At 63.4% G+C, this 57,671-nt stretch carries 48 protein-coding genes and 1 pseudogene (1 of these 49 running past the window's edge); 28 read left to right on the top strand and 21 right to left on the bottom strand.

The features are described from left to right. Positions 1-2,948 (bottom strand): hypothetical protein (locus AAG793_RS13885; protein WP_341909142.1); only part of this gene is annotated, 2,948 nt, incomplete at its 3' end. A gap of 460 nt (positions 2,949-3,408) precedes the next feature. Here AAG793_RS13885 and AAG793_RS13890 point away from each other — a divergent pair. The 5 genes and pseudogenes from AAG793_RS13890 to AAG793_RS13910 all read left to right on the top strand — a co-directional run. Beyond that, positions 3,409-3,522 (top strand): annotated as a pseudogene (locus AAG793_RS13890) (type I glyceraldehyde-3-phosphate dehydrogenase); the annotation flags it as partial. A gap of 22 nt (positions 3,523-3,544) precedes the next feature. Beyond that, positions 3,545-3,736: a hypothetical protein gene (locus AAG793_RS13895; RefSeq protein ID WP_341909146.1), complete on the top strand. Its 192-nt coding sequence runs from the start codon at positions 3,545-3,547 to the stop codon at positions 3,734-3,736. Continuing rightward, on the top strand, positions 3,733-5,157 hold the full coding sequence (locus tag AAG793_RS13900) for an MATE family efflux transporter (RefSeq protein ID WP_341909150.1): 1,425 nt from the start codon (positions 3,733-3,735) through the stop codon (positions 5,155-5,157). Before AAG793_RS13895 ends, AAG793_RS13900 begins: the two co-directional genes overlap by 4 nt. A gap of 37 nt (positions 5,158-5,194) precedes the next feature. After that, the gene (locus AAG793_RS13905; protein ID WP_341909153.1) at positions 5,195-5,854 is read left to right on the top strand and encodes a cupin domain-containing protein; all 660 of its coding nucleotides are present in this window, start codon (positions 5,195-5,197) and stop codon (positions 5,852-5,854) included. A gap of 307 nt (positions 5,855-6,161) precedes the next feature. Next, on the top strand, positions 6,162-7,163 hold the full coding sequence (locus tag AAG793_RS13910; protein WP_341909156.1) for a catalase family peroxidase: 1,002 nt from the start codon (positions 6,162-6,164) through the stop codon (positions 7,161-7,163). A gap of 13 nt (positions 7,164-7,176) precedes the next feature. On the opposite strand, the gene AAG793_RS13915 is transcribed toward AAG793_RS13910, so the two are convergent. Together AAG793_RS13915 and AAG793_RS13920 are read right to left on the bottom strand one after the other, a co-directional pair. Beyond that, on the bottom strand, positions 7,177-8,277 hold the full coding sequence (locus AAG793_RS13915; RefSeq protein WP_341909158.1) for a pirin family protein: 1,101 nt from the start codon (positions 8,275-8,277) through the stop codon (positions 7,177-7,179). A 10-nt stretch (positions 8,278-8,287) separates the two neighbouring features. Next, positions 8,288-9,253, bottom strand: coding sequence for a DMT family transporter (locus AAG793_RS13920; protein ID WP_341909160.1), 966 nt, complete (start codon positions 9,251-9,253; stop codon positions 8,288-8,290). A 218-nt stretch (positions 9,254-9,471) separates the two neighbouring features. Between AAG793_RS13920 and AAG793_RS13925 the strand changes: the two genes are divergently transcribed. Next, the gene (locus AAG793_RS13925; RefSeq protein ID WP_341909162.1) at positions 9,472-10,470 is read left to right on the top strand and encodes a LysR substrate-binding domain-containing protein; all 999 of its coding nucleotides are present in this window, start codon (positions 9,472-9,474) and stop codon (positions 10,468-10,470) included. A 172-nt stretch (positions 10,471-10,642) separates the two neighbouring features. Continuing rightward, positions 10,643-11,029: a collagen-like protein gene (locus AAG793_RS13930; protein ID WP_341909165.1), complete on the top strand. Its 387-nt coding sequence runs from the start codon at positions 10,643-10,645 to the stop codon at positions 11,027-11,029. 116 nt (positions 11,030-11,145) lie between these two features. On the opposite strand, the gene AAG793_RS13935 is transcribed toward AAG793_RS13930, so the two are convergent. The 7 genes from AAG793_RS13935 to AAG793_RS13965 form a co-directional block, all read right to left on the bottom strand. Then, a complete protein-coding gene (locus AAG793_RS13935) occupies positions 11,146-11,757 on the bottom strand; it encodes a DUF1439 domain-containing protein (RefSeq protein ID WP_341909167.1) in 612 nt (203 codons plus the stop codon). 112 nt (positions 11,758-11,869) lie between these two features. Further along, complete coding sequence (locus tag AAG793_RS13940; protein WP_341909168.1) at positions 11,870-12,160, bottom strand: hypothetical protein; 291 nt, start codon at positions 12,158-12,160, stop codon at positions 11,870-11,872. Next, the gene (locus AAG793_RS13945) at positions 12,157-12,942 is read right to left on the bottom strand and encodes a tRNA-uridine aminocarboxypropyltransferase (protein WP_341909317.1); all 786 of its coding nucleotides are present in this window, start codon (positions 12,940-12,942) and stop codon (positions 12,157-12,159) included. The genes AAG793_RS13940 and AAG793_RS13945 overlap by 4 nt, the downstream gene beginning before the upstream one ends. Before the next feature lie 59 nt (positions 12,943-13,001). Then, complete coding sequence (locus AAG793_RS13950) at positions 13,002-13,865, bottom strand: alpha/beta hydrolase (protein WP_341909170.1); 864 nt, start codon at positions 13,863-13,865, stop codon at positions 13,002-13,004. A gap of 33 nt (positions 13,866-13,898) precedes the next feature. Beyond that, positions 13,899-14,891: a tripartite tricarboxylate transporter substrate binding protein gene (locus AAG793_RS13955; protein WP_341909173.1), complete on the bottom strand. Its 993-nt coding sequence runs from the start codon at positions 14,889-14,891 to the stop codon at positions 13,899-13,901. 78 nt (positions 14,892-14,969) lie between these two features. Continuing rightward, on the bottom strand, positions 14,970-15,872 hold the full coding sequence (locus AAG793_RS13960) for an alpha/beta hydrolase (RefSeq protein ID WP_341909175.1): 903 nt from the start codon (positions 15,870-15,872) through the stop codon (positions 14,970-14,972). Between the two features lie 53 nt (positions 15,873-15,925). Beyond that, positions 15,926-16,402 carry a peptidylprolyl isomerase gene (locus AAG793_RS13965; protein ID WP_341909177.1) on the bottom strand — a complete coding sequence of 159 codons (477 nt, stop codon included), beginning with the start codon at positions 16,400-16,402 and terminating at the stop codon, positions 15,926-15,928. A gap of 198 nt (positions 16,403-16,600) precedes the next feature. Here AAG793_RS13965 and ypfH point away from each other — a divergent pair, with 198 nt between their 5' ends. Then, positions 16,601-17,275, top strand: a complete 675-nt coding sequence (gene ypfH / locus AAG793_RS13970) for an esterase (RefSeq protein ID WP_341909179.1) — start codon at positions 16,601-16,603, stop codon at positions 17,273-17,275. 192 nt (positions 17,276-17,467) lie between these two features. Here the strand turns inward: ypfH and AAG793_RS13975 are convergent, their stop codons facing one another. The 3 genes from AAG793_RS13975 to AAG793_RS13985 form a co-directional block, all read right to left on the bottom strand. Beyond that, positions 17,468-18,139 carry an SPOR domain-containing protein gene (locus AAG793_RS13975; RefSeq protein WP_341909181.1) on the bottom strand — a complete coding sequence of 224 codons (672 nt, stop codon included), beginning with the start codon at positions 18,137-18,139 and terminating at the stop codon, positions 17,468-17,470. Further along, on the bottom strand, positions 18,136-19,020 hold the full coding sequence (locus AAG793_RS13980; protein WP_341909183.1) for a biotin--[acetyl-CoA-carboxylase] ligase: 885 nt from the start codon (positions 19,018-19,020) through the stop codon (positions 18,136-18,138). Before AAG793_RS13980 ends, AAG793_RS13975 begins: the two co-directional genes overlap by 4 nt. A gap of 69 nt (positions 19,021-19,089) precedes the next feature. After that, a complete protein-coding gene (locus AAG793_RS13985) occupies positions 19,090-19,704 on the bottom strand; it encodes an SET domain-containing protein-lysine N-methyltransferase (protein WP_341909319.1) in 615 nt (204 codons plus the stop codon). A 184-nt stretch (positions 19,705-19,888) separates the two neighbouring features. Between AAG793_RS13985 and AAG793_RS13990 the strand changes: the two genes are divergently transcribed. Together AAG793_RS13990 and AAG793_RS13995 are read left to right on the top strand one after the other, a co-directional pair. Then, positions 19,889-20,419 carry a TlpA disulfide reductase family protein gene (locus AAG793_RS13990; RefSeq protein WP_341909185.1) on the top strand — a complete coding sequence of 177 codons (531 nt, stop codon included), beginning with the start codon at positions 19,889-19,891 and terminating at the stop codon, positions 20,417-20,419. Further along, the gene (locus AAG793_RS13995) at positions 20,416-23,385 is read left to right on the top strand and encodes a DNA topoisomerase III (RefSeq protein WP_341909188.1); all 2,970 of its coding nucleotides are present in this window, start codon (positions 20,416-20,418) and stop codon (positions 23,383-23,385) included. Before AAG793_RS13990 ends, AAG793_RS13995 begins: the two co-directional genes overlap by 4 nt. A 42-nt stretch (positions 23,386-23,427) precedes the next feature. On the opposite strand, the gene AAG793_RS14000 is transcribed toward AAG793_RS13995, so the two are convergent. From AAG793_RS14000 to AAG793_RS14015, 4 genes are all read right to left on the bottom strand, one after another. Continuing rightward, on the bottom strand, positions 23,428-24,228 hold the full coding sequence (locus AAG793_RS14000) for a type 1 glutamine amidotransferase (RefSeq protein WP_341909190.1): 801 nt from the start codon (positions 24,226-24,228) through the stop codon (positions 23,428-23,430). Positions 24,229-24,298: 70 nt separating this feature from the next. Further along, positions 24,299-25,714: a sensor histidine kinase N-terminal domain-containing protein gene (locus tag AAG793_RS14005; protein WP_341909321.1), complete on the bottom strand. Its 1,416-nt coding sequence runs from the start codon at positions 25,712-25,714 to the stop codon at positions 24,299-24,301. Between the two features lie 293 nt (positions 25,715-26,007). Continuing rightward, a complete protein-coding gene (locus AAG793_RS14010) occupies positions 26,008-26,682 on the bottom strand; it encodes a response regulator transcription factor (RefSeq protein ID WP_341909191.1) in 675 nt (224 codons plus the stop codon). A 181-nt stretch (positions 26,683-26,863) separates the two neighbouring features. Further along, positions 26,864-27,370 (bottom strand): MarR family transcriptional regulator, encoded by a 507-nt coding sequence (locus tag AAG793_RS14015; RefSeq protein WP_341909323.1) that lies wholly within the window; start codon positions 27,368-27,370, stop codon positions 26,864-26,866. A 187-nt stretch (positions 27,371-27,557) separates the two neighbouring features. Here AAG793_RS14015 and recA point away from each other — a divergent pair, with 187 nt between their 5' ends. Both recA and recX read left to right on the top strand, forming a co-directional pair. Further along, positions 27,558-28,694 (top strand): recombinase RecA, encoded by a 1,137-nt coding sequence (gene recA / locus AAG793_RS14020; protein ID WP_341909193.1) that lies wholly within the window; start codon positions 27,558-27,560, stop codon positions 28,692-28,694. Between the two features lie 28 nt (positions 28,695-28,722). Beyond that, complete coding sequence (gene recX / locus AAG793_RS14025) at positions 28,723-29,235, top strand: recombination regulator RecX (RefSeq protein WP_341909195.1); 513 nt, start codon at positions 28,723-28,725, stop codon at positions 29,233-29,235. Positions 29,236-29,418: 183 nt separating this feature from the next. Here recX and argC read toward each other — a convergent pair whose 3' ends face one another. Then, positions 29,419-30,330: an N-acetyl-gamma-glutamyl-phosphate reductase gene (argC, locus tag AAG793_RS14030; protein ID WP_341909197.1), complete on the bottom strand. Its 912-nt coding sequence runs from the start codon at positions 30,328-30,330 to the stop codon at positions 29,419-29,421. Between the two features lie 301 nt (positions 30,331-30,631). Between argC and sucC the strand changes: the two genes are divergently transcribed. The 10 genes from sucC to AAG793_RS14080 all read left to right on the top strand — a co-directional run bounded on the left by sucC (position 30,632) and on the right by AAG793_RS14080 (position 44,333). After that, on the top strand, positions 30,632-31,792 hold the full coding sequence (gene sucC, locus AAG793_RS14035) for an ADP-forming succinate--CoA ligase subunit beta (RefSeq protein WP_341909199.1): 1,161 nt from the start codon (positions 30,632-30,634) through the stop codon (positions 31,790-31,792). A gap of 17 nt (positions 31,793-31,809) precedes the next feature. After that, on the top strand, positions 31,810-32,706 hold the full coding sequence (gene sucD / locus AAG793_RS14040; RefSeq protein WP_341909202.1) for a succinate--CoA ligase subunit alpha: 897 nt from the start codon (positions 31,810-31,812) through the stop codon (positions 32,704-32,706). Positions 32,707-32,800: 94 nt separating this feature from the next. Next, positions 32,801-33,502, top strand: coding sequence for a TerC family protein (locus tag AAG793_RS14045; protein ID WP_341909204.1), 702 nt, complete (start codon positions 32,801-32,803; stop codon positions 33,500-33,502). Between the two features lie 315 nt (positions 33,503-33,817). Then, a complete protein-coding gene (locus tag AAG793_RS14050) occupies positions 33,818-36,541 on the top strand; it encodes a serine/threonine-protein kinase (RefSeq protein WP_341909206.1) in 2,724 nt (907 codons plus the stop codon). 11 nt (positions 36,542-36,552) lie between these two features. Next, the gene (locus AAG793_RS14055; RefSeq protein WP_341909208.1) at positions 36,553-37,338 is read left to right on the top strand and encodes a Stp1/IreP family PP2C-type Ser/Thr phosphatase; all 786 of its coding nucleotides are present in this window, start codon (positions 36,553-36,555) and stop codon (positions 37,336-37,338) included. A gap of 39 nt (positions 37,339-37,377) precedes the next feature. Next, a complete protein-coding gene (locus AAG793_RS14060) occupies positions 37,378-38,034 on the top strand; it encodes an FHA domain-containing protein (protein ID WP_341909210.1) in 657 nt (218 codons plus the stop codon). Positions 38,035-38,093: 59 nt separating this feature from the next. After that, the gene (locus AAG793_RS14065; protein WP_341909212.1) at positions 38,094-40,340 is read left to right on the top strand and encodes an adenylate/guanylate cyclase domain-containing protein; all 2,247 of its coding nucleotides are present in this window, start codon (positions 38,094-38,096) and stop codon (positions 40,338-40,340) included. A 35-nt stretch (positions 40,341-40,375) separates the two neighbouring features. After that, positions 40,376-41,167: a 3',5'-cyclic-nucleotide phosphodiesterase gene (locus AAG793_RS14070; protein ID WP_341909214.1), complete on the top strand. Its 792-nt coding sequence runs from the start codon at positions 40,376-40,378 to the stop codon at positions 41,165-41,167. After that, positions 41,164-43,569: a GspE/PulE family protein gene (locus AAG793_RS14075; RefSeq protein ID WP_341909216.1), complete on the top strand. Its 2,406-nt coding sequence runs from the start codon at positions 41,164-41,166 to the stop codon at positions 43,567-43,569. Before AAG793_RS14070 ends, AAG793_RS14075 begins: the two co-directional genes overlap by 4 nt. 68 nt (positions 43,570-43,637) lie before the next feature. Then, the gene (locus AAG793_RS14080) at positions 43,638-44,333 is read left to right on the top strand and encodes a hypothetical protein (protein ID WP_341909218.1); all 696 of its coding nucleotides are present in this window, start codon (positions 43,638-43,640) and stop codon (positions 44,331-44,333) included. 54 nt (positions 44,334-44,387) lie between these two features. Here the strand turns inward: AAG793_RS14080 and AAG793_RS14085 are convergent, their stop codons facing one another. From AAG793_RS14085 to AAG793_RS14095, 3 genes are read right to left on the bottom strand one after another with little or no spacing between them, the layout of a single operon-like run. Continuing rightward, positions 44,388-46,535, bottom strand: coding sequence for a tetratricopeptide repeat protein (locus AAG793_RS14085; RefSeq protein ID WP_341909220.1), 2,148 nt, complete (start codon positions 46,533-46,535; stop codon positions 44,388-44,390). A gap of 12 nt (positions 46,536-46,547) precedes the next feature. After that, entirely contained in the window at positions 46,548-48,728 is a 2,181-nt protein-coding gene (locus tag AAG793_RS14090; RefSeq protein ID WP_341909221.1) for a tetratricopeptide repeat protein, read from the bottom strand. An 8-nt stretch (positions 48,729-48,736) separates the two neighbouring features. Then, positions 48,737-51,034 carry a tetratricopeptide repeat protein gene (locus tag AAG793_RS14095; RefSeq protein WP_341909223.1) on the bottom strand — a complete coding sequence of 766 codons (2,298 nt, stop codon included), beginning with the start codon at positions 51,032-51,034 and terminating at the stop codon, positions 48,737-48,739. A 207-nt stretch (positions 51,035-51,241) separates the two neighbouring features. On the opposite strand from AAG793_RS14095, the gene AAG793_RS14100 reads away from it, so the two are divergent. The 6 genes from AAG793_RS14100 to AAG793_RS14125 all read left to right on the top strand — a co-directional run. Then, positions 51,242-51,541, top strand: a complete 300-nt coding sequence (locus AAG793_RS14100) for a hypothetical protein (RefSeq protein ID WP_341909225.1) — start codon at positions 51,242-51,244, stop codon at positions 51,539-51,541. A gap of 213 nt (positions 51,542-51,754) precedes the next feature. After that, complete coding sequence (locus AAG793_RS14105; RefSeq protein ID WP_341909227.1) at positions 51,755-52,216, top strand: pilin; 462 nt, start codon at positions 51,755-51,757, stop codon at positions 52,214-52,216. A gap of 24 nt (positions 52,217-52,240) precedes the next feature. Next, a complete protein-coding gene (locus AAG793_RS14110) occupies positions 52,241-54,199 on the top strand; it encodes a pilus assembly protein PilF (RefSeq protein ID WP_341909229.1) in 1,959 nt (652 codons plus the stop codon). A 20-nt stretch (positions 54,200-54,219) separates the two neighbouring features. Further along, positions 54,220-55,107 carry a glycosyltransferase family 2 protein gene (locus AAG793_RS14115; protein ID WP_341909231.1) on the top strand — a complete coding sequence of 296 codons (888 nt, stop codon included), beginning with the start codon at positions 54,220-54,222 and terminating at the stop codon, positions 55,105-55,107. Between the two features lie 41 nt (positions 55,108-55,148). Beyond that, entirely contained in the window at positions 55,149-56,708 is a 1,560-nt protein-coding gene (locus AAG793_RS14120) for a hypothetical protein (RefSeq protein ID WP_341909233.1), read from the top strand. Beyond that, positions 56,698-57,671, top strand: partial view of a glycosyltransferase family 4 protein gene (locus AAG793_RS14125; protein ID WP_341909235.1) — the 5' portion only. It continues 214 nt past the right edge of the window; 974 of the gene's 1,188 nt are visible here — the first part of the coding sequence; the start codon lies at positions 56,698-56,700; its stop codon lies beyond the right edge, outside the window. The genes AAG793_RS14120 and AAG793_RS14125 overlap by 11 nt, the downstream gene beginning before the upstream one ends.

Below are 57,671 nucleotides of genomic sequence, written 5' to 3' on the forward strand. Positions count from 1 at the left end.
AGGTCGGGGATCGGCGGCGACCATTGGGGTGGGCGCTTGGGGAAACTTGGATCCACGCCGCAGTCGGACGTCCTCTCGCCGAGGCGCCAATCTGGCAGTTTCCTCGCAGCCTCGCGCTCACCCCACATTTCGAAGTATGCGATCCACGAGTACTTCTTACCGTACCGGTCCACCTTGTCCTCGTCACGTGCATTCCAGGAGGTGTTTCCGATTTCGCGATCAGAATTTTCAAAGCGCTCCGCGCGATACCCCAGGTCGAACATGCGACGTTTGATCTTCGCGCGGACCTGCACGTAGCCCGGATGCTTGTCGTCGTAGTTCGAGCGCTGCGGGATCAAGTGTCCAATCGTGTAGTTGCCGAAGTCCATTTGGATCGCGTTACCGATGGCCTCTTCCACCTTCGGATCAGGTGTGCCTTTGCTTGTAAAAGTCGAAGGCGTGTTCGGATAGGGCATGGCGAGGTTACGGCTTGCGGTTTTCGGAAGTACGACGCATTTCGCGCGCTGCGCCATCTCGATGATCCCCAGCGCGTAGTCTCGCATCAGCGTGTGGTGGGTTGCGTACTTCGCACCGGGTGCGAACATCTTGCAGTACAGCGTCTCGGCGAGCGGCCCGAGCACAGGGCGAAACGACGCGGCATTTTCACAGTCCACCAGCGACAAGGTTGTTCCGTAGGCGGCCGCCAGCATCCGTTCCGGCAAATACGGGTCATTGAACGCAAGGCTCGTCTCAAGGTGGCTGAAAAGCACGTCGGGAAACCGTTCACCAATCAATACGAGCGCCTTGGTCGCAATATCGCGGTCAGCGCGGTTGACGGTCGTGAGAACGAGCGAGAGCAGGATGACAAGCTCCCTCGCGGATTGCGGGGTCATGTGCGCCGTACTCAGCTTCTGTGCCCACGTCAGCAGCCTGTGAATGGTGGGTGAGGCGTAACGCCGTCGAAGGTATTCGGACCACTGCAGATCTCGATCCGGCATCGGGAAGCCTGCAAGGAAGTCATACAAGCGCCGGGCGTGGTACGGGTGCTTCGGTTTGGTGGAGACCGCAGCCAGTGCGTCAACCACTCGCTCCCATGCTTGAACCCCAGCGTTCAAATACTGATTGATAACAGCCCGTGTTCCCTCGGTAAACGCCGCCGGATCGCGCCAGAACATACCTTCGATGAACGGGTTGAAGTACGCATCCAGATTCTGGGCTCGTTTGGGCAACACGAAGAACAGCTCACGCTCCTTGGCCGGCAGCCGCGTGCCCACACGCTCTGGAAATTCGGTGATCAGTGCCTGCGCCCAGCCTGGCTCTGCGTATTCACTCTGATAGCGGCTCGAGATCCGAAAGATTCGGGCGAGCGGCGATTTGGCCGAGAAACTGCGCTTGATCGTGGTCGCCGAAGACACGTCTAGGTGCGTCTTCAGCAAGTGCCGCGCGACCAAATGGTCGCTGAAGCGCTGGTAAGGCAAGCGGAAGACGATGCGGGACTTGAACTCGGATCGGGACGAGTACCAAATCGCATCTTCTTCGATCAGACCATTCGTGCGCAGTGTCTCAAGAAGTTGACGTCGCTGCGCCGGCTTCAGTGCTGGGTAATTTGCCGCGATGATGCGGTCCGCCTCGGCGGGCCGAACATAGCCGCGCAAGTTGACCGCCATGCATGGAGCGAATCCGGCGAGACGTTTGTCGACGATTTGATCGCTGCCCTTCAGCAGGAACCAGCATCCCTTGGCGCCCAGGCTGAACTCACCTTCGATCGGCTCACCGATGCGCTTAACGAACGATTCGAGCACAAAGGTCATCCCCTTTTGTCCGGAAGCAATCCCAGCGAATCCCTTGGCCAACTTCTTGCCGGTGAGGTTCTGCAGCGACAGGCAAATTAACTTCAGCGTTAGGGGCCGCGAGAACTCGCGGTCAAGCAGCGGCACCTCGGGCAGCGGAAGGCTGTAATACTCGAAGAAGGCTGCCTGGGCATCGAACTCCTGATCGTCGAATCCAAGGTGCGTCACCTTGTGGAACTTGTCCAAGTTGTTGTGCTCGATCGCGATTGACTCGAATGGTGTCCGGCACGTGACGATCAACCCGACACTTGGGCGCGATGCAACGAGGGATTGAAGGGTGCTTACAGCTTCGCGCCACTCCCGCCGACGTCCTTCGTTGACGCCATCCACGATGACGACTGCGCGCTCCCCTCGCTCGTCGGCCAGCGCCTGAAGTCGGTCAAAAATCTCGTCTTCACCGCGCCCTGCTTCGATGCGACCGCAAATCTCGGCGACGACACGCCCTTCGAAGTTCTTGGCAAGTACCAAAACGGTGGTCTGGCCTCGCGCGATCCGCATCTGCGTGACGTCACACAGCAGGTGCGTCTTGCCCGTGCCCCACTCGCCGCTGACCAGCAGTAGCGGGTCGAATAGGACCTTGAACGCTGCGCTCTGAATGAATTCTCTTTCGTCTCGCACGACGCCCAAACACCGTCCGATGGAGCTCATATTGCCGCGGACGGTATTACGTTCTGAGGAGTAGCCGCCATCCCCGGTAGTCGGCGACAACTTGGCGTCCTCGGCGCGCCAGTGATCCATATCAGCTTCAAGATCGGATTGAAGGCGCCCAAGTCGCTCAGACCACTCGTCCGCCGCCCGCGCATCCCTCGCACGTAATCGGCTCATGATCGAGGGCAAGAATTTACGCGTCTCGTCTGTCAGCGTTTGAATCGCGTCGCGCCGCTGACTGCAGTTCTTGGCGCTGTCCCAGGCCTTCGAGAACGCCTCCAGGACACCTTCAAACCGTGTGAGCGCCGCCGCGCCGCAAGCGACGTTCTCAATGGCGGTGAAGAGTGATTCGATCCGGAGGTTCGGCGCGTTCGGATCGACGCCTGGTGTGTACCGCTGCCCAGCTTGCTTGATCTGGTCCTTGGAGAGACTTGTCAGGGCTGCCAGGAAAGAACCGTGAGACGACAACATACCGCGACTTTAAGGTAAAGAAGCCCTCATCGGCAGCAGCTCCTCCCTGGGAGCGTCTGGCCTGCCATTGGCGGCGAACCTGAAGCGTGCCGCGGTGCCGTCTGCAACACCCACGTGGCGCAAACCAAGGTCATTTGGCGCGGATAGCAGGGGGACTCAGGGCCCGTATCGGAGCAGTGACCGTTAACTCGGCGCCCTCTGCCGACCGACCGTAATCGCTACAAGGCGGCTACTAAAGAGTGAGGCGAATCGAATATTTACTCGCCCCACAGCGAACCTCATTCAACGGTTGCATCACCAACGGCCACACCCGTGCGACCTTCGGCGCAACAGTAGGCGTTCCGACATGCACCCACAATCCCCCCAATACCCCTCCGCCCCGCCACCTCATCCGACTTCCCTCTCACCCTCCCCCTCAACCACGCCTTGATGCGGTCCCCAGCGCACTCACGCGCAAGCGGCTGGCGCGTCCATCGCCCTCGACGCCACCTTCATCAAGGTCGTCGCCTGGTACGACAACGAGTGGGGTTACTCCAACAAGTGCCTGGAGATGGTGCGCGTCGTTGCGAAGTAAGCCCGCTCAACAAGCGCGTTCCGTGTTCTTTCAAAAGCGCCCTGCGGGGCGCATTTTTGTGGCCGCACCAGAAGCCACGCCCCTGCTGATGCGGCTTGACCATGCCGCTGCGGGTTCAATCGGCTTGCGCCACAATGCCGCCATGCGCCTCGTCTTCAGCACCGCAACCAGCCCCGGCGCATCGCGCCCGATGATGCCCGGGAAGGTGCTGTGAGCCGCCCGGCGCCCCCAGCCCGCTTTGTCACTGGCTCGCTGATGCGGCATGTGTTGGTGATGGCCGGCACCGGCGCCATCGGCCTGATTGCTGTATTTGCGGTGGACCTGATCAACCTGTTCTACATCTCGTTGCTGGGCGAGCAGGCGATTGCTGCTGCCGTGGGCTTCGCCGGCGTGGTCGGGTTTTTTCATGCGTCGATCTGCATCGGGCTGACGATTGGCATCGCGGCCGTGGTCTCGCGCGCCATTGGCAGCGGCGCGAGTGGTGATGCGCGCCGTCTGGCCACCTCCAGCCTGGTGGTGATGACGAGCGTGTCGGTGGTGGTGGGCAGCGGCACGGCGTTCTTTCTCGCGCCCGTGCTGCAGGCGCTGGGCGCACAGGGCGAGGTGGCGCGCTTTGCTGAGCGCTACCTCGCAGTCACTGTGCACGCACTGCCCTTGCTGGGCATCGGCATGGCCTGCGCCGCGCTGCTTCGGTCGGTCGGCGATGCGCGCCGCGCCATGATGGTCACGCTGATGGCGGCCATCACCACGGCGGTGCTCGATCCGATCCTGATCTTCAGCCTGAACCTCGGCCTGGATGGCGCTGCCATCACCTCGGTGGTCTCGCGCATGGCGCTGGCGCTGGTCGGCCTGCATGGCGTCGTGGTGCGCCACCGCATGCTGGGCCCGCTGGAGTGGCCGCGCCTGGGGGCTGATACCAAACGCCTGATGCAGGTGGCTGGGCCCGCAGTGTTGACCAACCTGGCCACCCCTGTGGCTGCGGCGTTCGTCACGCATTCGATGGCGCAGTTTGGTCCGTCGGCGGTGGCGGGCGCTGCCACCATCGACCGCGTCAGCCCGGTGGCCTTCGGGCTCATCTATGCCCTCAGCGGTGCCGTTGGGCCCATCCTGGCGCAAAACTTGGGTGCCGGGCAACTCGGCCGCGTGCGTGAAGGCCTGCGTGCCAGCCTGCTGTTCATGGGCATTGCGGTGGCGATTGCGTGGCTGCTGCTGGCCCTGCTGCAGGGTGCGTTGATTCATGCCTTCTCGGCTGAAGGCGTGGCCGCAGAGCTCATCACCCTGTTCTGCTCGGCGATTGCCGTCAGCTACTTTTTCATTGGCGCGCTGTTTGTGGCCAACGCCGCCTTCAACAACCTCGGCTACCCGCTGCTCTCAACGGCGTTCAACTGGGGCCGTGCCACGCTGGGCACGATTCCGTTCGCCTATTGGGGCTCGCACTATGGCCCCGGCGGCGTGCTGATCGGGCAGGCGGTCGGCTCCTCGCTGTTCGGCCTGCTGGCCATCGCCGTGGCATGGCGCTTGACGGCGCGCCTGATGCAGCAGCAGCGCGAGATCGCGCCTGCGCTGGATGCACCGGTTACGCCGGGCTCCGCGCACAGCGCCACGGCGGCACTGGTCACGCCCGTGAAAAATTGAATACCTCCCAACCCGTCGACCTCTTCATTCAATTTCCATGCAACTCCATTCAGATTTCTCACAACGCGTTGTTGTCAACACCGCTCTTTTGCCGTGGGTGGCCTCTCCCGTGCCGGGCATCGAGCGGCAGTTGCTGCACCGCGTCGGCGAAGAAGCCGCGCAGGCGACATCGATCGTGCGCTACGCAGCCGGCTCCCGGTTCACCAGCCACAGTCATCCGCTGGGCGAGGAGATTCTGGTTCTGGAGGGAGACTTTTTCGATGAGTCGGGAAGCTACGGTCCGGGCACTTACATCAAGAACCCCGACGGGTCTTCTCATGCGCCGGGGTCGGTGGGCGGTTGCAAACTGTTTGTGAAGCTGCGCCAGCTGGACCCCGACGACTCGACGCCCGTGGTCGTCAACACCGCTGCCGCGCAATGGTTTCCCGGCATGGTCGGCGGCTTGTCGGTGCTCCCGCTGTGGAGCTTTGGAACCACCAACACGGCGCTGGTGCGGTGGGCGCCACGAACCTACTTCAACCGGCACCGGCATTTTGGGGGTGAGGAAATTTTTGTATTGGACGGTGTGTTCGCAGACGACCACGGCCGCTACCCGGCGGGCACCTGGATTCGTGGCCCGCACCTGAGCGAGCACACGCCGTTCACCGAGGAAGGCTGCACCATCCTGGTCAAGACCGGGCATCTGCCGGTTCAGTGACTGGCAGATCGCGCTTTTCTACAGCGTCAGGTACAGGGCGCCTTCACAAGGCACTCACAAGGCACTTTTCCAGAGTGTCGCAGCGGCGAAGCGTTTGCTGGGCACCGCAACGTCCAGTCAATCACGATGGGCGAAGGACCTGCGCACGCGTTGATGTGGCCATACCGTGTGATCTGAAAAATCAATCGGTCAAATCAGGCGGTGTAAGGAAACTGGACCCGGGTCGACTCACGTGCAGAGCTGTCACACGCGCCCTTCGGGGTGTTGCTCATGTTCGGTATCAGTCCAACTCAACAAAGGTCCACCCATGAATCATTTGCTTCTCGCCTTGCTGGCCGTCGGTTTCGGCGGCACCTTCATTCCTGTTGCCGCCCAGGCACAAACCTCGTTGCCGGAGGCGCAGGTCAATGCGCTGGAAGGCCTGTTCGGCAAGCAGGCCGGCTCGCGCCGCTCGCAGGCCAAGGGCTTCTGCGCCGCTGGTTATTTTGTCGGTGATGCCACCGGGCGCGGTCTGTCGAGCGCCGCGGTGTTCAACGGTGACCGCGTGCCAGTGATTGCCCGCTTCTCGGTCGGTGGCGGCAACCCCAAGGCCAGCGACAAGAGCCGCTCGGTGCGCGGTCTGGCGCTGCAGTTCAGCCTGCCAAACGGCGAGCAGTGGCTCATGGCCAACATTTCGGCGCCGATGTATTTTGTCAGCAAGCCCGAGCAGTTCGCGCCCTTCCTGCAGGTGCGCACGCCCGACCCGGCCACCGGCAAGCCCGATGCCGACAAGCTGAAAGCCTTCAACGAAGCCAACCCCGAGACCACGCTGCAAGGCGCCTATCTCGCCAAGGCACCGATTCCGGCCAGCTATGCCACCGTCAACTACTGGAGCACCAACGCCTTCGAGATGGTGAGCCGCGGCGGCCAGAGCCAGTTCGTGCGCTGGCAGTTCGCACCGTCTGCCGGTGATGTCGGTTTGACCGAAGAGCAGCTCAAGACTTTCCCCGACAACTTCCTGGCTGACGAGTTCACCAAGCGTGTCGCTTCCGGCCCGGTGAGCTTTGACTTCAAACTGCAGCTCGCAGAAGCGGGCGACCAGCTGACCGACCCGACCCGCGTCTGGCCTGACAGCCGCAAAGTCGTCACCGCCGGCAAGCTGGTGCTGGACAAAGTCGATGCCGCCACCATGGCGGCCTGCGACAAGATCACTTTCAATCCGCTGGTGCTGCCAGCAGGCATCAAGCCCTCGGCTGACCCGGTGCTGCTGGCACGGCCTGCGCCTTATGCGCTGTCGCTGGGTCGCCGCCTGGGCGAAGCGGCGAAGTAAGCTGGCACCTACGTCAGGCGCCGGGCACTTCGGCGGGCCGCTCCTCGCGCCCGTCGGGGTGCTTCGCAAAGCGCGCCGGGTCGTGCCCATGCGTCGGCGCTTCGTCGTCAAACGACCAGCCACCGAACTGCGTGCGCTGGTAGTCGGCCATGGTCTGCGCGATCTGGGCCTGGGTGTTCATCACAAAGGGGCCGTACTGCACCACCGGCTCGGCAATCGGTCGGCCCTGCAGCATCAGGAGCTCGGCCTCCACTTCGCCGGTGTTGACGAGTTCAATGTCTTGCGTTGCACGTAGCTCGACAGCGCAGGCGCCCTTCACGGCCTGACCGCCCACCTGCACCGAAGCGCCCTTGAAAAAGTACAGCTGGCGCCGCGTGCCGTCGCCTGTTGCCGCAGGCAGCGTGAAGCGCGCGCCCGGCGCCATGCGAAGTGTCCAGATGGCCACGTCGGCGGTGGCCGCGGTGGCCCATGAGTCGGGCGGTGGGGGCAGCGCGCGAGTGGTGGTTCCGCCATCGTTCAGCGTGCCTGCAATCACCGCCACCTCGGTGTGCCGCCCGGCAGCGTCTGCCCAAGTGATGCGCGGAATGTCCTGCGACCAGAACATCGTGAAGTGCGGCGCCACCATCTTGGAGGCCGCCGGCAGATTGAGCCAGATCTGGAACAGCTCTAGCGGGTTGGCCTCGTCCTGCTTGAGCAGCGGAAACATCTCCGAGTGCACGATGCCGCTGCCAGCGGTGAGCCACTGCACATCGCCTCGGCCAAAGCGCGCAACCGCGCCCAGCGAGTCGGAATGGTCCACCAGCCCCTTGCGCACGATGGTCACGGTTTCAAAGCCGCGGTGCGGGTGCGGCGGAAAGCCGGGCACGCTCTGGCCGTGGTACATGCTCCAGCCGTCCTTGCGGCTGAAGTCCTGGCCGATCTGCCGGCCCGCCAGCGACGCGGCGGGCGCGAGCTGGCCATTGCCTGCCGGGTAGGCATCGTCGTGGTACACGCAGAACAGGAAAGGGTCGATGGTCGGCCAGGGGAAGCCCAGGGGCTGAACCTGAATGACTGGGCTCTTCGGAGCCCCGGCCTGGGCGGTTGCTGGCTGGTGGAGGGAATTCGTGACAGTCATGATGGCGCTTTCAGTGCGTTGGACGGGCTAGCGTAGCCCTTTGTGGGAGTTGAGGTCTGGCGGGGTCGGTTTCAAGCTCACGCAACGCGTGGCTGGGATGGCTGGCTCGGCTAACGCTTGTACGGCTAGCGCTCGTACGGCCTCGCGGCGTCCACTGGCTGAGTAGCAGGCCGGCGACCACCGTCGCCACGCCGATCAACTGCAGCGCAGTGGGCACCAGCCCTTTGACCAGTGCATCCAGCACGAACGCCGTGACCGGGCTGAGCAGAAGAAACGGCGAGATCGTCACTGCGCCCAGCCGCTCCATCGCCTTGAACCACAGCGCAAACGGAATCGCGGTGAGCAGCACCGCCAGCGCCATAAAGCCGGCCATGTGGGTGGTGGTGATGTCGGCGGGCAGGTCATTGGCCAGCAGCGCCAGCAGCAGCAATTCCGCGCCGGCCACCAGCAGTTGCCAGCCGGTGAAGGCGATCAGCGGCATCGGTGGCTTGCCCCATTTGCTCATCAGCACACCGCCCAGCGACAGCGAAGCCACCGCACCGAGTGCCGCCAGCACCCCGACCACGTCCAGCGCGGCAGGGCCCTTGAGCACCACCAGGCTCACGCCCGCCGCACCCATCAACACGCTGGTGATCTTCAACAGCGTCGGGCGGGCGTGCAGGATGGCCCAGCCCAGCAGGATCACCGTCAACGGGCCCAGCGCCTGAAAGATCGCGGCCACGCCGCCGGGCAGGCGCAGCGCCGCCACAAACAGCAGCGCGAAGAACAGCCCTGCATTGAGTGTGCCCAGCACCACCACGCGGCCCCACCAGTGGCGGGGCGGCAGATGCCGCGCAAACAGCAGCAGTACCGCAGCGCCGCCCAGGGCACGCACGGCCGCCACCGTGAACGGATGGGGAGGCAGCAGCGCCGTGGACACGATGTATGTGCAGCCCCACAGCGTGGCCGCAACAGCGGCGCTGGTTCTAGCGCCCATGGGCCGCTCCCCGGGGCGATGCGGGCGGCACCCGGTGGGTGCCGGACCGCTGGCAGTTGAAAACGAACAGATTGAGCATCGAGCTTTTCCTTTGAAAGACAGTGCAGGCCGGCCGTGGCGCGGACCTGAAAGCCATGCTGCAACGATATGCAAGGAACGATGAGTGCACTAGACGGCAAAAAACACACTCAGCGTTCTGTATATGGAACAATGACCGGGTGCAAGACCTCAACGATCTCTACTACTTCGTGCAGGTGGTCGACAGCCGCGGCTTCGCGCCCGCTGGCCGCGCATTGAACATGCCCAAGTCCAAACTGAGTCGGCGCGTGGCCGCGCTGGAGGAGCGGCTGGGCGTGCGGTTACTGCAGCGCTCCACGCGCCAGTTCGCAGTGACCGAGGTCGGCCAGGACTACTACCGCCACTGCGTCGCCATGCTGGTCGAAGCCAACGCCGCGCAGGAAACCATAGACCGGCAGCGCGCAGAGCCGCAGGGCATCGTGCGGCTGAGTTGCCCGCCGGCACTGCTGGACTACCAGGTCGGCCAGTTGCTGGGCCGCTTCATGGTGGCTTTTCCGCGGGTGCAGGTGCAGCTGGAAAGCACAGGCCGGCGGGTCGATGTGATTGGCGAGGGCTTTGATGTGGCCTTGCGAGTGCGCTTTCCGCCGCTGGAAGACACCGATCTGGTGATGCGCGTGCTGGGTGAAAGCACGCAGCGGCTGGTGACCAGCCCGGCCTTGTTGTTGCAGCACCAGCGCAGCGCCCCGCTGCAGCCTCAGGCGCTCAGCGGTCTGCCCAGTCTTGACGAAGGGCCACCCCATCGACGGCACGTGTGGGCCCTGCTCGGGCCCGGCGGTGTGGTGCAGGAGATCGAACACCACCCGCGTCTGGTCACCGACGACCGTCAGGCGCTGCGCCATGCCGCGCTGCAGGGGGTGGGGGTGGTGCAGCTGCCCACGATGATGGTATGGCGAGACCTTCAGCAAGGCACGCTGGTCGACCTCACGCCGGACTGGCGCCCGCGTGCAGGCGTGGTGCACGCCGTGTTTCCGTCACGCCGCGGCCTGCTGCCAGCCGTGCGCGAGCTCATCGAGTTTCTGGCCCAGGGCTTCGCCGACTTTGCGCAAACCGAACTGTCTGGTGAACCCCTTGCGGTGCATCTTGCAGCGCCTCGCACGGCAGACGCCGCACCACGCGACGAAGGCCGGGTGGCGAGATAGGCGCACAGGCGCAGGTGCGATTGGCCTACAGGGTGGGCGACGCGGGCTGGTTAAGGTCGTCATTCGAGCTTTTGAACTCCCGCGAACTTCTTTCGGGCGATCCATCGCCGAGGCAGACACACTGCCTGCGTCCATATCGGGCGCATCTCAGCTTTCCCATTAAAGGACCCCCATGAACTATTCCCTTCCCCTGATTCTTGCCGCCTCCATTGCCACCCTGGGCTTGGCCGCCTGTGACCGCACCGTGGTGACCCCACCCGCTGCCGTGGTGACTGTGCCTGGACCGGCCGGCCCTGCGGGCGCGTCTGGTACCGACGGTGCCACAGGTTCGACGGGCGCCACTGGCTCCACCGGCGCCACCGGTGCAGGCGTCGGTATCCCCGGCCCGACTGGTGCCACGGGCGCCACGGGTTCGACCGGTTCCACCGGCGCGACCGGCTACAGCGGCAGCACGGGTGCCACTGGCGCCACCGGTGCTACGGGCAGCACTGGCAGCACTGGCAGCACGGGTGCGACCGGCAAGACCGGCGACACGCTGGTGCTGGTTCCCTCCAAGTAAACGCTGGTCAGTCGGGTCAGTGCGCGCCTCTCGGTGCGCTCTGACCTGCTGATGGCTGAGCGACTGATCCGCCCTTTCACGGGGGCGCCAGTCGCTTTTTGCTTTCTGCCTGCCGCTCAGGTCTTGGGCACGAACCCGATCACCAGCCCCTGCGCCGTCACCGTGATGCTGCCGGGCTGCAGGCCCATGCCATCGGGCAGCGCGAGGTCTTGCGGTTTCAGTGTGTGCAGCACCGCGTCTTGCAGGGCTTGCTCTGCCAGCGCCGGACCATACGCTGCCAGCAGTGCCGACGGCTGGGCCGCCAGGCCGTCGAGCTGCAGCGTGTTCACCCGCAGCTGGTGCGCGCGTATGGTCAGGTCGCGCGGCTCATAGCGCAGCGCAAAGTCAAGGTCAAAGCGGCCGGAGCGTGCGCGATGAAGCGCGGGGCCGGAAGCGTCAACATCCAATGCGGCACCCAGCCGGTTTTGCGCAGGCAGCAGGCGCAGGCGCGGGGCCTGCAGTTTCAGGTCGAGCATGCCACGCACCGGATAGGTCAAAGGAAAGCGGCTGTCCACAGCACGCTGCAGTTGCTCTGCAGACACCGGGTAGCTGGGTTGCGCGTGGGCGCTGAAAAGCGCAGCAGAGGCCGCGCCGCCCATCGCCAGTTGAACCGATGTGGCCAGAAGGGTTCGCCGCCGCATCAGTGCGGGATGGAGGTCAGAAGTGAGGGGGGTGGTGAAGACGCTCATGCACCTGATGCTGCACCTGCCCTGTGTCCGGTGCTGTCATCCAAGGGCCCGAATTTTTGCGCGTCAATTCAGCAGGGCCGTGAGCAATTCCCCGCCGCTCTCAGAGTCTGGCTCAGCGCCCCACCACCGACCAGCCCGCCTGCTGGTTCGATTTGTCGTTCTCGTATTCCCACGCGGTGCCGCAGCGGTCACAGCGGTAGCTGGTGATGGCAACCAGCCCACCGCGGCGGGTTTCGTGGCGGTTGTTGCCCTGCACCAGTTCTGGGTGGCCCGGTGCCTTGCGCCAGTTGCGCTGAATGCCAGCGCAGGAGTCGCACAGCGCCATCTTCTTCAGCTCGCTGGCACGTGCTGCGGCAGCGGCGTCTTGAGGTGTGCTGTCTTTGGGCGGGTTGTCTTGTGTCATGCCCCGATGCTACCCGCGTGCGACCCGAACGCTGAGCGCAGGCCGCGCAAACGCCGGTGCGCGGCGCACTCCGTGTCCACGGGCAACTGTTGTTTGGCCTGCAGGTAGTGATGGGTGAAGACATCAAGGTAAGCCTCCAGCGTCTGCGCCGCATGGGTTTCCCCGGCCAGCTCCAGGCACAGTGCGGCAACTTCCGAGGTGCAAAAGTGGCTCTGCTCCCCCACCAGCCGTTTCGACCGGCGCAGCCGGTAGCGCGAGAGCTGATCGCCCTGCAGGCTGAGCACCGGCAGGTGATTCAGGTAAGGGCTCTTGCGGAACATCTTGCGCGCCTCGGGCCACGTCGCATCGAGCAGCACAAACAGCGGGCGCTTGCGCTCGGGAGGCTTGCAGTGAAGCACCTCAGCCACCACCCGCTCAGCCGCCACGAACTCGCCCGGAAACACCAGATACGGCTGCCACTGCGGGTCCGCCAGCAGGGCCAGCAAGGCCGGGTCGACCTCGGTACGCGCCCAGCCAAACGCAAAGGTGTCGGCCACCACATCGGCAATCAGCCAGCCGGTGTTGCTCGGTTTGAGCGGCTCGGTGTCGGCCATCAGCAGGCACACACCTGCGCGCACCGCCATGACCGGCCGCACGGCACACAGGCAGTGGCTGGGCACCAGACGGCAACCGGCACAACGCTCACCGCGCGGGCCACCACGGGCCAGAAAGGGCTTGGTGCTGCGTGCCAGGCGGGCGGTGCGCAGGCGGCTGACGGCATGGGGTACAGCGCGGGGCTTCATCAACAAAGGCCGGGCTTCGCCAACAGCAGCAGACTCAGCCTCACGTGCTGAGGACGCGCTCATCGCACCCCCATCATGCGCAGGGTGGCCTTGAATACCGGGCTGTCGGCATCGGCCCATTCCAGCACGCTGTCGAAATGATGGCGCCCTGCCAGTTCGTGCAGCTCGGCCGGGTTGCCGTGTGATGTCCAGTAGTGGGCGGTATCGCGCGCCTGTTGCCGGTAGTCATCGGTCTCCAGTGCGCCGACGGCCACGATCAGCGGGCAGGAAGCGGTCGGCACACGGTGCGCGAGCGATGCCTGCAGCACGGTGGCCCGGTCCAGATGCAGATTCTGGTTGCGAAATGACAGGCGAACCGGCTCAAGGTCGGCCAGACCGCTGATGAACACCGCGCCTTTGATGGGGTGGGGGATCGGATCGGCAGTCAAAAGCTGCCCGACCAGATTGGCGCCGGAAGAGTGTCCCGCCACATGAATCCTCGACGCGTCTCCGCCGTAAGCGCCGATATGCTCTGCCACCCACGCCAGCATGCGGCCGACCTGCGCGCCCATGGCCGGGAGCGTGGTGTGCGGCACCAGTGCAAAGTCTGGCACGACCAACGTGACGCCTGCAGCGACAAAGGCCGCAGCCGCGAAGCCGGCTTCCTCTTTCGACAGTGAGCGCCAGTCGCCGCCATGCAGAAAGACCATGACCGGGGCGCCCGGCTGCGCGGCGGGATAGATGTCCAGCAGCTCTTCACTGGCACTGCCGTAGCGCAGGCTTTCCATGCAGCGCAGGCTGGCCTTGCAGGCGCGGGTGCTTTCTGCGTACTGCCGGATGAAAGCCGTGAAGTCGGTGGAGCCCGGGACGGTGGCGCGGCTGTTGTACTGAACATCCAGCGCCGCTTGGTCATAGCCGCGCCAGAGTGCCCCGGTGGTGGCCATCGTTGCGTGTGCTCTGGATATCTTTGCCAGGGCCTATTCGGCCTTGGCGCCCGAGATGCGAACCGCCTGTGCGTTGCGTGCACTGTCGGCAGCAAGGAAGCTCACAAACTCTTCAGGCTTGCTGGCCACCAGCTCGTAGCCCTTGGCTGTGACTTCCTGCTGCCTGAACTCGGGCTCGTTCAGGATACGCGTCACCTCGGCGTGCACCTTCTGCACGATGTCGCGTGGCGTACCGGCGGGCGTAAACAGGCCGAACCAGGCGTTCGATGGAATGTCGGGGAAGCCCTGCTCGGCAAACGTGGGCACATCAGGCACCACGCCAAGCCGGGTTTTTCCGCCAATGGCCAGCGCTTTCAGGCGCCCGCTCTTGAGGTGCGCCATCGACGATGCCGCACCGGAGAAAGTCAGTTGCACTTCGTTGGCGATCGCCGCCGGAACGGCCTGCGGAATCCCCTTGTAAGGCACATGAACAATGTCGATGCCGGCCTGGCTCTTGAGCATCTCCATGGCCAGATTGGGCTGGCTGCCACTGCCATAGGACGCGTAGTTGAGCTTGCCGGGGCTGGTCTTGGCGTGGGCAATCAGTTCCTTCAGGTTGGTGGCCGGCACGCTGGGGTGGGCCAGCAGCAACTGGTTCAGGAAGACCAGCTGCGTGATCGGAACGAAGTCCTTGACCGGGTCGTAGGGCAGCTTGGCATAGAGGTGCTGGTTGATGGTGACGGTGGCGTCGGTGGTCAGCATGAGCGTGTAGCCGTCGGCCGGTGCCTTGGCCACGAACTCGGCCGCCAGGATGGTTCCCGCGCCGGGCTTGTTGTCGACGATGACGGTCTGTCCCCAGCGCTGGCCCAGCTGCACGCCCAGAATGCGCGCCATGGCATCAATGCCGCCACCGGGTGGGTAGGGCACCACGATGCGCAGCGGCTTGTTCGGGTAGGTCGCGGCGGAGGGTGCGGGGGTCTGTGCGCTGGCGGTGTGCAGACCAGCCAGCAACAGTGTCGACATCAGTGCTGTCTTCAACAACTTCATGGGGAGTCCTTTGGCTTGGGTATTAAGAGGCGGAAGAGGCGGGAACAGAAGTGAGGGTGACGGATGCCCAGTGTGCATCTACAGCGACATCATGCGGGTACAGGCCTTGAACAGTGCCGAGCCAGGGTCGGCTAGGTCGAGCACCATGTCGTAGTGGTTCTTGCCGCCGATCTGAAACGTCTGGACCGGGTTGCCGTGGGCGCGCCAGTAGTCCCCGGTGGCCAGTGTCTGGCGCTTGAACTCTGCGGTGTCGGTTTCGGCACAGGCCACGATCAGGGGGCAACGGACGGTCGGCCGCTGGTGCACCAGCGACAGGCGTTGCACGGCGGCCTGGTCGAGCTTCAGTCGCTCGTTGCGGTAGCTCAGGCGCACCGGCTCCAGATCGCACAGACCGCTGGTGAACGCCGCACCGCGAATCGCGGGGCCGGGACTCAGCCCTGAAGCGGGCCAGTCTGCGGTGAGGCATTGGCTCAGAAGGTGCGAGCCGGAGGAGTGACCCGCGAGGTAAATGCGCTGTGGGTCGCCGTCATACTCCGCCACGTGCTGCCCGAGCCACGCCACGGCGCGGCGTGCCTGGCTGACCATGGTGTCGACAGTCACGGCTGGCACGTTGCCGAAGTTCAGGGCTACCACCAACGCGCCTGCATTCACAAATGCCGGTGCCATGAAAGCGCTGTCGTCCTTGCCCAGTGCTTGCCACGCGCCACCGTGTATGAACACCAGCACCGGCGCAAGGCCATTAGCCGGACCGTAAATGTCCAGCGTCTCATCGGGTGAGGGGCCGTAGGCGATGTTCTCCACACACGGCAGGGTGCGTTTGGCCTCATCGCTCAGCGCGCGGTAGCGGGCAATGTAGCTGCGGAAGTTGTCAACGGTCTGCTGGTTGTTGTACTGCGCGTCCAGACCGGCCTGGTCATAGCCGCCGTATACGGCATGGACCGCATGGACCGGCGACGCTGTCGCTTGGGTATGCGGTGTCATGTCGTCATGCCTGTGATGTCCGTCTGCCGTCGCCTGGGGCGCGGGCATGAGCTTTAATGGTGATGCCCGTGCTCACCATGCACATGCTGGTGGGCAATCTCTTCTTCGGATGCGGTGCGCACATCGGTGACCTTGAGCGTGAAGCGCAGCGCCTTGCCAGCCAGCGGATGGTTGGCATCGAGCAGCACGGTGTCGCCCTTGATCTTGGTGACATTGAAGATCTGCACGCGGCCATCGTCGCCGCGGCCTTCAAGCTGGCCACCGACCTTCACCCCGGGCGGGAACTGGCTGCGGGGGATGGTGCGCACCAGCGACTCGTCGCGCAGGCCAAACGCGTCTTCGGCGGCCAGCGCCAGCACCGTCTGGTAGCCGGGCGCCTGGCCCTCCAGCGCTTCCTCGATTTTCGGCAGGGTGTTGCCATAGCCGCCGTGCAGGTAAACCATCGGGTCCTTGCTTTCTTCGATCAGCTTGCCGTTGGCGTCAGACACCTTGAAGCGCAGGGTGACAGCGGTGTTTTTTTCGATTTTCATGGGGCTCTGCAAAAGGTGTGTGGGGTGAGGATCAGGTTGCCGCATCGCACCCCGAGAGGTACCCTGCGGCGATGGGGATGATCTTAGCAACCCGTTGAAAACCCCGTTGCGGGCTTCAGGTGTCATGACATGGATGGGTAAACTGCCTGCGGCGCTGCTCCATGGTTGCGTCATGAGTCCAACGAAAGAGGATCTGAGATGAGTGTTTCCGGCTCTGCTGCCATGGCAGATGCACCGATGCTAGGTGCCATCGAGCTCTTGCCTGCAGTGGCCACGCCCCGGCAATTGTTCGTGCTGCTGCACGACGCCGGCGGGCATGGCACCGACATGCTGGAACTGGGGCAGGTGCTGGGCGGCGCCTTCCCCGAGGCAGCCGTGCTGATTCCTGAAGGGTTGGCAGGCGAGCATGCCGACCCGGCCGTGGCGCTGGCTTCGGGTGACGACGACGCGGAGGCGCTGGCCGCGCGCGTGCAACGGCTGGCCGGGTTTGTGCGCGCGCAGCAGCAGCGCTTTGATGTGCTGCAGACCGACACCGCGCTCGCTGGCTTTGGTGCGGGTGCCAGCCTGGCCCTGGCACTGAGCGACGCGCACGACGGCACGGTGGGCCGCGTGCTGGCGTTTGGCGGCGGCTACCCGGTGTGGCCGGCCAAAGCCCCTGCCTTCACCACGCTGCATCTGCTGCATGGCCGGAACGACGCGGTGGTGCCCTGGGCGCGCATGCGCAGCGACTTCGATCACCTGATGACGCTGGGCGCCGACGCGACTTTCGATGTCGCCGCTACGCTGGGCCATGAGCTGCACCCGGCGCTGATGGACCAGGCGGTGACGCGTTTACAAACGTGCGTACCGCTGCGGCACTGGAAAGCCGTTTAGGTACGCCCCCACGGTCGTTCGCTACGCGTAACTCCCTGCCCCCCCGAGGGGGCCGTCCGCCTGTGGCCCGGTAAAGCCGGTTCCACGGCTCCACTGATGAAGACATTGACCCACGGATGCCCACTGAATGTCGTTCGTCCTGAGCCTGTCGAAGGATACGCCCGGCTCCACCCCTCTATGGCATGGGGCTCTTTATCTGCAGGCCTGTAGCGCTTTGCCTTCAAGCTGAGGCTTGATCGTTTCAAGCTGGGCTTTCAGCGCGCTGTCCACTTTGGCCAGGCGCAGCACCTGGCCGCGCACCTCGGCTCGCTCCTGCACCACACGTGCGGTGCGCACGCCGCGGGTGGCGATTTTGGCGAGCTCTGCGTCGGCCTCGGCCTTCTGGCTGAACTGGCCGAGCGACAGGCCCGGGCTCAGGGTCGGGTTGGTGACCGACTCGAAAGACACCTTGAGCTGCCTCAGCTCGCTGCGTTTCCTGCCCAGCGCGTCGTCGCTGGCGAACTTGCCCATGTAAATGATCCAGCGCGCCGGCTCCACGCTGCTCTCCAGCGCCCAGCTGCCCGGGGGCAGGCTGGTTTCAAGCAGCGGGCGGAGCGCCCCGGTTTGCTGTTCGTTGAAGAGGCCGGCCTGCAGGCATTCGGTGGCAGGCTGTGCGGCCGTGGTGACCACCGAGGCATTCTCGATCTGGCGCGCTTCGGCGTGCGTCAAGAGGCGCATGGCCTGTGGCTGGATCTGCTGGTCGAGGCGTTGCGGCTCTGCCTGCGTGCTGGGCTCAAAGCCGTAATCGGCCAGCAGGCCCCGCGCCCACGCGAAATAAGCGCCATTGGCCAGCAGCAGCACCAGCACCAGCAGCCGCAGTGTCACGGCCGGGCTTTCGGGGATGTGCCAGCAGCGGCGGGCACAGGCCGGACGCTGACTTCAGAGCTGGTGATTTCTTTCATGCCAGCCGCAGTATGCACCAGCAGCGCGCCGTCTTCGCCTGCACCGTGGGCGCTTCCCTGCGTGCCGTCGGAGAGCTGCACGGCGCGCCCTGCCAGCACATCGCGCGCGGCAAAGCGGGACTGGAAAGGGGCAAAACCAAACTGCGCAAACGCCTGCACCGCCTGCACCAGCGGTGGCACGATGCGCAGTAAGGCATCGGCCGCCGAGATGCCGGGCAGCAGGCCCTGGAGCGCGCCGGGTGGCAGCGCTGCCATTGAGCTAGGAGCATTGCCCGGCGCCTCTGCAGGCGGCAAGGCCGGCGTGCGAATGTTCAGGCCGATGCCGATGATCACAAAGCGAAGCTGGTCCCAGCTCGCGGTTTCGACCAGAATGCCGCCCAGCTTGCGTTCGCCATCCGGCCCGCACAGCCACAGATCGTTGGGCCATTTGAGGCCGATGTGTTCAGCATGAGGCGCCCCGGCGGGCAGCGGATTCAGGCTCTCCGCAACGCTGATACCGGCCACCAGTGACAGACCCGACCACGCAGCCGGCTGCAGCGGCAGGCCGAGCGAGAAAGTGAGGCTGTCGCCACGCTGGCTGTGCCACTGGCGGCCCTGGCGGCCGCGGCCAGCGGTCTGCTGCTCGGCCACCAGCAGGATGGGCTCGGGCCGTGGCTCGGCGCTCCTGAGGCGGCGCATCAGCTCGGTGTTGGTCGAATCGATCTCGGGCAGCACCTCGACGGTGAAGCCGGGCAAGCCCGGTGCCACGGCCTCCCAGATCGCCTCGGCGGGCCATCGGATGGGTGGGGCGGGCGTGGGGCTCACGGTGGGGTGGGTGGAAGGATAGGGAAGGGCGTGCTGCACGCTGGCAAAGGGCCCGGGAAGTCAGTCTTTCTAGTCTTTCTTTTTGCTGCTGGACTTGTTGCCGGACTTCTTCTTTTCCTTCTTGTCTTTCTTCTCGGCTTTCTTCACCTTGTCAGCCGCCTTGGCCTTCTTATCGCTCTTCTTTTTCTTGTTGCTTTTCTTGTCATCCTTGTCCTTGGGCGCCAGCAGCGTGCCGCGGCAGTTCTTCGCGCCGCACCAGCAGGGGTACTGGGCCAGCAGCTTCTTGGTGTACTTGGCGTCGATGATGAGGCCGTAGTCATAGAACAGCTCTTCACCGGCCTTGATGTTGCGCAGCGCCTTGATGAACACGCGACCGCCTTCTTCGTCGGCTTCGCAATTGGGCTTGCAGCTGTGGTTGATCCAGCGCGACGAGTTGCCACCATGCTTGGCGTCAATCACATGGTCTTCGTCGATGTGGAAGTAGAAGGTGTGGTTCGGGTCCTTGGGGTCGTGTGGGTGGCGGCGCAGCGCCTCTTCCCAGTTGATGACCTCGCCCACGTACTCGATCAGGGTCTCGCCTTCGGCCAGGTCCTGCAGCGCAAACACCCCCTTGCCATGCACGCCCGAGCGGCGCGTCTGGATGCGGCGCCCATCCAGGAGGGCTGCGGAACCTGCAGGTGTCAAAGCGGTCTGACGTGAAGTGGTGACGGGGGCGGCCGAAGCCTCTGTTTTTGACACGACGTATTTTTTTGGTATGGTTAATTCATGCAGGTGCGCGTGCGTGCATGTGCGCCCGCGCACCCGCGCGCGTATGTGCGCGAGAGCCGCTATTGTATGAGGCGCCTGCCGCCATCACAGGAGTTCACCTTTGTTCAACCGCCGGGAAACGCTCGGAAGTCTGGTCCGAAGTCTCGCTGCCCTCGCCTTGCCGGCACTGGGCGGTGGAGCGCAGCGCGTGTGGGCCAAGGGTGAGGGCGCGCCGCTTCCGGCGGTGGGCAGCGCGCTGCGTTTGCCCTCGCTGGCCTTGCTCGACGGCCGCATGTGGACGCCGCGCGAGGCCGAGGGAAAAGTGCTTGTGGTGTACTGGTGGGCCAGCTGGTGCCCTTTTTGTGCCGTGCAGTCGCCTCATATAGAAGCGCTGTGGCAAGCCCAGAAGGCCCGTGGCCTGCACGTGCTGGCCCTGTCGATCGACAAGCAGCCGGCTGCGGCTGCCAACTACATGAAGGCCAAGGGCTACAGCTTTCCCGCCGGGATGCTGACCCCCGAGGCCGCGAAATTGCTCCCCAAGCCGGCCGGTCTGCCGGTGGTGGTGGTTCGCGGGCGCGACGGCAAAGTCGTGTTCGCCGAAAGCGGGGAAATGTTCCCTGAAGACATTGAAGGTTTGAAGAAGTACTTATGAAGACGAAAACGCTGGTGATTGCGGAAAAGCCCTCGGTGGCCCAGGACATCGTGCGGGCCATCACGCCCACCGCAGGCAAATTTGAGAAGCACGACGAGTACTTTGAGAGCGATGAGTGGCTGGTCACTTCAGCGGTGGGCCATCTGGTGGAGATCCAGGCGCCGGAGGAGTTCGACGTCAAGCGCGGCAAATGGAGCTTTGCCAACCTGCCGGTGATTCCGCCCTACTTTGACCTGAAGCCCATGGACAAGACGAAGACGCGGCTCAACGCCATCGTCAAGCTGACCAAGCGCAAGGACGTGGGTGCGCTCGTCAACGCCTGCGACGCGGGCCGCGAGGGCGAGCTGATCTTCCGCCTGATCCAGCAATACGCCAAGAGCAAACACCCGGTCAAACGCCTGTGGCTGCAGTCGATGACGCCTGCTGCCATCCGCGACGGCTTCGAAAGCCTGCGCAGCGAGAAGCAGATGCAGGGCCTGGCTGATGCGGCGCGCTCGCGCTCTGAAGCCGACTGGATGGTCGGCATCAATGGCACCCGCGCCATGACAGCCTTCAACTCGCGCGATGGCGGTTTCTTCCTGACCACCGTCGGCCGCGTGCAGACGCCCACGTTGTCTGTCGTCGTGGAGCGCGAGGAAAAAATCCGCAAGTTCGTCAGTCGCGATTACTGGGAAATCCACGCTTCTTTCCTCGCCGAAGCCGGTGAGTACCCGGCCAAGTGGTTTGACCCGAAGTGGAAGAAAGCCGCCGCCAACGCTGACAACACCGAACCCGATGCCGAGCTGAAGGCCGACCGCGTCTGGTCCGAGCGCGAGGCGCTGGCGATTGCCGAAGCGGTGCGCGGCAAGGCCGCCACCGTCACGGAAGAAAGCAAGCCCACCACGCAGGCGGCCGGCTTGTTGTTTGACTTGACGTCTTTGCAGCGCGAGGCCAACGGCAAGTTCGGCTTTTCGGCCAAGACCACGCTGTCGATTGCGCAAAGCCTGTACGAGCGCCACAAGGCATTGACCTACCCGCGAACCGATTCGCGCGCGCTGCCCGAAGACTATCTGCCGGTGGTGAAGAAAACCTTTGAGATGCTGGCCGACAGCGGCATGAAGCACCTCGCGCCGTTTGCGCTGACGGCCCTGAACGGCAACTACATCAAGCCCAGCAAGCGCATCTTCGACAACGCCAAGGTGAGCGATCACTTTGCCATCATCCCCACGCTGCAGGCGCCCAGCGGGCTGAGCGACGCGGAACAGAAGCTCTATGACCTGGTGGTGCGCCGCTTCATGGCGGTGTTTTTCCCGAGCGCCGAATACCTGGTCACCACGCGCATTTCGCAGGCGGTGGGCCACAGCTTCAAGACCGAAGGCAAGGTGCTGGTCAAGCCGGGCTGGCTCGCAATCTACGGCAAGGAAGCTGCCGACGAAGTGGCCGACGCCAAGGACGGCGACAAGGGCCAGAACCTGGTGCCTGTCAAGCCAGGCGAGATGGTGCGCGCTGAAGTGGTGGAGGCCAAAGGCCTGAAGACCCGTCCGCCGGCCCGCTTCTCTGAGGCGACCCTGCTCGGCGCGATGGAAGGCGCCGGCAAGACGATCGACGACGACGAGCTGCGCGAAGCGATGCAGGAAAAAGGTCTGGGTACGCCCGCCACCCGCGCCGCCACCATCGAGGGCCTGATCGCCGAGAAGTACATGCTGCGCGAGGGCCGTGAACTGATTCCCACCGCCAAGGCCTTCCAGCTGATGACACTGCTGCGCGGGCTGGGCGTCGAGGAACTCTCCAAGGCCGAGCTCACCGGCGAGTGGGAGCACAAGCTGGCGCAGATGGAGCACGGCCAGCTCAGCCGCGAAACCTTCATGGCCGAGATTGCCGCGATGACGGAGAACCTCGTCAACAAGGCCAAGGGCTACGACAAGGACACCATTCCCGGCGACTACGCCACCCTTCAGACGCCCTGCCCGAACTGCGGCGGCGTCATCAAGGAAAACTACCGCCGCTACACCTGCACCGGCAAGAGTGGTGACGACGGCTGCGGCTTCTCCTTCGGCAAGACGCCGGCCGGCCGCACCTTCGAGCTGGCCGAGGTCGAGCAGTTCCTGCGCGACCGCAAGATCGGCCCGCTCGATGGTTTCCGCTCCAAGGCGGGCTGGCCCTTCACCGCCGAGATGGTGATCAAGTTTGATGAAGAGACGAAGAACTACAAGCTGGAGTTCGACTTTGGCGATGACAAGAACGCCGAGACCGGTGAGATCGTCGATTTCAGCGCGCAGCAGTCGCTTGGCCCCTGCCCGAAATGCGCCTCGCGCGTGTTCGAGTTCGGCAAGAACTACGTCTGCGAAAAATCAGTGCCCACGCATGCGCAGCCCACGCCCACCTGCGACTTCAAGACCGGCCAGGTGATCCTGCAGCAGCCGGTGGAGCGCGAGCAGATGCACAAGCTGCTGGAAACCGGCAAGACCGACATGCTGGACAAGTTTGTCTCCATGCGCACCCGCCGCCCCTTCAAGGCCATGCTGGCCTGGGACGCAGAAGCAGGCAAGGTCAACTTCGAGTTCGCGCCGTCCAAGTTCCCGCCGCGCAAACCGGCTGCAGCCAAAACCGGCACGGTGAAAACCCCGTTTGGCAAGACAGTGGCTGTGAAGACGGCAGGCGCACCAGCAGCGAAGAAGGCGGCGGTCAAGAAAGTCGCTGCCAAAAAGACACCCGCCGCGAAAGCCGCCAAACCGAAAGTGGCCCGCGTGGCCAAGCCGGGCGCCGGCCTCACGCCGAGCAGCGCACTGGCCGCGGTGATTGGCGCCGAGCCGGTGGCACGCACCCAGGTCATCAAGAAGCTGTGGGACTACATCAAGGCCGAGGGCCTGCAGGACGCCGCCAACAAGCGCGCCATCAACGCTGACGCGAAGCTGCTGCCGGTCTTCGGCAAGCCGCAGGTGACGATGTTTGAACTCGCCGGGATTGTGGGCAAGCACCTGGCTTGAGTGGTTACGGCGGTCAGCCGGACTCACCGGCAGTGCTGCGCGTCATCGCGCAGGCTGCATGGCCTTCGCTGCGGCGGCAGCGGCCAGAAAGTCTTCGAGCAGCGCGGCGTCATCAATGGTGTTGGCGCCCTGCTCGTGAAACTCGGGGTGCCACTGGGTGGCGGCGATGTAGCTCTTGCTGCGGTCCTTGCGGCGGATGGCTTCGACAATGCCGTCGTCGACGCTGATCGCCTCCACCTCGAACTCGGGCGCGAGCTGCTTGATGCCCTGGTGGTGAATGCTGTTGACGCGCACCCGTTCGACACCGGGGTACAGCGTGGACAGGTGTGAGCCTGGCACGATGTTGACGCTGTGGAAGTTCTGGTCATAGGTGGTGGCGTCGCGGTGGACGAACGACTCAGGCACCTGGGTGTTGATGTCCTGATAGAGCGTGCCGCCGAAGGCGACGTTGAGCAGCTGCAGGCCGCGGCAGACACCGAAGATGGGCTTGCCCACCGATTCGAAGGCCTTCACCAGCGCCATGTCGTACTCATCGCGCACGCGGTCGCCCGACCACTGCTCCTCCAGCGGTGTTTCGCCATAGCTGCCGGGCCAGACATCGGCGCCGCCGTGCAGCACCAGGCCATCCAGCCACTCGGCGTAGTGCTCGTACGCGACGTCGCCACGTTGTGTGCTGCCAGTGGGGCAGGGCACCATCACCACCATCGCGCCGGACGACATCAGCCAGTGGGCAATCGACTGCTCGACGTACTGAAGAGTCTTGCCGGTGAAGAAAGAGCGTGTCGGATCGGCATGCGAGAAACAGGCGGACAAACCAATCTTCAGGCGATGGGTGGCGGTCATGAGTCTTCCTTTGGGTTCGGCAAAAGCTGGCAGGAGCTGACAAGAGCAGCACGCACGGAGCGGGCCAGCATCATGCCGGTGAGGCCTCCGGGATGCCGACGAAGCGCACCGTCACCCGGGTCCCAGGGGTTTGTGCGTGACCGGCCAGACCGGCATCTTCAATGGTGACAGTGGCGCCATGCTGCTTGGCGATTTCCAGCACGATGGCCAGCCCGAGGCCTGAGCCATCGACGTTGGTGCCCAGTGCGCGGTAGAAGGGCTGGAACACCAGCTCGCGTTCGGATTCGACAATGCCGGGCCCCGAGTCTTCGACCATCAGCACCAGCACGCCGCTGAAGCGGTCGGTCATCATGCGCAGCGTGACTTGTCCGTTCTCCGGGGTGTAGTTGATCGCGTTGTCGAGCAGGTTGCGCACCAGCTCCTTGAGCAGTGTGGCGTTGCCGTCGAGCTGCATGGCCTGCTCGCCCGCCTCCGGGCCGTCGTAGCCGAGATCGATCTTTTTTTCCAGCGCGCGCGGCACCGAGTCGGCCATCACTTCCGAGGCCACATGCACCAGGTCCACCCGCTGCTTGGCCAGGCTGCGGCCAGTGGTTTCTGCGCGCGCGAGTGCCAGCAACTGGTTGACGGTGTGCGTTGCCCGCACGCTGGCGCGGCCGATGTGCTTGAGCGATTTTTTCAGTTCATCGGCATCGGTTTCACGCTGCGCCAGATCGGCCTGCATGCGCAGGCCTGCCAGCGGTGTCTTGAGCTGGTGGGCGGCGTCGGCCAGAAAGCGCTTTTGCGTGGTGAGCGACACCTTCAGGCGGCTGAGCAGGTCGTTGATGGACGACACCAGCGGCGCGACTTCTTCCGGCACCGCGGCTTCGTCCAGCGGGCTCATGTCGTCTGACTTGCGCGCGCGGATGCGCTTTTCCAGCTGCGCCAGTGGCTTGATGCCCCGCACCAGCGCCAGCCACACCAGCAGCACCGCCAGCGGCAGCGTGACGAACTGGGGCACCATCGTGCCCTTGACGATTTCGGTGGCCAGCGTCTTGCGCTTTTCCAGCGTTTCGGCCACCTGCACCAGCACGGTGGGTGATCCGGACTTGGTGTCGCCTTGGGCTTCTGCCGGGAGATCGACCTTCAGCCAGGTGTAGGCCACGCGCACTTCCTCGCCCTGGATCGTGTCTTCGCGCAAGCGCACCTCGCCGTTGACCGGCTTGTCTTCGTTGGGCGGCAACGGCAGGTCCAGCTCGCCGCTGAGGAACTCGCCGCGCGTGCCAATCACTTGGTAATAGACCAGGTCGGTGTCGTCGGCGCGCAGGATCTCGCGGGCTGGCGCAGTCAGGTTGAACTGCACCTGGTTGTTCTTCACCACCACCAGCTTGGCCAGCGCCTGCACGTTGTATTCCAGCGCGCGGTCAAACGGTTTGCCGGCAATGTTCTGCGCCACCAGCCAGGTCAGCGCGAGGCTGATTGGCCACAGCAGCAACAGCGGCGTGAGCATCCAGTCGAGGATCTCGCCGAAGAGGCTCCTGCGCTCGCGTTGGAAAAGTCTAAGAGCCACAGATCAAGGTGCTGGGCGGACGTTCATCCGCTGGGCGTTCTCTTCATGCCAGCAGGAGCCGTGGAACCGGCTTCGCCGGGCAGCAGGCGGGGCGACCCCCTCGGGGGGCAGGGCGCTACACGCAGTGAGCAAGCGTGGGGGCCAAGTTTTTCCGCCGGGCCGCCCCAAGGAAAAATGCGCCCCCTCGGGGGGCAGCGCATTACACGCAGTGAAAAGCGTGGGGGCCATATCTGCTATCCAGGGATCTTCTCAAGGCAGTAACCCAGGCCGCGCACTGTGGCGATGCGAATCGGACCTTTCTCAATCTTCTTGCGCAGTCGGTGGATGTACACCTCGATGGCGTTGTTGCTGACTTCCTCGCCCCACTCGCACAGGCGCTCGACCAGCTGATCCTTGCTGACCAGGCGGCCGGCGCGCTGCAGCAGCACTTCGAGCAGGCCCAGCTCGCGCGCAGACAGCTCCAGCATCTGGCCGTCGATGGTGGCCACGCGGCCGGCCTGGTCGTACACCAGCGGGCCGTGCTTGATGGTGCTGCTGGCGCCGCCCATGCCGCGGCGGATCAGTGCGCGCACGCGGGCTTCGAGTTCCTGCAGCGAGAAGGGCTTGGCCATGTAGTCGTCGGCGCCGTAGTCGAGACCTTTGACGCGTTCTTCCACGCTGTCGGCAGCGGTCAGGATCAGCACCGGCATGGCCGAACCACGTGCGCGCAGGCGCTTGAGCACTTCCAGCCCGTGCATGCGCGGCAGGCCCAGGTCGAGGATGAGCAAATCGAACTCGGTGTTGGTCAGCAGGGCGGCATCGGCTTCGGTGCCGCTGGAGACATGGTCGGCGGCGGCGCCCGAGGCGCGCAGCGTGCGCAGCAGGCCATCGGCCAGAACCTGGTCGTCTTCGGCAATCAGAATACGCATGGCTGTCTCCAGAGATCGGTTCGCTGCGGGTTGGGGTCTGTTAACGCATCTCGCAAAAATAGCGCTAATAGGCCCTAGCAGGAACACGGTATTGCTTGTCCGTCAAATTCTAGGCCTTTGCTCCGAGTGTTTACTTCGGGTCTTTGCTTGAGGTCTTTACGCTCTGACCGCCTGATGCGCATCACTCCGTGGCGTAAGCCTCCAGCCCCAGCGCGACCACGGTGGCCACATCGGTGCCAACGGCCTGCCGGAACTCTTCTTCGGCCTGTAGCACCGCGCGCCTGAAAGCCTCCAGCCACTGCAGACCCGATTCGGTGAAGACCACCCGGCGCGCACGCCGGTCGTGCGGGTCCGGCTCGCGCGTCACCAGGCCCCAGGCTTCGCACTGGTCCACCAGGTCGCCCATGGCCTGCTTGCTCATGCCGGCGCTGTGCGCCAGATCGGTCAGCCGCGAGCCATTCACGGCCAGATGCCGTGTGATGTGGATGTGCGCAGCGCCCACCTGGTCGCGCGCAGCCAGGTTCGACAGCGCCAGCGGCACTTCCACGTTGCTGGCCATCAGCGCCAGCACACGTTCGTCGAAGCGTCGCAGCGCGTGGCCCATGCGCCGGCCTAGGTGCGTCAGCCGCCAGCCCGGCTCCGCCGGCCCGAAGCGGTTGGACATGGCTTGAGCGTTCATTTCCTGCATGCCCGTCATGCTAGCTGATCGACGGCTAATTAGTCAGGCAAACTGACTAAAAACAGGGTTTACTTATTTATACCCTGCTCATAAAGTACTGGTCATGTATCCAGCGCTGTGATTAAAAGCAGATGGCTGGAGAACCAGAAGAAGTAACCACAACTGTTTCAAATCGTTGATTTTCAAGGAGTTTTTCATGGAACTGACCAGCAAACTGAACCCCGCCCAGCACCCTGTGCAAACCGCCGCCCTGAACAGTGAAAAGGCCAAGGCGCTGCAAGCGGCTCTGGCCCAGATCGAGAAGCAGTTTGGCAAAGGCACCATCATGAAGCTGGGTGATGGCGAGGTGATCGAGGACATCCAGGTCGTCTCCACCGGTTCGCTGGGTCTGGACATTGCCCTGGGCGTTGGCGGTCTGCCGCGCGGCCGGGTGGTTGAAATTTACGGTCCGGAGTCATCGGGCAAGACCACGCTGACGCTGCAGGTCATTGCCGAGATGCAAAAGCTGGGCGGCACCTGCGCCTTTGTCGACGCCGAGCACGCGCTGGACATCCAGTACGCGCAAAAGCTGGGCGTGAACCTGCAGGACCTGCTGATCAGCCAGCCCGACACCGGCGAGCAGGCGCTGGAAATTGTCGATTCACTGACCCGCTCCGGCGCGGTTGACCTGATCGTGGTCGACTCGGTGGCGGCGCTGACGCCCAAGGCCGAACTCGAAGGCGAAATGGGCGACTCGCTGCCCGGCCTGCAGGCCCGTTTGATGAGCCAGGCGCTGCGCAAGCTCACCGCCACCATCAAGAAGGCCAACTGCATGGTCATTTTCATCAACCAGATCCGCATGAAGATTGGCGTGATGTTCGGCTCGCCCGAAACCACCACCGGCGGCAATGCGCTGAAGTTCTACGCCTCGGTGCGGCTGGACATCCGCCGCATCGGCTCCATCAAGAAGGGCGAAGACGTCATCGGCAACGAAACCCGCGTCAAGGTGGTCAAGAACAAGGTGGCCTCACCGTTCAAGACGGCGGAGTTCGACATTCTTTACGGCGAGGGCATCAGCCGGCTGGGTGAGGTGCTGGACCTGGGTGTGGCGGGCCATATCGTCGAGAAAGCCGGTGCCTGGTACGCATTCAACGGCGAAAAGATTGGTCAGGGCCGTGACAACGCCCGCGAGTTCCTCAAGGAGAACCCCGAGCTCGCCATCGAGATCGAGAACAAGGTACGCGAGTCGCTGGGCATTCCACCGGTGCAGGTGGCAGGCAGCGTGGACGCGGCACCAGCCGAGAAAGCCCCGAAAGCTGAAAAGGCTGAGAAGCCCGCCAAAGTTGCGGCCTGATCTGTGTTGAGCTGAGCGCGTTTGAGCCATGACCTCCTCCGACGCCTCGCCCCCTGAGACCAGCGCTGATGCCCCGCGCAAGCCCGCCGCCCGTGCGGGCTTTGCGCTGTCACTCAAGGGCCGCGCCTTGCGCTACCTCGCGGCACGCGAGCATTCGCGCAGCGAGCTGGAGCGCAAGCTGGCACCGTTTGAAGAGACACCCGGCCAGCTCGCTCAGGTGCTTGACGACCTGCAGGCCAAGGATTTCATCAGTGAAGCGCGGGTGGTCGAATCCGTCATCCACCGGCGCGCCGGGCGCTTCGGCGCTTCGCGCATTCGCCACGAGCTGCTGAACAAGGGGTTGGACACCGAACGCGTGGCCGACGCCATGGACGCCCTGAAGTCCACCGAACTGGAGCGTGCCCGCGACATCTGGCGCCGCAAGTTCGGAGAGCCCGCCCCCGATGCTGCCGGCCGTGCCAAGCAGATGCGATTTCTGGCGGCGAGGGGTTTCAGCGGCGACGTGATCCGGCGCGTGGTGTCGTCCAGCGACGACGATTGATGCAGACTGGTATTCCACCAGCTGAGCCGCGGAACCGGCTCCGCCGGGCCGCAGGCGGGCGGCCCCCTCGGGGCTGACGACCGTGGCTCCAAACCTGCCTGCGCAGGTTTGGACGGGAGGAAGGGCCCATGCCTCAGGCATGGGCATGTCCAGGGAGTTACGCGAAGCGAACGACCGTGGGGGCTACACCTTCAACATCAGCTTCAGGTTCTGCACCGCTGCGCCAGAAGCACCTTTGCCCAGATTGTCCAGACGCGCAATCAACACCGCATGGCGATGGGTTTCGTTGCCGAAGACCCGCAGCTCCATCTTGTTCGTGTCATTCAGTGCCAGTGCGTCGAGCTTGCCAGTGGCCGGTGCGTCTTCCACGGTCACCCATTCGCTGCCGGCGTAGTGCGCGCTGAGTGCGGCCTGAATTTCCGCTGTTGTCGGTTTGCCCGGCAGCAGATCAAGGTGCAGCGGCAATTGCACCAGCATGCCCTGCTCGAAGTTGCCAACTGACGGAATGAACACCGGCCGGCGGGTCAGGCCGGTGTATTTCATGATTTCCGGCAGGTGCTTGTGTTCCAGCGCCAGGCCGTAGATTTCAAACAGCGGCGCCGTACCGGCCTCGTAAGCCTCAATCATCTGGCGGCCACCGCCGGAGTAACCACTCACCGACGGCAGGCTCAACGGGAAATCGGGTGGCAGCAGGCCGGCGTCGACCAGCGGACGAATCAGCGCAATCGCCCCCGTCGCATAGCAGCCCGGGTTGCCCACCCGCTCTGCCGACGCCACGGCGTCGCGCTGGCTGCGGGTCAGTTCCGGAAAGCCGTAGACCCAGCCGGGCACCGTGCGGTGCGCGGTGGATGCGTCAATGATCTTGGGTTTTTTGCCCGGCAGGCTGTCGATCATGGCCACCGACTCGCGGGCCGCGTCGTCGTGCAGACAAAGAATGACCAGGTCCACCTGCGCCATCAGGTCTCGCTTGGCGGCGGGGTCCTTGCGCAGTTCCGGTGCGATGCTGACCAGCTCGATCTGCGGCATCGCCTGCAGCCGCTCGCGGATCTGCAGGCCGGTGGTGCCCGCCTCGCCATCAATGAATACTTTGGCCATCCAGCACTTTCAATACAGGGGAAAACAACAGGGGAAATGACAGGAAAAACGGGACGTTGAGCGGGCTGCCGGGGGAGCCGGCGGCGCCTTAACAGGCGTCCGGAGGCTGCTTTTGGGGCCTCAAAACCGGCGTCAGCCGCGCACAAGGATTGTGCGTCGCACCATGATACAGTTCTGCGTTGCTGCCTGCAGTGACCGCTGACGTGGTTTTTTGGGCTGGTGTGGCCTGTTTCCGACACCTCATTTCCTCGCCCGAATCCCCTGTTGCACCCCCTTTTCTACTGAATTCTGAAGGTCCCCCATGAAAATTCACGAGTACCAGGGCAAGGAAATCTTGCGCAATTTTGGTGTGCCTGTGCCGCGCGGCATTTCGGCTTTCACGGTGCAGGAAGCGGTCGAAGCCGCCCAGAAGCTCGGTGGCCCGGTGTGGGTCGTGAAGGCGCAAATCCACGCCGGTGGCCGTGGCAAGGGCGGCGGCGTGAAGGTGGCCAAAACCATCGACGACGTCAAGCGCATTGCCGGTGAAATCCTGGGCATGCAGCTCAAGACCCACCAGACCGGCCCGGAAGGCCAGAAAGTCCGTCGCCTCTATATTGAAGACGGTGCCGACATCCAGAAGGAATATTACGTCTCGGCCGTGACCGACCGTGAGTCCCAGAAGGTGGCCTTCATTGCCTCCAGCGAAGGCGGCATGGACATCGAAGAGGTGGCCCACTCTCACCCCGAGAAGATCATCAAGGTGTTTGTCGATCCGCTGGTCGGCATGACGGACGCGCAGGCCAAGGAAATTGCCGACGGCATCGGCATGCCGGCCGACTCGCTGGCCCAGGCCACCGATGTGTTCAAGAAGCTCTACAAGTGCTACATGGACACCGACGCATCGCTGGTGGAAATCAACCCCCTGAACCGCGACAGCAAGGGCAATGTCATGGCGCTGGACGCCAAGTTCAACTTTGACCCGAACGCGCTGTTCCGTCACCCCGAAATCGTGGCCTACCGCGATCTGGACGAGGAAGACCCGGCCGAAGTGGAAGCCAGCAAGTTCGATCTGGCCTACATCAGCCTCGATGGCAACATCGGCTGCCTGGTGAACGGCGCCGGTCTGGCCATGGCCACCATGGACACCATCAAACTGTTCGGCGGCGAGCCGGCCAACTTCCTGGACGTGGGCGGTGGCGCCACTGCCGAGAAGGTGACCGAAGCCTTCAAGATCATGTTGAAGAATCCCTCCGTCAAGGGCATTCTGGTCAACATCTTTGGCGGCATCATGAAGTGCGACACCATTGCCGAAGGCGTGATCACCGCCTGCCGCGCAGTGAACCTGTCCGTGCCGCTGGTGGTGCGCATGAAGGGCACCAACGAAGACCTGGGCAAGAAGATGCTGGCCGACTCCGGTCTGCCCATCATCGCCGCAGACACCATGGCCGAAGCCGCGACCAAAATCGTGGCTGCCGTCAAGTAAGCCCAGGAGAACACAGCATGTCCATCTACATCAACAAAAACACCAAAGTCATCACCCAGGGCATCACCGGCAAGACGGGTCAGTTCCACACCCGCATGTGCCGTGATTACGCCAACGGCAAGAACGCCTTTGTGGCCGGCGTGAACCCCAAGAAAGCCGGCGAAGACTTCGAAGGCATCCCGATTTACGCCAACGTGACCGAGGCCGCCAAGGCCACCGGCGCAACGGTGTCCGTCATCTATGTTCCACCCGCAGGCGCTGCCGCCGCGATCTGGGAAGCCGTCGAGGCCGACCTCGACCTGGCGATCTGCATCACCGAAGGCATTCCCGTCAAGGACATGCTGGAAGTGCGCAACCGCATGAAGGCCAAGGAAGCCGCCGGTGGCAAGAAAACCCTGCTGCTCGGCCCTAACTGCCCCGGCCTGATCACGCCGGAAGAAATCAAGATCGGCATCATGCCCGGCCACATCCACCGCAAGGGCCGCATTGGCGTGGTGTCGCGCTCTGGCACGCTCACCTATGAAGCCGTGGCGCAACTGACCGAAATCGGCTTGGGCCAGTCCAGCGCCGTCGGTATCGGTGGCGACCCGATTAATGGTCTCAAGCACATCGACGTGATGAAGGCCTTCAACGACGACCCCGACACCGACGCCGTCATCATGATTGGCGAAATCGGTGGCCCGGACGAGGCAGAAGCCGCCCAGTGGTGCAAGGCCAACATGAAGAAGCCCATCGTTGGCTTCATCGCCGGCGTGACCGCCCCGGCTGGCAAGCGCATGGGCCATGCCGGTGCGCTGATCTCCGGCGGTGCCGACACGGCCGACGCCAAACTGGCCATCATGGAAGCCTGCGGGTTTACCGTGACGCGCAACCCGTCCGAAATGGGCAAACTGCTCAAAGCGCTGCTGAAATAAGCCCTTCCGCCGACCGCCGGTTGCGGTTAGCCACAACAGACAGGCCGATTGTCTTCACCGACAATCGGTTTTTTGATTTTTTCGAGAGGTTCCCATGGAAGAGTTTATGACCGCAAGCTTCTGGCTTGCCGTTGGTCAGATCATCATGATCGACATCCTGCTGGGTGGCGACAACGCGGTGGTGATCGCACTGGCATGCCGGAACCTGCCCCCCAAACAGCGCCGGCTGGGCATCATTTACGGTACCGCTGGCGCCATCGTTCTCCGGGTGATCCTGATTGCCTTTGCGCTGGCACTGCTGTCCGTCCCGTACCTCAAGATCGTGGGTGCCATCCTGCTGCTCTGGATTGGTGTCAAGCTGATGATTCCCGAGGACGAGGGCGACCACAACATCAGCCCCAGCGATAAGCTCTGGGGCGCCGTGAAGACGGTCATCGTCGCCGACCTCGTGATGAGCGTCGACAACGTGCTGGCGATTGCCGGTGCCGCCCAGGGTGCAGGGCAGCAGCATCAGCTGCCGCTGGTCATCTTCGGTCTGGTGGTGAGCATTCCCATCATCGTCTGGGGCAGCCAGATCGTGCTCAAGCTGATGGAGCGTTTCCCGATCATCATCACGCTCGGCGCGATGCTGCTGGGCTGGATCGCCGGCCAGATGGCTTACAGCGACCCGGCCATCAAGCCTTATCTGCCCGCTTTCGCCTATGGCGGTTATCTGGCGGCCGCCGCCGGTGCCTTGCTGGTGCTGGTGATTGCCAAGGCGCTGCAAATGCGCCAGAAAAGCTCCACCCCGGCCTGACCGGGGCTGACGGCCGGATCGGCCGTCAGGCACCGGAGCCGGTGCGCATCCCAGCGCCCGGCCCGGCGCTGTGCCGCTGGCTGCGGCGCAGAACATATTCGCAACACAAGCTTTCACGCCCTCCAAGGCCGTGCAAAAGTCACTTGTCCGGCAGCACCCCGTCTGTTAACGTCCGAAATCCAGCAGCTTGTAACAAGACCGAAACATTCGGCAGTGCTGGGGGAAGTTCGAAACAGTCGGTAACGGCTCGAATGGCTGAGCGCAGGTTCCTGGTGAGGGGGCTGCGCACGGTTCAAGCAGCACAAGGGACGGGAAGTGGCCAAATCATCAGCAAAGTGGAATCAGTTCTGGCGGGCCGACTGGTTCGTCGGCTTTCTGGTGGTGCTGGCCGTTCTGGTGTTCCATGGCGCCACCGATTTCTTCAGCACGCTGGAACGCCGCTATTACGACTTCGCGAGCACCAGCACCTCACGCCAGCCGTCTGATCGCATCGCCATCATCGCGATTGACGACCAGAGCATTGCCAACATCGGCCGCTGGCCGTGGCCGCGCGACGTACATGCCCAGCTGATCGACCAGCTGGCCGCCGCCAAGGCCAAGACCATCGTCCACACTGCCTTCTTTTTTGAGCCGCAGACCGACCGTGGGCTGGTGTTCATCCGCAAGATCAAGGAGGCGCTTGGCCCCGTGGCCCCGGCTTCGCCAGCCCCGGCGCCCGCATCATCCGCAGACGCTGCAGCGGTGTCGGCTTCGCCCGATTTGACCGCGCCCCCGCCGGGGGGGCTGGCCGAGCAGCTGGGCAAGGTCATTGCCGATGCCGAGGTGGCCCTGGACACCGATGCCAAACTGGCCAGCAGCATGAAGGCTGCCGGCAATGTGCTGGTGCCTTCTGTTTTCACCTTGGGTGAACCCCAGGGTCGGCCCGACAGCCCGCTGCCCGCCTTCGCCCTGAAAACCGCGGTCGACGAGACGGCCGGTTTCTCCCTCTCGGCCGTTCGCGGCCAGCAACCCATCGAGCTGATCGGTTCGGCCGCTGCGGGCGTGGCCCACCTCAACCAGCTGCCAGACGTCGACGGCGCGGTGCGCCAGGAGCCGCTGCTGATCAACTACTACGGCAAGGCCATCCCCTCGATGAGCCTGCTGGCGGCGGCGCACAGCCTGAATCTGGGCGCGGCCGACATCCGGCTCAACACCGGCGAGTCGGTGCAGATCGGCAAGAAGGTGGTCCGCACCGACGAAGCCGCCCTGATGCTGCCGCAGTTCTACCGGGGCCACGATGGGCGTGCGGCCTTCGCGGTGGACTCCTTTTACGACGTCGCTTCAGGCAAGATTCCGGCCAGCAAGTACGCCGACAAGATCGTGATCATTGGCGCCACGGCGGCCGGTGTGGGCACCCAGTTCGCAACGCCTGCCGGGGCGGGTTTGTCGCCAGCCGAAACCATGGCGCACATCACCTCCAGCATCCTGAGCGAGCATTTCATCGTGCAGCCGGGCTGGGGCGTCTGGGCCATGCTCGGCGCCTTTTTGCTGGTGGCGGGTTATCTGGTGGCCGGTCTGCCGCGACTTTCCGCCGGCAAGGCTGCGGTCGTCACGCTGGGTCTCTTTGTGGGGTTGCTTGTGCTGGAGTTCGGCCTGCTCTCGGCCGCGGCGACCTGGCTCAAGCTGGTGTTCCCTGCCGCCCTGCTGGTGATCGGGCATCTGGCGCTGACCACCAAACGCTTCCTGGTCACTGAGGCGGGCAAGCAGAAATCCGACGAGGAATCGGCCGAAACCAATCGCATGATGGGGCTGGCGCTGCAGGGGCAGGGGCAGCTGGACATGGCGTTCGACCGCTTCCGCCGCGTGCCGTTCACCGATGCGCTGATGGACAACATGAACAACCTGGCGCTGGACTTCGAGCGCAAGCGTCAGTTCAACAAGGCGCAAGCCGTGTACGAGTACATGGCCACCTACAACAAGAACCACAAGGACCTGCAATCCAAGCTGAACCGGGCCAAGAACCTGTCCGAGACGGTGATTCTGGGCGGCGGCAGCAGCCACCCGGGTGGCACGCTGCTGCTCGACGGAGGCGCTGTCGAAAAACCCATGCTGGGCCGCTACCAGGTTGAAAAAGAACTGGGCAAGGGCGCCATGGGCGTGGTGTATCTGGGCAAAGACCCCAAGATCGGCCGCGTGGTCGCCATCAAGACCATGGCGCTGAGCCAGGAGTTCGAAGGCGAGGAGCTGGACGATGCTCGCGAGCGCTTCTTCCGCGAGGCCGAAACCGCAGGCCGGCTGCAGCACCAGAACATCGTCACCATTTTTGATGCCGGCGAAGAGCACGATCTGGCCTACATCGCCATGGAGTTCCTGAAGGGCAAGGACCTCGCCGATGTGACCCGCGACGGCCATCTGCTGCCGATGCCGCAGGTCCTGTCCATCGTCGCCCGGGTGGCCGAGGCGCTGGCCTACGCCCACAAGCAGAATGTGGTGCACCGCGACATCAAGCCGGCCAACATCATGTACGAGCCGTCCACGGACACCGTCAAGGTCACCGACTTCGGCATCGCCCGCATCACCGACTCCAGCAAGACCAAAACCGGTCTGGTACTGGGCACGCCCAGCTTCATGTCGCCGGAGCAGATTGCCGGCAAGAAGGTCGATGGCCGCTCCGACCTGTATTCGCTGGGCGTGATGCTCTACCAGATGCTGACCGGCGTGTTGCCCTTCCGGGGGGATTCGATGGCCGAGTTGATGTACAAGATTGCCAATGAAGAGGCGCCCGACATCCGCATCGTCCGCAAGGACCTTCCCGACGCACTGGCGCAGATCGTGGCCCTGTGCCTCACCAAAAAGCCCGAACAGCGTTACCAGGACGGCGATCAGCTCGGCGCCGACTTGCGGGCCGTGATCGCTACGCTGGCGCCGTCCGGCGCATCCGCGGTCCACGCGGCACCGGCCGCCCCCGGCGCTGCAGGTGCCGCAACCCCGGCAGAAACCCCGTCGTTCGAGAGAACCGTCACCACCCAGGCGCCTGCCGCCGGGGCCGATCCACACTGACCTCCGCACACATGATTTACGAGATTTGCACGGAAACCGACCCAGGCCTGACGCGGGACAACAACGAAGACGCTGTCGCATTCGACTCCCTGACCCGACTGTGCATCCTGGCCGACGGCATGGGTGGCTACAACGCAGGCGAGATCGCCAGCGGTATGGCGGTCGCTTTTATCAAGTCGGAAATGGGCCGCTGGCTGGCCCAGGCGGGCCGCAACGCGAACTCCCGCGAGGTGCGGCGGGCGCTCGAGATCTGTGTCGAGAACGCCAACCACTCGATCTTCAATGCCGCCAACTCCAACCCGCAGTACGCTGGCATGGGCACCACGCTGGTGGTGGGCGCGTTCCAGGACGGGCGGCTGACGCTGGGCCACATCGGCGACTCCCGTTGTTACCGTCTGCGTGCCGGCGTGTTCGAGCAGATCACCAAAGACCACTCCCTGCTGCAGGAGCAGATCGATGCCGGCCTGATCACGCCGGAACAGGCACTGACGTCCCTGAACCGTAACCTGGTGACCCGGGCACTGGGGGTCGAAGACACCGTGATGGTGGAAGTCAACGAGCACCGGGTGGAGACCGGTGATGTGTATCTGATGTGCTCGGACGGCTTGTCCGACATGGTGCCTGATGACGGCATAGCTGCCATACTCCGGGGCGAGGGAACCCTGGCGCAGCGGGCCCGCCAGATGATCGTGGCCGCCAATCAGGCGGGAGGGCGCGATAATATTTCGGTCCTGCTGGCCGAAGCACGCGAAGACGCGGGCAAGCGGGGGTTCTTCTCCAGAATACTGGGAAAATGACGCGGTGATGGAATTGTTAAAAACAGACTGGAGTCGGCCATGCCGAAAATGATCGTCTCTATCGACGGTGTCGTGATCAAGGAAGTGCAGCTGACCAAGGACAGGACCTCCCTGGGCCGCCGGCCTTACAACGACATCGTGATCGACAACCTGGCCGTCAGTGGTGAGCATGCCGTGCTGCAGATGGCAGGCAATGAAGTGCACCTGGAAGACCTCAACAGTACCAACGGCACCTATGTGAACGGCAAGGCCGTCAAGAAGCAGCTGCTGCAGCACGACGACACCGTCGAAATCGGCAAATACAAGATCAAGTACGTCAGCGAGAACGCCGCTGCCGGGTTCGACAAGACCATGGTCATCAAGGCCGGCTCCGGCGGGTTGGTGGCGCCGGCTGCTGCGGCACCAGCCGCCGCCGCGAGCGACCCGATCATGGGCATGAACGGCGCGATCAAGGTCATGTCTGGCGCAGCCGCCGGGCGCGAGGTGGCGCTTGTGAAAGTGGTGACCACCATTGGCAAACCTGGCGTGGCGGTCGCCGCCATCACCAAGCGGCCACAGGGCTTTGTGGTGGCCCATGTGGAAGGCGCCGGCAAACCGACGCTCAACGGCGCGCCCATCGGCCCCGAACCGGTATCGCTCAAGAACGGCGACATGCTCGAACTGGCCGGAACCCGAATGCAGTTCGTGCAGCACTGACAGGGGGCTGCCCTGCGTCCTGACGGCACGGTTCATCAGCCCTCCGACATGGAGCCGCCATGAGACTTCTCTCCAGGCACTGGCCGCGCATCGCCGTCACACTGATTCCGCTGGTTTTTGCGCTGATGCACGCGGCTGGCGTGCTGCACGTCGGCGTGCTGGAGCGCCTGGACAACATCATCTACGACGCGCGCCTGCGGGCCACCATGCCCGGCACGCTGGACGACCGTATCGTCATTGTTGATATCGACGAGCAGAGCCTGGCCGAGATCGGACGCTGGCCCTGGAGCCGCAACAAGGTGGCCGATCTGGTCGATGAGCTTCATGGCCGGCAGCGCGCGGCGCTGATCGGTTTTGACGTCGTGTTCGCCGAGCCGGACGACAGCTCCGGCCTCAAGCAGCTCAGGCAACTGGCCCAGGCCGAGCTCAAGGACCAGCCTGGCTTCGCCGAGAAACTCAATCAGCTGCAGGGCAGCCTCGACTACGACGCGCTGCTGGCCAAAGCCATTTCACAGCGTCCGGTGGTGCTGGGCTATTACTTCACCAGCGACCGCGATGGCCGGGTGAACGGCCACCTGCCGGCGCCAGTGATGCAGAAGGAAGCGCTGGCCGGGCGGCCGATCCGCTTCACGGTGTGGAATGGCTACGGCGCCAACATCGAGCAGCTGGGCAAGGCCGCACCCTTGGGCGGCTTTTTCAACTCCATCACCGATGGCGACGGCGTGGTGCGGTCGCTTCCGCTGGTGGCGGAGTTCAAGGGCCAGTATTACGAATCGCTGTCGCTGGCCATGTTCCGCATGCTCGCAGGAATGCCCAAGGTCGAGCCCGGGTTCCCGCCGCAGAAACTGCTCACCCGCGGCTACCACGGGCTGGAGAGCATCCTGCTGACGCAGGACGGCAAACAACTGGCGATTCCGGTCGATGACCGGGTTGCGACGCTGGTGCCCTTCCGGGGAAATGGAGGCGTCAAGGGCGGCTCCTTCAAGTACATCCCGGCAGCCGATCTGATTGCCCGTCGCCTGCCGCCAGAGACGCTGAAGGACAAGATTGTGCTGGTTGGCACCACTGCCCCCGGTTTGCTCGACCTGCGGGTGACGCCAGTCGGCGAGACCTACCCCGGCGTCGAAACGCACGCCAACGTGATCTCGGGCCTGCTCGACGGCAAGACCTTGGTCCGACCGGATTACGCGATGGGTTTCGAGCTGGTTGTGCTGCTGTTGTCCGGCCTGGTTCTCGCGTTCACCTTGCCCCTGCTGTCGGCCCTGCGGGCGGTTCTGGCAAGCGCGGCCGTGATTGCGGCGCTGGCGGGCTTGAACTTCTGGCTCTATGCCGGCTACGGGCTGGTGTTGCCGCTGGCGGGCGCGCTGGTGATGGCGGTGACGGCGTTTGCGCTGAACATGAGCTACGGCTACTTCGTGGAAAGCCGCTCCAAACGGGAGCTGGCCCACCTGTTCGGGACCTACGTGCCCCCCGAACTGGTCGACGAAATGGTGAAGGACCCGGACAGCTACTCGATGAAGGCCACGTCCAAGGAGCTGACGGTGATGTTCTGCGACATGCGCGGCTTCACCAAGATGTCAGAAACCATGGATCCCACCCAGCTGCAGGCGCTTCTCAACAGCGTGTTCAGCCAGTTGACCGGGGTGATCCGCGCCCACCGGGGCACCATCGACAAATACATGGGCGACTGCGTGATGGCATTCTGGGGCGCCCCGGTTGAAACCCCCGGACACGCCAGCCTCGCGGTGAAGGCGGCACTCGGCATGTCGGCCATCGTGCGCCAGATCAACATCGACCACCGCAGCAAGGGCTTGCCCGAGATCGGCATCGGCATCGGCCTGAACACCGGCACCATGTGCGTGGGCGACATGGGCTCGGACATCCGCCGCAGCTACACCGTGATCGGCGATGCGGTGAACCTGGGCTCGCGCCTGGAGGGCCTGTCCAAAATCTACGGGGTCGACATCATCGTCAGCGAGTCCACCCGCAAGCTGGCCGGCGACTTTGTCTGGCAAGAGCTGGACAAAGTGCGCGTGAAGGGCAAAGATCACGCAGTGGCGATTTTCTGGCCGCTGGCGGTGGCCCAGCCGACCGGCGACGATGCGCTGGAGCTCAAGACCTGGAGCCTGGCCCTGAAGGCCTACCGCACGCAGGATTGGGAGGCATGCGATCTGCATCTGCTGAACCTGCAGAAGATGAATGGTGAAAAGTACCTCTACCGCCTGTACGCAGAGCGTGTAGCCTCGATGCGGTTGCTGCCTTTCGATCCCGGCTGGGATGGCGCAACCAATTTTGAAACGAAGTAACGCGCGGATTTGCGCGGGGCCAACTGGAAACACCCATGAAAGTACGCGTACTCGGCTGTTCAGGCGCCATTGCCAGGGACTGCCGCACCACGTCTTTTCTGCTGGACGACAACCTGCTCGTCGATGCCGGCACCGGCGTGGGAGACCTCACGCTCGACGAGATGGCCGCCGTCGATCACGTGCTGCTGACCCATTCCCACCTCGACCACGTCGCCGCCCTGCCCCTGATGGTGGACGCGATCGCCTCGCGCCGAACCCGGCCGGTGCAGATCCATGCCCTGCAGGGCACGATTGACGCGCTGAAGGCGCACATCTTCAACAACACCATCTGGCCCGACTTCTCGCGCATTCCGACGCCGGAAGCGCCCTTCATCAGCTTTCATCCGCTGGAGCTGGGGCAGACGCTGGTGCTGGGCGGCAAGCCGGTGGAGGTGCTGCCGGCGGTCCACACCGTGCCGGCGGTGGGCTATGCGATTGGTGGTCGCAAGGGCTGCTGGGTGTTCACGGGTGACACCGAGGAAAACCCGGCGCTCTGGAAGCGCATCAACCAGCTTGACGTGGCGATGCTGGTGATCGAGACCGCCTTCAGCAACCGCGAGCGGGAGCTGGCCAAGCTGAGTCTTCACCTCTCGCCCAAAGTACTGGCCACTGAACTGGACTGCATCGCCCGCGACAAGAACTATCCGATCTACATCACCCACACCAAGCCCGCCGAGACCGAATTGATCATGGCGGAAATCCAGGGTTTCGACCAGACTCGCCCAATGGGCCCCAATGTCACACACGATATCCGCTGGTTGAGAGCGGGTCAGGAGTTCGAACTATGACTGCTGTTATGCAACGCGATCCCCAGGACGCGTTCTTTGACTCCCAGATGCTGCCGCCGCAGGAGCGCGGCGTCACCTTCGAGGCGCTGTACTTCAGACAGCTGCAGCTGGTCACCAACCGCATCTATGAAACCGAGAACATCGACCAGATCATGCTCGATGCCAGCCAGGACATCTGCAAGCTGTTCAATGCAGACCGGCTGACGCTCTATGCGGTCAATGAAGACCGCAGCTCCATCACCTCCAAGGTCAAGACCGGTCTGAACACCAGCAAGGACCTGAAGCTGCCCATCAGCCCCCAGAGCATCGCCGGCTATGTGGCGATGTCGCGGGCCATGGTCAACATCGCTGACGTGTACGACGACGCGGCGCTCAAGAAAATCCATCCAGCGCTCAGCTTTCTCAAGGAAGTGGACAAGCGTTCCGGCTACCGCACCAAGCAGATGCTGGTGGCGCCGGTGATGGACGGCGACACGCTCTACGGCGTGCTGCAGGTCATCAACAACCGCAGCGATCAGCCCTTCGGCAAGCTGGAGGAAGACGGCGCCAGTCAGTTGTGCAAGACGCTGGGCATTGCGATCCGCCAGCGCATGCAGAAGGCCGACGAGCAGCAGCGGCGCAAGGCGACGAAATACGACGGACTGGTGACTGCAGGCGTGCTGACCCAGAGCGATCTGCAGGAGTGTGTGCAGGAGGCCCGCGAGGGCGGCAAGTCCGTCGAGCACATCCTGATGGGCAAGTACAGCATCCGCCCGGCACAGATCGGCGCCTCGCTGTCGCGCTTTTTTGGCGTGACCTACGAGCCGTTCAATCCAGGACGCATCCGCTCCGAGGTACTGCATGGCCCCCTCAAGCGCGATTTCATCGAGCAGCAGGGCTGGATGCCGCTGGAAGACACGCCAGAGGGCCTGCTCATCATGTGCCTGGACCCCGAGGCGGTACGCGGTGCGCGGGTGGTGCCGCAGGTGTTTCCCCGCACGGCCAAGTTCGCCTACCGGGTGACCACGCAGACCGAGTTCGAGGAAACGCTGGGCCAGCTGTTTGGCTTGGCCGGTGAAGGCAGCTCCATCGACCAGTTGCTGGCTGACATGGATTCACCGCTGGACGGCGACTCCGGAGATGATTCGCTGCTGGAGTCGGCCGCAGCCGACAACGAGCTGGTGAAGTTCGTCAACAAGGTCATCATCGACGCCTACAACCAGAAGGTCTCGGACATCCACATCGAGCCGATGCCCGGCAAGGCCAAGACCGGCATCCGCTTCCGCATCGACGGCACGCTGCAGCCCTACATCGAAGTGCCGGCACAGTTTCGGCAGGCCATGGTGACACGGCTGAAGATCATGTGCGACCTCGACATTTCCGAAAAGCGCAAGCCGCAGGACGGAAAGATCAAGTTCAAGAAATACGGTCCGCTGGACATTGAGCTACGGGTCGCCACCATTCCGTCAGCAGGCGGTGTGGAAGACGTGGTGATGCGGATTCTGGCCGCTGGCGAACCCATCCCGCTGGAAAAACTCGGCCTGACCGACCACAACAAGGACCGGCTGGAAAAGACCGTGTCCAAGCCCTACGGCCTGTTCTACGTGTGCGGCCCCACCGGTTCGGGCAAGACGACCACGCTGCACTCCATCCTGAAATTCCTCAACACGCCCGACACCAAGATCTGGACCGCCGAGGACCCGGTGGAGATCACGCAGAAAGGCCTGCGCCAGGTTCAGGTCAACAAGAAGGCGGGCATTGACTTCGCGCTGGTGATGCGCGCCTTCCTGCGTGCCGACCCCGACATCATCATGGTCGGCGAGTCACGCGACAAGGAAACCGTGTCGATGGGCGTGGAGGCCTCGCTCACCGGCCACATGGTGTTCTCCACGCTGCACACCAATTCGGCGCCTGAGTCCATCACCCGGCTGCTGGACATGGGCATGGACCCGTTCAATTTTGCCGACGCCCTGCTGGGTATCCTTGCGCAACGGCTGGCCAAAAAGCTGTGCGATTGCAAGGAGTCGTATGTGGCCAGCTCGCAGGAGATCAAGGACTTCATCAAGGAGTACTCCGAAGAACTCCGCAACACCGAGGCCTGGAAGGCCGACCCGGGTGGCGAGGCGCAGCAGCTGCTCGACGACTGGATGACGCGCTATGGCAAGGACGGCGGCCTCAAGCTGTACCGGGCTGTCGGCTGCGACAAGTGCAACAAGACCGGCTACAAGGGCCGTATCGGCCTGCACGAGCTGATGATCGCCGACGACCAGCTCAAAAAGCTGATCCAGGAGCGCGCCCGCGTCGCCGAACTGTTTGCCAGCGCCCTCAGCAGCGGCATGCGGACACTGAAAATGGACGGCATGGAAAAAGTGCTGATGGGTCTGACCGACCTGAAGATGGTGCGGTCGGTGTGTATCAAGTAAGCAGCCAGATCGCTCATTCGTGGACAATCGGCGTTGGTGACAACCATGCCAAATGACAGGAACCCGGTGTGATACTGACCTCGTTGCTCAAGGATATTTTCTTCGCGCCCAAGCAGCAGCATGCAGAGCCGCCCGCAGGCGAAGTGTCCGAGCTGGCGCCTGCAGGAAAGCGCGTTTTGAACGTGGGTGGCGGCTCGAAGCGCACGCCCATTCCCAGTTACTTTTCAGGCTGGCAGCATGACCTGCTCGACATTGACCCGCGCGGTGCGCCCGACATTGTGTGTGATGCCCGTGAGCTGGAAAAGCTGCCAGGAGGCCTGTACGACGCGGTGTACTGCTCTCACAACCTGGAGCATTACTACCGCCATGACGGCCTGAATGTGGTGCGCGGCTTTCACCACATCCTCAATGACACCGGTTTTGCCGAGGTGTGTGTTCCGGACATTGCACAGGTCATGGAGGCGCTGAGGGAGCGGCAGCTTGAGCTGGACGATGTGCTGTACCAGAGCGCGGCAGGGCCCATCACTGCGCACGACGTGGTCTATGGCCTGCAGTCCGAGATCCAGAACAGTGGCCAGGACTTCTACGCGCACAAAACCGGATTCACGCCCAAATCACTCGCAAAAATCCTGAGCGATGGCGGATTTGCCAAGGTCTTCATCAGCACCAACTGGCAACTGGCGGTGCACGCACTGGCATTCAAGACCGAGCCGACCGAAGAGCAGTACGCGCTGTTTAAAAGCACCTGGAACCTGCAACCCTGACCGCGGTGACGAGCATCGTTTCTGCAGAGGGGGCTGCGCAACGCAACGGACTGGTCAAGTCCTCGGGGCGTTCGTGGTCTGGCACCAGTCTTTCCAGACGGTGCGCAGGGCTGCTTCAAGATGCCTTGCAAAACGTGGTGCGTCGAAGAGGGGTGACTCCAGTACCTGCTTTCGCAAGCCAGCCCGCAGCACCGCCAGGCGCGGCAGGTTGTTTGCGTGTGTGATCGCCCGCTGCAGGTAGTCTTCCGGGTCGTTGGCCACCCAGTCCGGCAATCCGGCGTTCATCATCATGCCCACCCCCTGACGCGAGAGAAAGCTGCTTCCTGCCAGCGTCAGAACCGGCACACCCATCCACAAAGCCTCTGCTGTGGTGGTGCCTCCCGTGTATGGAAACGGGTCGAGGGCGAGGTCAACCTTGCGGTAGGTGGCCAGGTAGTCTGCGCGCGGCACAGCGCCTTGCAGAATAAGGCGTCCAGACTCGATGCCGTGCGCTGCATAACGTGCGACCACGGTGGCCCGCGCCGCACTGTCGCCGAGCTGCGGTGCCATCAGGTGCAGGCGGCTCTGTGGAACGGCGTGCAGCACCCGTGCCCACAAAGCGACCACGGCATCATTCATTTTGGGCAAGGCATTGAAGCAGGCAAACGTGACATAACCGTTGCGTAGCGCGGGCAGTGAGATGACGTTCAGATCCAGATTGGGAGCCGTGAAGCAAAGCCGCGTTTCCGGCAGGCGCAGGATTTTCTCGGTGAAGTGCCCCTCCAGCGTGGGGGGCAGTGTCCAGGGATCCGCAATCAGATAGTCCATGGCCGGCACACCCGTGGTCGCGAAATAACCCAGCCAGCTGATTTGCACCGGCGCAGGCTTTCGTGCGAACACAGGCAGACGGTTCTTTCCGGTGTGTCCAGAGAGGTCGATCAGGATGTCGATGGCGTCGTCACGGATGCGCTGATCCATGGCTTCGTCGGTCATGCCGACCACAGAATGCCAGCCCCCGGCAAAGTGGCGCTTGAGCCGTTCAGTGACCTCGTCTGCGCTGGTGGCGTTGGCGTAAGCAAACAGGGTCAGGCGACGGGTGGCCTCGGCGGAAAGTGCCGCGAGGACGTTCTCGATGAAATAGCCGACGGGATGCGAGCGCAGGTCGGCTGAGACAAAACCGACCCGCAGGGTCCGCTCTGGGTCCGGGCGGTTTTGCAGGGCGGCGGAGGCAGGCGCGAGCCGGGTCACCGTGGCCCCAAAGCGTTTGGCCTCTTCCAGCAACTCATCCTGCGAGTGACTGGCCAGCAGGTGCTGGATCAACAGCAGATTGCTGTGGGCGACTGAAAAGTCAGGCCGGATGGCCAGTGCGCGACGGTAGTTCGCCAGCGCCTCTTCCAGCTGTCCCAAATCCTTGAATGCAGACCCAAGGTTGGTGTACACGCCCGCATTGTTGGGTTCCATCTCCAGTACCCACCTGTAGCTGGCTACCGCGTCGTTGAACAGCTGCAAGGCCATGCAGACATCGCCCAGGCTGCAATGCGCATCCACAAAACCGGGTCGGAGTTCTGTTGCCCGACGAAAGCTGCTGGCGGCATCATGGAGGCGACCCAAGTACCACAACACCATTCCGCGCTCGTAGAGCAGGTCCACATCATCGGGCGCGCATGCCAGCGCGTCGCCGTACGCCTGCGCAAGCGCCTCATGCTGTCCCAGCCGTTTCAAAGCGTCAATCAGCTTGGCGTGCGTGTCCATGTCGCCAGGGCTGGCTTTCAGGGCACGGCGATAGCTCTCAACAGCGTCTTCATGTTGCCCCAGTGCTTCCAGCTCCGAGCCCATGGCGATGGCAGCTTCTGCGAACTCGGGTCGAAGCGCCAGTGCCTGGCCATAGGCTGCGAGGGCCGCTTCATGGTTGTCCAGGCGCGCGTGCGCTGCACCGATGTTGAAGTGCGCACCGGCCGAGTCGGGCTTGTAGTGAACGGCTGTGTGCAGCGCCTGCAAGGCTGCCTGCGCTTCACCGCGATCGAGCAGCAGGGTACCCCGGTTGAAATGGGCCCGCGCCAGTTCAGGCATCAGTGCAATTGCCGAGTCATAGCACTGTAAGGCGGCATCGGTTTGACCCCGCTTTTCCAATGCCATGCCCTGTTCAAGCAGCTGTTCTACGGTGGGTTCTGTTGCAGACACCGCCTGCCTGCTGATCGTGGGTGACGTGTCGTTGGTTTCCATGGCTTGCGGAGGTCAGTGGTCTTCGGGGTATGCAGCTGCGCGGCTGCCGGGATGTTGTTCGCACCATTGTTGCCAGACGTTTCGCAGCGCGGCTTCAAAATGCCGGGCAAATCTCGGGGCATCAAATACAGGCGAGGCCAGCACCTGCGAGCGTAAACCTGCACGCAGCCGCGCCAGCGCCGGCAGATTGCTTGCATGGGCAATCGCCCGCTGCACGTAATCGTCTTCGCTGTCAGCGATCCATTCCGGGAGACCTGCGTTCATCAGGAATCCGACGCCTTGCCGCGAAAGAAAAGTAGTGCCCGCCAGGGTCAGGACAGGCACACCCATCCAGAGCGCTTCTACCGTGGTCGTACCGCCCGTATAGGGAAAGGGATCAAGTGCAATGTCCACCTGCTGATAGGTTGCCAGATACTGATCACGCGGGACAGGGCCGCGAATGATGAGCCGTGCTGTCGGGATGCCGTGTGCGCCGAAGCGTCTGAGCGTTTCGTCCCGGGTCGAGGGCTCGCTCAGCTGGGGCGCCATCAGATGCAGGCGACTGCCCGGTACCCCTTTGAGAACGCGCGCCCAGAGGGCTACCACCGCGTCGTTCATCTTCGGCAACGCATTGAAGCAGGCGAACGTCAGGTACCCGTTGACTGCGGCAGGCAATGGGGTGACTTTCACTTCGAGGGTGGGTGCGGTGAAGCAAAGGCGGGTTTCCGGCAGGCGCAGGATTTTCTCCGTGAACTGGTTTTCGAGCGCCTCTGGCAGCGTCCACGGGTCGGCAATCAGGTAGTCGATGGCCTGCACACCCGTGGTGGCGAAGTAACCCAGCCAGCTGATCTGTACAGGCGCGGCCCGGCGTGCAAACACGGGCAGGCGGTTGCCACCGGTGTGGCCGGACAGGTCGATCAGGATGTCGATCTGGTCGTTCCGGATGCGGTCCACGAGGGACGTATCCGAGTCGTCTGCAACGCAGTGCCAGCCCTTGAGGTGAGACTGGATCCGCGCCGTCACGGTATCAGTCGCTAGCGTGTTGGAGTAGGCAAACATCTCCAGACGCCCCGACGCCTGCGTCGCCAGCGCTGCCAGCACACCCTCCACAAAGTAGCCCACCGGGTGTGCACAGAGGTCGGCAGACACCATGCCGACGCGCAGACATCGGTCTCTGACGGGGCTGTTCTTCCACGCTGCCGATGTGGGCGGAGGTGTCGGTTGGGCTGCAAGCGCCAGCCTCGACACGGTTTCACCAAAGCGGCGTGCCTCGGCCAGCAGCTCATGCGGCGGCTGTGCTGAAAGGTAGTTTTGCACCATCAAGAGGTTGCTGTGCGCGACTGCCAGTTGGGGGTTGAGTTCCATGGCCGTGCGGTAGCTGGCCAGGGCCTTGTCCAGCTGCCCGAGGTCCTTGAACGTGGTTCCCAGGTTGTTGTGTGCATCAGCGCTCTGGGGGTTGAGCTCCAGCACCCGGCGGTAGCTTTCGGCTGCATCCTTGAACTGGTGCAAATCCATCAGTGCGTTGCCCAGATTGCCATGTGCGGCCAGGAAATCGGGCTTGATTTGAATGGCCAGGCGGAATTGACGCACCGCGTCCTGCAATTGCCCGCGAAGCGTGAGGATCAATCCCAGGCTGTTGAGTGCATCAACTTGGTGTGGGTTTCTTGCCAGGATCTGGCGAAAGCACACTGCGGCCTCGTCAAAGCGGTCCAGTCGAACCAGAAGATGGGCGAGCTTGTTCTGGGCCTCGGCATGGTTTTCCTCCAGAACCAGGGCGCGGCGATACGCTGCGATGGCCTGCTCGTTCTGCCCCAGTTCTTCCAGGCTTGCCGCAAGTGCCACTTCAGCCTCCGCAAAATCCGGCTTGAGCGCGAGCGAGTACCGATAAGCTGCGATCGCCTCTTCGTGACGGCCCAGCCGCGTATAGGCGGCACCCAGATTGAAATGGGCACCTGCCGAATCCGGCTTGTATCGCAGCGCCTCCCGAAAAGCCAGAAGTGCGTCTGCCGCATCACCGCGATCCAGCAGGATGGTTCCGCGCAGAAAATGTGCGCGCGCCAGTGTCGGTATCAGGCGCAAGGCGGCTTCGTAATGTTGCAGCGCGTCGTCTGGCTGGCCCTGCTGTTCAAGTGCCAGGCCCTGCTCGAGCAGACCCGCTGCCGTTGCCTCCTGGCCCGGATCGGCGCTTGCGGACAAGGGGTTGGCAACTGGCATCACATTCCTCAAAGTGCGGCGGTGCGCACGTTGCGCTGTTCACACCACGCCTGCCACATGCCGCGCAGGGCCACTTCAAAATGCATCGCAAAGCGTGGTGCATTAAAGATGGGAGATGCTTGTACCTGGCCGCGCAGACGGGCCCGCAGCACGGAAAGCCGCTGCAAGTCACTGGCGTGTGAGACCGCCCGGGCCACGTAGTCGTCCATGTCGACGGCGACCCAATCCTGCAGCCCCGCATTCATCAGCAGGCCAACGCCCTGGCGGGAGAGGAAACGCTCGCCTTCCAACGTGAGCACCGGCACACCCATCCACAAGGCCTCTGCCGAGGTGGTTCCGCCAGGATAGGGAAACGGGTCGAGGGCGATGTCGATCCGGTGGTAGGCCCGCAGGTAGTTGTCGCGGGGCACGTAGTGCTCCATCACCAGGCGTTCTGCGCCGATGCCGTGGCCCCGGAAACGCTGCTCAACCTCTTGCCGGGTTGCGGCATCCATCAGCTGCCGGGCCTTGAGGAACAGTCGGCTGCCGGGGACCGCATTCAGCACCCGGGCCCACAGCGCCACCACCGCGTCGTTCATCTTGCTCAGGTTGTTGAAGCAGCCGAAGGTGATGTGCTGGTTCGCGAGCGCCGGCAGCGCTGACACGTCGGGGCTTGCGCGAGGCGGGGTGAAGCAAAGCCTGGTCTCTGGCAAGCGCCATATTTTTTCGGTGAAGTGCTGTTCCTCCCCGGGCGGCAAAGTCCATGGGTCGGCAATCAGGTAGTCGATGGCGGCCACGCCAGTGGTGGCGAAGTAGCCCAGCCATGACACCTGCACGGGTGCCGGCTTCCAGGCAAAAACCGCGAGTCGGTTGTGCGCGGTATGGCCGGAAAGATCAATCAGGATGTCGATGCCGTCTTGACGAATCTGCGCAGCGACGTCCTCGTCCGACAAGCCCACGACGGGATGCCAGCCATGGCAGCAGGCCCTGAGGCGGCGGCTGGTATCGTCGTCACATCGCCGCGTGGGGTAGGCCCACAGTTCCAGTCTTGCGTCGGAGTTCGCGAGGGCCTGCAGCACGCCTTCGAGAAAATAACCCACCGGGTGGGTGCAGAAATCTCCGGACACCAGGCCGACGCGCAGGGCGCGTGCCGGCTCGGGCGTGTTGTCCCAGTGGGTGTGCGGGCGGGCCTGGCGTGCCACCATGTCACCGTAGCGCCGGGCCTCCTCCAGTAACTGGTCGGGGGGTTGATCTGAAAGGTAGTTGTGCAGAAACAGCAGGCTGTTGTGAGCCTCGCTGAAGTCGGGCTGGAGCGCCAGCGCGCGCCGTGTGCTGACGAGGGCCTCTTCAAACTGACCCATCTCCTGCAGCACGATGCCAAGGTTGCTGTGGGTTTGGGCATGGTCCGGCTTGAGTGCCAGCGCCTGCCGATGGCAGGCCAGGGCCTCGTCAAAACGGCTGAGCGATTGAAGGGCCACGCCCATGCAGGTGAGTGACTCTGCAAAGGTGGGGTTGATCGCCAGCGCGCTGCGATAGCTGGAGAGCGCCATCTCGGTCTCCCCCAGATCCATGTAGGCGTTGCCGAGATTGTGGTGGGCCTCGATGAATCCCGGCTTCGCTTCAAGCGCTCTGCGGTAGCTCTCGACCGCTGCCTCAAGCTGCCCAAGGCCGCGCAGCACCACCGCCAGATTGTTGTGCGCCAGCGCGTCGTCAGGCTGAATCGCCAATACCTGGCGGAAGCTGGCGGCGGCAGCATCAAGCTGCCTGAGCTTCTTCTGCAGGGCGCCGAGGTGGTTGAGTAGATCAGCATTACCGGGGTCGAAAACCAGCAGGCGCTGGTAGCAGGCGGCAGCTTCTTCGAGCCGCTCCAGCCGGGTCAGTAATGTGGCCAGCTTGCGGTCTGCCTCGGGGTAGTCCGGCTTCATGGTCAGCGCACGGCCATAGCTTTGAACGGCTTCCTCGTCGCGCCCCAGCTCTTCCAGCGCAGCGCCGAGTGCCATCATGGCCTCAGGGAAGTCGGGCCTGAACGCCAGCGCCTGCCGGTAGGCCTGCACCGCTTCGCTCGGGCGGTCCAGCCGCACATATGCGGCTCCCAGGTTGAAATGGGTTCCAGCGGATTCGGGTCTGAGTTGTACGGCCTTCTGTAACGCAGCCAGCGCACCCTCCGCATCACCACTGTCCAGCAAAATGGTGCCGCGATTGAAATGGGCGTGTGCCAACTCAGGCGCCAGAGCGAGAGCCGCCTCGTAGCAGCGCAGGGCTTCCAGCGGATCGCCCTGCTGCTCGCATGTCATGCCCTGCTCAAGCCATTGTTCTGCGGTGTTCATGGTTTCCGGCGTTGCCTCGTGCCAGCTGCTGGCGTCATGTCCCTGTCTGTTGCCGGGCTGTCAAGAATACCCATTCCACAGCCCTCCTTGCTGCTTGTCTTGAGCGCATCGGCAACATGAATCGTTTGATTCTCGCGTCCAAGACTGATATGTTCCGCAGGCGGCATGGCGAAAATGCCATCATCACGAAACGCATCTGGAGGCCACATGATTTTGAGCTGGTTTGACGCAGCTGAAGCCAAGAAATTCGGGACATCTCTCGCCCAGTTCTTTCTGGAGCGCATTCCCAAAGCATCCCACAAGCAGGACAAGGATTTTGCGAGAAAGGTGGACGACGTCCTTGAGAAAATGACGAAACAGATCGTGCAGTTCAAGCAGCAGCACGAGTTGAACACCTACAAAAAAGCCCAGCTGGGCAATGCATTCAAGTGGACCTTGCTGGATGCCGGCGTCGCATCTGACTACACCGACGAGATGACCACCTGGCTCATTAAAAAGATTGGCTGAGACCACGCAGTCGATGTGACTTGTCGGAGTGAGGGTGACAAAAGTGTCAATTCACCCCGCTGAAATGACAAGAAAAGCCTGTTGCCGCAGCGCTGTCGCCGCGAAATCCTTGAGTTTCGTGGGTTTTGGGTGTTGCGATACTGCGGCATGGAACTTGCAGACAATAACCCAGCCTGCTGGCTTTATTCGGTCCATCCATTTAAGGAGCTTTTCATGAAGCGTTCTCTGCAACAGGGTTTTACCCTCATCGAACTGATGATCGTCGTCGCGATTATCGGTATTCTGGCCGCTGTGGCCCTGCCTGCGTACCAGGACTACATGGTCCGCGCCAAGGTGTCTGAGGTGGTGCTCGCCGCATCGTCTGGCCGTACCGCTGTGTCGGAGACCTTCTCCCAGAAGGGCACCATGCTGCTGAACCAGGCCTCCATGGGCGTCCAGACGCAGAGCTCGCGCTATGTCGCCAGCGTTGCGTATACCGGCGTTTCTTCGACCCAGGGCGACATCATCGTGACGTCCACGACGGACACCGGCCTGGCTGGCGCTGCCAGCAAAACCATGATTCTGCGCGGCATCGGCAGCACGTCTGCTGGCACCGTGGCATGGACTTGCGGCACCGACGGCACGGCTAACGCTGTGCCCAAGAAATACCTGCCCAGCTCCTGCAAAGACTTCTGATCAACTGATCCAATTGACAGCCCCTTGGCGAAGGCCAAGGGGCTTTTTCTTTTCTGCTTCACCACCATGCGCACCCGGTATGCTCTCCTGATTGCCATGGTTGTTGCCGGCCTGGCACTGGTCGCGATTTACTGGGCCGGACTGCAGGGCGGCTTTTTCTTCGATGACGGACCCAGCATTCTCCAGGCTGAAGGTGTCCGTCTGGATCGACTGTCTTTTGATGCACTGCATCAGGCCCTCGTGAGCGGCAGCTCCGGGCCATCTGGGCGACCTGTCGCGCAGCTGAGCTTTGCGCTCAATCATTACTTCAGCGGCTTTGATCCGTTCGCGTTCAAGGTCACCAACCTGGCAATTCACGGGCTGTCAGGCATTCTCGTCTTCGGACTGGCGTGGCGCCTGCTGGCGTCGGCCCTGCCCGCCGCGCAGACCCGCAACGCTTTGATGGCCGCCGGATTTGTGGCAATGCTTTGGCTGCTGCATCCTGTGCAGTTGTTGCCTGTGCTGCACGTCGTACAGCGCATGACCAGCCTGTCTGCCCTGTTCCTGCTGGGTGCTCTGTGGATGCACATCGAGGCGCGCCAGCGTGGCGGCCGTGCAGGCGTTGCGTTGATGCTTCTTGCTTGGGGCGTCGCCTGGCCGCTGTCTGTGTTGAGCAAGGAAACCGGCCTGCTCTTTCCTGTTTTCGCACTTGCCTGGGAAACCATCCTGCGTGCCCGCTCGTCGCTTGCGGGGCTTGACCGGTTTGGCTGGTGTCTGGTGCTGCTGGTGGGCCTCGCTGCACTGGCTGTGGCGGGTTATCTCCTCTCCCCATTCTCCAGCGACTTGTGGTCAGGCTATGAGGTTCGCTCCTTCTCGCTCATAGAAAGGGTGCTGACTGAGGGCCGGGTGCTCTGGTTCTATCTCGGGTTGATGGCTTTGCCGCAGATGGAAGCCTTCGGGCTTCACCACGACGACATCGTCCTGTCCACCGGGCTGATGTCTCCGTGGACGACGTTACCGGCACTCCTAGGTCTCGCTGCGCTGGTCATCCTGGCCTGGGGGGCGCGACGGCGTGCGCCGGTACTGGCCTTCGGTGTGGCGTGGTTCCTGATCGGGCATGCGCTGGAATCGACGGTGTTGCCGCTGGAACTGGCCCACGAACACCGTAACTACGTCCCTTTGTTTGGTGTGGCGCTGATGGCCGGGTGGGCACTGATGCAGGCGCTCCAACGTGCGGAGGCTTTCAGGACATGCGGGGTGGCACTGGCGGCGACGGCGCTGGTCTATTGTTCCTTTCTCACGGCGTTGCGCGCCCACCAGTACGGCGACGACGTCCGGCGAACGCAAATCGAGGCGCAATACCACCGGCAGTCAGCACGGGCGCAGCATGAAGCGGGTGTTTTCCTGGCCAGCCTGCCTGAGGCTGCCTCGGCGGCGTTGCCCACCTACTCCTTTGCACGCCGGCATTATGAAATCGCCGGCGAACTGGATCGCAACCTCAAGATGAACTGGCTGGGTCTGCTTCATCTGAATTGCAGGGCCGGGATTCCTGTCAGGCCCTCTGATCTGGATGAGTTGGCACGCCGTCTGCGCCGCACACCGTTTGCTCCTGGCGACATGACGGTTCTCTACAACCTGAAAGAGCTGTCCATTGACGGGTCGCTCTGCCTTGTGAGGTCGGACATGGACCGTCTCTTCGCTGCTGCCCTGGCCAACCCCGGGGTCTCGCCGGGGGTGAGAGTTGCCCTTCACTCGTGGCACGCCGATTACCTGTGGCTGCGTGAGCAGGACATTGCCGCCGCACGGGAGGCATTGAAGAAATCCCTGGACCTGCATCCGTCCCACCCAAGCAATCGCCTGAAATGGATTCAGCTGCTGATCATTTCAGGGGAGTACCCGCAGGCGAAAAAACTGTTGACCGGACTTCAGGTACGGGATCTGTCTCCTGGCGAGCGTCAAACCTTCACAGAATTGCAGCTTGCCCTGAAAGCTGCGGCACACTAAGCTCATCGGCCCATTCAACCATGAACCCAACAGCGCTCATTTCCATTGTGATCCCCGCCCGGAACGAGGCGGTCGGGCTGCGCGGGATTCTGCCCCGTGTGGTGTCACTCATGCCTGGCGCCGAAATCATCGTGGTCGACGATGGCTCAACCGACGAGACGCCCGCCGTCTGCGCCGATGCCGGGGTGATCCATCTGCGCCACCATCACCCCAAAGGCAACGGTGCGGCCATCAAGACCGGCGCCCGCGCAGCAAGGGGCGAGGTCATTGTTTTCATGGATGCCGATGGGCAGCATAAACCGGACGACATACCCGCCTTGCTGGAGACATTCCATCAGGGCCACGACATGGTTGTGGGCGCGCGGCAGGCAGGCTCACAAGCTGGCCTGCACCGTGCAGCGGCAAATGATGTGTTCAGCCGTTTTGCCAGCTGGATGGTGGCTCAACCCATCGACGATCTCACTTCCGGGTTCCGGGTGGTGCGTGCAGCCCGCTTCCGCCAGTTTCTGTATTTGCTGCCGGACGGATTCTCCTACCCGACCACCATCACCATGAGTTTTTTCAGGGCCGGTTACAGCGTGGCTTATGTGCCGATCCACTCACCACGCCGCAGCGGCGGGGCAAGCCATATCCGGCCTCTGCGGGACGGGCTGCGGTTTCTTCTGATCATCATCAAGATCGGCACGCTGTTCTCTCCGCAGAAGCTGTTCCTGCCGATCAGCGCGGCCTTCTTCCTGACGGGAATCAGCTATTACCTGTACACCTACCTGACCGCCGGCCGCTTCACCAACATGAGTGCGCTGCTGTTCATTTCGGCGATCTTCACTTTTCTGATTGGTATTGTTTCCGAACAGATCTCTGCCCTGCACTACAAGAATATCGACACAGACAACCATGGTGATTCCTAGCGCGGTGCCTGAGCCAACCCGGTATCGGGGTTTCCTGCTCCATGGGGGCTGATTTGATCGGGGTGCCGCAGCGCCGCAGCATCGTCGCGGCGCTGTCGGTCGCTGCCGCCATCGCTGTGGTCCTGGGGGTCCTGTTTTACGCAACCGGCGGCCGCGTTGCGTACACGATGGATTCACTGACCTACCGAGACGTGGCACTCCACTTTCTGAGTGGACAGTCCATCCAGTCAAGCAATGTCACCACCCTTGCCCCGGTGCTGGAGCCGTTCCTCAACTGGCCACCAGCCTATCCCGCGCTGTGGGCTGTCTGGGCCGCAGTGACGGGAGCCGGGAGCATTGATGCCGTTCCGGTACAACTCAATCTCGTCCTTCTCGCGATCAGCACGCTGGCCGTTTTCTGGCTGGGGTGGATGGTCACTGGCCAACCGCTCAGCGCAGCGCTGTTGGCCACAGTCAGCGGTCTGGTGCCGACCCATCTGATTGTCTATGGCCATGCATGGAGTGAAGCCCTGTTCATTCCCATGCTGCTGCTGGCGTACGCCTGCTTCTGGAAATACCGCATCACGAGCGGACGATTTGTCTGGCTGGTCATGGCTGCTCTGTTGATCGGTGGCAGCAACTGGGTGCGCTATGCCGGCGTGGCCTTTCTCCCCCTGTTGGGGCTGTCTGTGCTGGTGGCGTCGGCCAGTGGCATTGGCAGGCGCATTGTGCATGCGGCTGCCGCGGTGCTTTTGGGTCTGGGTGTGGTGTTTCCCCTGTGGCTTCGCAACTGGCAGCTGTCCGGACACATCTCGGGCTCGACCCGTGGAGGCATGCCGCGCAGCAGCCGCTGGATGGAAGACGCGGTGAACGTCATCGATCTCATCGAGCACGTGTTCTTTTCGTTCAGCATGGTGTTGCGGGCCAATCTCGAAGTGCCGATGCTGCTGCTTGCGGCCTGGGTGGCGTACCGGGCGTTTCGCCGTTGCCGTCTTCGGTGGCTCAGGCCGCCAGAGGTCTGGCTGCCTCTGGTCTGGGCGGGCGGGTATGTACTCTTTCTGCTGTATGCGAGAAGAATCCAGACCACGATCGATCTGGATTTGCGCATGCTGGCAGTGGCTTTCCCATTCATCCTGCTGGCGATGCTGCCGGCATTGAAAGTGGCATCGCTGACGGCCGGCGTCAGTGGCATCAGGATACTCGTTGCGCTGTGGCTGGGTCTGCTGGCATGCGCCGGCCTTCAGGAGGCAGACCGGGTCCGCCAAAGCTACGCGGCTGACGCCATTCCTCGCTGGCGTTCCGCGTTTGGTCTGGGCTATCGTGACCTCAGCGCCACCTCACCGACCAGTCTCGCACTGGTGCGCGATCTGACTGTCCTAGCGCCCTCGACGCTGGTGCTGACGGATTTCCGGGCGCTGTATCTGCGGTATCTGACTGGCCTCAGGGTCTACGCGCCGCAGGGCGACGCATGCGGGCTGTGGAGCAGTCATCCAGGCGACGTAGTGCTGTTCATCGGTGCGAAGGATCTGCCGGGCTGGGCTGCCGACTGCCTGCACAAACAGCCGCAATGGCGACTGCTGCGACCGACCGGCAAGGCGGTGCCGTCCATGTATGCTGATTGACATTGACACCGCCATTGAAGACAACGCTGACAAGAAAATCAGCAAGAAAGACCGTCACTTGAACGTCCTGATGAGCAGTACCTCCTATCCGAAAGATCTTCAGGATTGGCGTGGTCGCTTCATCGCCAACCAGGCCGGGGCACTGGCCGCGCGTGATGACATTCGGCTTTCCCTGTGGGCGCCGCCGGGCGTCTTGCCGCCTCGGGTGAGCGATGCAAACAGCGCTGCCGACTCACGCTGGCTGGAGCGGCTGTCGCAGCAAGGCGGTATTGCACACCTGCTGCGAACTCGGCGCGTCATGGCGGCCGGCACCATCGTGGGCTTGTTGGCGCGGCTAGGCCGCGTCTATCGGCGCCAGCCAGTCGACGTGGTCCATGTGAACTGGCTCCAGAATGCCTTGCCGCTCTGGGGCACCACAACCCCCGCCCTCATCACGGTGTTGGGAACCGATTTCGGCCTGCTGCAGCTGCCCGGCATGAAAAACCTGCTCCGCTCGGTGCTGCGGCAGCGGCGTGCCATCCTCGCGCCCAATGCCGAGTGGATGCAGCCTGCACTGGAGCAGGCATTTGGAGACCTCGCGGAGGTCTGCCCGATTGCGTTCGGGGTCGACGACCCATGGTTCGACGTGGTGCGCCGTCCTGCGGAAGGCCTCACGCGCCATTGGCTGGCCGTCACGCGGCTGACCCACCACAAGATCGGCGACCTGTTCACGTGGGGTGAAGGGCTTTTTGGGGAGACACGCCAGCTGCACCTGTTTGGCCCGATGCAGGAGACGGTGGCGCTTCCTGCATGGGTGCACTATCACGGACCGACGCACCCGGCTGATCTTTTGCAGAACTGGTTCCCCCAGGCCAGCGGCCTCATCACGTTGAGCCGCCATGCTGAGGGCCGGCCGCAGGTGATGCTCGAAGCGATGGCAGCAGGACTGCCGGTGGTGGCCTCTGCCTTGCCGGCCCACCGCGA

This window comes from Polaromonas sp. YR568, from assembly GCF_943372955.1.
Lineage (GTDB): Bacteria > Pseudomonadota > Gammaproteobacteria > Burkholderiales > Burkholderiaceae_C > Polaromonas.

Bases quoted from the DNA above. Each gene is read 5' to 3' on its own strand.
- AAG793_RS13905 (WP_341909153.1), top strand. From the start codon at position 5,195: ATGCAACTCCATTCAGATTTCTCACAACGCGTTGTTGTCAACACCGCT.
- AAG793_RS13910 (WP_341909156.1), top strand. From the start codon at position 6,162: ATGAATCATTTGCTTCTCGCCTTGCTGGCCGTCGGTTTCGGCGGCACC.
- AAG793_RS13915 (WP_341909158.1), bottom strand. From the start codon at position 8,277: ATGACTGTCACGAATTCCCTCCACCAGCCAGCAACCGCCCAGGCCGGG.
- AAG793_RS13920 (WP_341909160.1), bottom strand. From the start codon at position 9,253: ATGGGCGCTAGAACCAGCGCCGCTGTTGCGGCCACGCTGTGGGGCTGC.
- AAG793_RS13930 (WP_341909165.1), top strand. From the start codon at position 10,643: ATGAACTATTCCCTTCCCCTGATTCTTGCCGCCTCCATTGCCACCCTG.
- AAG793_RS13935 (WP_341909167.1), bottom strand. From the start codon at position 11,757: ATGAGCGTCTTCACCACCCCCCTCACTTCTGACCTCCATCCCGCACTG.
- AAG793_RS13940 (WP_341909168.1), bottom strand. From the start codon at position 12,160: ATGACACAAGACAACCCGCCCAAAGACAGCACACCTCAAGACGCCGCT.
- AAG793_RS13945 (WP_341909317.1), bottom strand. From the start codon at position 12,942: ATGAAGCCCCGCGCTGTACCCCATGCCGTCAGCCGCCTGCGCACCGCC.
- AAG793_RS13950 (WP_341909170.1), bottom strand. From the start codon at position 13,865: ATGGCCACCACCGGGGCACTCTGGCGCGGCTATGACCAAGCGGCGCTG.
- AAG793_RS13955 (WP_341909173.1), bottom strand. From the start codon at position 14,891: ATGAAGTTGTTGAAGACAGCACTGATGTCGACACTGTTGCTGGCTGGT.
- AAG793_RS13960 (WP_341909175.1), bottom strand. From the start codon at position 15,872: ATGACACCGCATACCCAAGCGACAGCGTCGCCGGTCCATGCGGTCCAT.
- AAG793_RS13965 (WP_341909177.1), bottom strand. From the start codon at position 16,402: ATGAAAATCGAAAAAAACACCGCTGTCACCCTGCGCTTCAAGGTGTCT.
- ypfH (WP_341909179.1), top strand. From the start codon at position 16,601: ATGAGTGTTTCCGGCTCTGCTGCCATGGCAGATGCACCGATGCTAGGT.
- AAG793_RS13995 (WP_341909188.1), top strand. From the start codon at position 20,416: ATGAAGACGAAAACGCTGGTGATTGCGGAAAAGCCCTCGGTGGCCCAG.
- AAG793_RS14000 (WP_341909190.1), bottom strand. From the start codon at position 24,228: ATGACCGCCACCCATCGCCTGAAGATTGGTTTGTCCGCCTGTTTCTCG.
- AAG793_RS14005 (WP_341909321.1), bottom strand. From the start codon at position 25,714: ATGCTCACGCCGCTGTTGCTGCTGTGGCCAATCAGCCTCGCGCTGACC.
- AAG793_RS14010 (WP_341909191.1), bottom strand. From the start codon at position 26,682: ATGCGTATTCTGATTGCCGAAGACGACCAGGTTCTGGCCGATGGCCTG.
- AAG793_RS14015 (WP_341909323.1), bottom strand. From the start codon at position 27,370: ATGCAGGAAATGAACGCTCAAGCCATGTCCAACCGCTTCGGGCCGGCG.
- recA (WP_341909193.1), top strand. From the start codon at position 27,558: ATGGAACTGACCAGCAAACTGAACCCCGCCCAGCACCCTGTGCAAACC.
- recX (WP_341909195.1), top strand. From the start codon at position 28,723: ATGACCTCCTCCGACGCCTCGCCCCCTGAGACCAGCGCTGATGCCCCG.
- argC (WP_341909197.1), bottom strand. From the start codon at position 30,330: ATGGCCAAAGTATTCATTGATGGCGAGGCGGGCACCACCGGCCTGCAG.
- sucC (WP_341909199.1), top strand. From the start codon at position 30,632: ATGAAAATTCACGAGTACCAGGGCAAGGAAATCTTGCGCAATTTTGGT.
- sucD (WP_341909202.1), top strand. From the start codon at position 31,810: ATGTCCATCTACATCAACAAAAACACCAAAGTCATCACCCAGGGCATC.
- AAG793_RS14045 (WP_341909204.1), top strand. From the start codon at position 32,801: ATGGAAGAGTTTATGACCGCAAGCTTCTGGCTTGCCGTTGGTCAGATC.
- AAG793_RS14055 (WP_341909208.1), top strand. From the start codon at position 36,553: ATGATTTACGAGATTTGCACGGAAACCGACCCAGGCCTGACGCGGGAC.
- AAG793_RS14060 (WP_341909210.1), top strand. From the start codon at position 37,378: ATGCCGAAAATGATCGTCTCTATCGACGGTGTCGTGATCAAGGAAGTG.
- AAG793_RS14065 (WP_341909212.1), top strand. From the start codon at position 38,094: ATGAGACTTCTCTCCAGGCACTGGCCGCGCATCGCCGTCACACTGATT.
- AAG793_RS14070 (WP_341909214.1), top strand. From the start codon at position 40,376: ATGAAAGTACGCGTACTCGGCTGTTCAGGCGCCATTGCCAGGGACTGC.
- AAG793_RS14075 (WP_341909216.1), top strand. From the start codon at position 41,164: ATGACTGCTGTTATGCAACGCGATCCCCAGGACGCGTTCTTTGACTCC.
- AAG793_RS14085 (WP_341909220.1), bottom strand. From the start codon at position 46,535: ATGGAAACCAACGACACGTCACCCACGATCAGCAGGCAGGCGGTGTCT.
- AAG793_RS14090 (WP_341909221.1), bottom strand. From the start codon at position 48,728: ATGCCAGTTGCCAACCCCTTGTCCGCAAGCGCCGATCCGGGCCAGGAG.
- AAG793_RS14095 (WP_341909223.1), bottom strand. From the start codon at position 51,034: ATGAACACCGCAGAACAATGGCTTGAGCAGGGCATGACATGCGAGCAG.
- AAG793_RS14100 (WP_341909225.1), top strand. From the start codon at position 51,242: ATGATTTTGAGCTGGTTTGACGCAGCTGAAGCCAAGAAATTCGGGACA.
- AAG793_RS14105 (WP_341909227.1), top strand. From the start codon at position 51,755: ATGAAGCGTTCTCTGCAACAGGGTTTTACCCTCATCGAACTGATGATC.
- AAG793_RS14115 (WP_341909231.1), top strand. From the start codon at position 54,220: ATGAACCCAACAGCGCTCATTTCCATTGTGATCCCCGCCCGGAACGAG.
- AAG793_RS14120 (WP_341909233.1), top strand. From the start codon at position 55,149: ATGGGGGCTGATTTGATCGGGGTGCCGCAGCGCCGCAGCATCGTCGCG.